This is a genomic window from Exiguobacterium sp. s160 (genome assembly GCF_018617575.1).
Lineage (GTDB): Bacteria > Bacillota > Bacilli > Exiguobacteriales > Exiguobacteriaceae > Exiguobacterium > Exiguobacterium aestuarii_A.
In genome coordinates this window covers 172,733-229,674 of the sequence record NZ_JACSKK010000002.1, presented here as the reverse complement: position 1 = coordinate 229,674, position 56,942 = coordinate 172,733, and the positions used below count along the sequence as shown (strand labels likewise).

General features: G+C 48.2%; 60 protein-coding genes (2 of these 60 running past the window's edge). 41 read left to right on the top strand and 19 right to left on the bottom strand.

All coding sequences use genetic code 11. The annotated features are described in order from the left end of the window. From KNO86_RS07010 to KNO86_RS06985, 6 genes are all read left to right on the top strand, one after another. Window positions 1–192: the final stretch of a F0F1 ATP synthase subunit epsilon gene (locus KNO86_RS07010; protein ID WP_012727354.1), read on the top strand. The gene continues 219 nt to the left of window position 1, outside the view; only the last 192 of its 411 coding nucleotides appear in the window; its start codon lies beyond the left edge, outside the window; its stop codon occupies window positions 190–192. Between the two features lie 151 nt (window positions 193–343). Then, entirely contained in the window at window positions 344–1,534 is a 1,191-nt protein-coding gene (locus KNO86_RS07005) for an EAL and HDOD domain-containing protein (protein WP_214694516.1), read from the top strand. 201 nt (window positions 1,535–1,735) lie between these two features. Next, window positions 1,736–1,954, top strand: coding sequence for a DUF1146 family protein (locus KNO86_RS07000; RefSeq protein WP_074035896.1), 219 nt, complete (start codon window positions 1,736–1,738; stop codon window positions 1,952–1,954). 242 nt (window positions 1,955–2,196) lie between these two features. Continuing rightward, window positions 2,197–3,498, top strand: a complete 1,302-nt coding sequence (murA, locus tag KNO86_RS06995; protein ID WP_214694514.1) for a UDP-N-acetylglucosamine 1-carboxyvinyltransferase — start codon at window positions 2,197–2,199, stop codon at window positions 3,496–3,498. A gap of 81 nt (window positions 3,499–3,579) precedes the next feature. Then, entirely contained in the window at window positions 3,580–4,566 is a 987-nt protein-coding gene (gene mreB, locus KNO86_RS06990) for a rod shape-determining protein (RefSeq protein ID WP_074035900.1), read from the top strand. A 45-nt stretch (window positions 4,567–4,611) separates the two neighbouring features. Next, window positions 4,612–4,872, top strand: coding sequence for an SDR family oxidoreductase (locus tag KNO86_RS06985; protein ID WP_214695120.1), 261 nt, complete (start codon window positions 4,612–4,614; stop codon window positions 4,870–4,872). Here the strand turns inward: KNO86_RS06985 and KNO86_RS06980 are convergent. Continuing rightward, a complete protein-coding gene (locus tag KNO86_RS06980; protein ID WP_214694506.1) occupies window positions 4,817–5,596 on the bottom strand; it encodes a response regulator in 780 nt (259 codons plus the stop codon). The genes KNO86_RS06985 and KNO86_RS06980 overlap by 56 nt on opposite strands. Then, complete coding sequence (locus KNO86_RS06975) at window positions 5,577–7,358, bottom strand: sensor histidine kinase (RefSeq protein WP_214694499.1); 1,782 nt, start codon at window positions 7,356–7,358, stop codon at window positions 5,577–5,579. Before KNO86_RS06975 ends, KNO86_RS06980 begins: the two co-directional genes overlap by 20 nt. A gap of 187 nt (window positions 7,359–7,545) precedes the next feature. Between KNO86_RS06975 and KNO86_RS06970 the strand changes: the two genes are divergently transcribed. The 4 genes from KNO86_RS06970 (at window position 7,546) to KNO86_RS06955 (ending at window position 12,329) form a co-directional block, all read left to right on the top strand. Further along, a complete protein-coding gene (locus tag KNO86_RS06970; protein ID WP_214694497.1) occupies window positions 7,546–9,501 on the top strand; it encodes a HAMP domain-containing sensor histidine kinase in 1,956 nt (651 codons plus the stop codon). Window positions 9,502–9,598: 97 nt separating this feature from the next. Further along, window positions 9,599–10,372, top strand: a complete 774-nt coding sequence (locus KNO86_RS06965; RefSeq protein WP_214694496.1) for a flagellar hook-basal body protein — start codon at window positions 9,599–9,601, stop codon at window positions 10,370–10,372. A gap of 11 nt (window positions 10,373–10,383) precedes the next feature. Continuing rightward, entirely contained in the window at window positions 10,384–11,166 is a 783-nt protein-coding gene (locus KNO86_RS06960) for a flagellar hook-basal body protein (protein ID WP_214694494.1), read from the top strand. A 65-nt stretch (window positions 11,167–11,231) separates the two neighbouring features. Further along, window positions 11,232–12,329: a glycerate kinase family protein gene (locus KNO86_RS06955; RefSeq protein ID WP_214694492.1), complete on the top strand. Its 1,098-nt coding sequence runs from the start codon at window positions 11,232–11,234 to the stop codon at window positions 12,327–12,329. Window positions 12,330–12,355: 26 nt separating this feature from the next. Here KNO86_RS06955 and mscL read toward each other — a convergent pair whose 3' ends face one another. Continuing rightward, on the bottom strand, window positions 12,356–12,733 hold the full coding sequence (mscL, locus tag KNO86_RS06950) for a large conductance mechanosensitive channel protein MscL (protein WP_214694490.1): 378 nt from the start codon (window positions 12,731–12,733) through the stop codon (window positions 12,356–12,358). Between the two features lie 194 nt (window positions 12,734–12,927). Here mscL and KNO86_RS14780 point away from each other — a divergent pair, with 194 nt between their 5' ends. The 7 genes from KNO86_RS14780 (at window position 12,928) to KNO86_RS06915 (ending at window position 18,448) form a co-directional block, all read left to right on the top strand. Continuing rightward, window positions 12,928–13,188: a DNA-directed RNA polymerase subunit beta gene (locus KNO86_RS14780; protein WP_214694488.1), complete on the top strand. Its 261-nt coding sequence runs from the start codon at window positions 12,928–12,930 to the stop codon at window positions 13,186–13,188. A 13-nt stretch (window positions 13,189–13,201) separates the two neighbouring features. Beyond that, on the top strand, window positions 13,202–13,624 hold the full coding sequence (gene fabZ, locus KNO86_RS06940) for a 3-hydroxyacyl-ACP dehydratase FabZ (RefSeq protein WP_214694486.1): 423 nt from the start codon (window positions 13,202–13,204) through the stop codon (window positions 13,622–13,624). Between the two features lie 11 nt (window positions 13,625–13,635). Next, entirely contained in the window at window positions 13,636–14,091 is a 456-nt protein-coding gene (locus KNO86_RS06935) for a hypothetical protein (RefSeq protein ID WP_214694484.1), read from the top strand. A gap of 95 nt (window positions 14,092–14,186) precedes the next feature. After that, window positions 14,187–15,923 (top strand): methyl-accepting chemotaxis protein, encoded by a 1,737-nt coding sequence (locus KNO86_RS06930; RefSeq protein ID WP_214694479.1) that lies wholly within the window; start codon window positions 14,187–14,189, stop codon window positions 15,921–15,923. 63 nt (window positions 15,924–15,986) lie between these two features. Then, the gene (locus KNO86_RS06925; protein WP_214694477.1) at window positions 15,987–17,036 is read left to right on the top strand and encodes a C45 family autoproteolytic acyltransferase/hydrolase; all 1,050 of its coding nucleotides are present in this window, start codon (window positions 15,987–15,989) and stop codon (window positions 17,034–17,036) included. 58 nt (window positions 17,037–17,094) lie between these two features. Beyond that, the gene (locus tag KNO86_RS06920; RefSeq protein WP_012727334.1) at window positions 17,095–17,373 is read left to right on the top strand and encodes a hypothetical protein; all 279 of its coding nucleotides are present in this window, start codon (window positions 17,095–17,097) and stop codon (window positions 17,371–17,373) included. 136 nt (window positions 17,374–17,509) lie between these two features. Beyond that, complete coding sequence (locus KNO86_RS06915; RefSeq protein ID WP_214694474.1) at window positions 17,510–18,448, top strand: sensor domain-containing diguanylate cyclase; 939 nt, start codon at window positions 17,510–17,512, stop codon at window positions 18,446–18,448. A gap of 108 nt (window positions 18,449–18,556) precedes the next feature. Here KNO86_RS06915 and KNO86_RS06910 read toward each other — a convergent pair whose 3' ends face one another. After that, complete coding sequence (locus KNO86_RS06910; RefSeq protein WP_214694472.1) at window positions 18,557–19,186, bottom strand: class I SAM-dependent methyltransferase; 630 nt, start codon at window positions 19,184–19,186, stop codon at window positions 18,557–18,559. A gap of 64 nt (window positions 19,187–19,250) precedes the next feature. On the opposite strand from KNO86_RS06910, the gene KNO86_RS06905 reads away from it, so the two are divergent. The 7 genes from KNO86_RS06905 (at window position 19,251) to KNO86_RS06875 (ending at window position 26,322) form a co-directional block, all read left to right on the top strand. Continuing rightward, window positions 19,251–20,735, top strand: coding sequence for a cryptochrome/photolyase family protein (locus KNO86_RS06905; RefSeq protein ID WP_214694470.1), 1,485 nt, complete (start codon window positions 19,251–19,253; stop codon window positions 20,733–20,735). A 202-nt stretch (window positions 20,736–20,937) separates the two neighbouring features. Further along, window positions 20,938–21,525, top strand: coding sequence for a glycerol-3-phosphate responsive antiterminator (locus KNO86_RS06900; RefSeq protein ID WP_214694469.1), 588 nt, complete (start codon window positions 20,938–20,940; stop codon window positions 21,523–21,525). Further along, a complete protein-coding gene (locus KNO86_RS06895) occupies window positions 21,522–22,613 on the top strand; it encodes an ABC transporter ATP-binding protein (RefSeq protein WP_214694467.1) in 1,092 nt (363 codons plus the stop codon). Before KNO86_RS06900 ends, KNO86_RS06895 begins: the two co-directional genes overlap by 4 nt. Beyond that, a complete protein-coding gene (locus KNO86_RS06890; RefSeq protein ID WP_214694465.1) occupies window positions 22,610–23,515 on the top strand; it encodes a carbohydrate ABC transporter permease in 906 nt (301 codons plus the stop codon). Before KNO86_RS06895 ends, KNO86_RS06890 begins: the two co-directional genes overlap by 4 nt. Next, window positions 23,512–24,321, top strand: coding sequence for a carbohydrate ABC transporter permease (locus KNO86_RS06885; protein WP_214694460.1), 810 nt, complete (start codon window positions 23,512–23,514; stop codon window positions 24,319–24,321). The genes KNO86_RS06890 and KNO86_RS06885 overlap by 4 nt, the downstream gene beginning before the upstream one ends. A gap of 17 nt (window positions 24,322–24,338) precedes the next feature. After that, window positions 24,339–25,646: an ABC transporter substrate-binding protein gene (locus tag KNO86_RS06880; RefSeq protein ID WP_214694458.1), complete on the top strand. Its 1,308-nt coding sequence runs from the start codon at window positions 24,339–24,341 to the stop codon at window positions 25,644–25,646. Between the two features lies 1 nt (window position 25,647). Next, window positions 25,648–26,322: a glycerophosphodiester phosphodiesterase gene (locus tag KNO86_RS06875; RefSeq protein WP_214694451.1), complete on the top strand. Its 675-nt coding sequence runs from the start codon at window positions 25,648–25,650 to the stop codon at window positions 26,320–26,322. Window positions 26,323–26,362: 40 nt separating this feature from the next. Here the strand turns inward: KNO86_RS06875 and KNO86_RS06870 are convergent, their stop codons facing one another. The 3 genes from KNO86_RS06870 to KNO86_RS06860 form a co-directional block, all read right to left on the bottom strand. After that, window positions 26,363–27,448, bottom strand: a complete 1,086-nt coding sequence (locus KNO86_RS06870) for a GGDEF domain-containing protein (RefSeq protein WP_214694449.1) — start codon at window positions 27,446–27,448, stop codon at window positions 26,363–26,365. 120 nt (window positions 27,449–27,568) lie between these two features. Then, window positions 27,569–28,864 carry a glycoside hydrolase family 32 protein gene (locus KNO86_RS06865; protein ID WP_214694447.1) on the bottom strand — a complete coding sequence of 432 codons (1,296 nt, stop codon included), beginning with the start codon at window positions 28,862–28,864 and terminating at the stop codon, window positions 27,569–27,571. After that, entirely contained in the window at window positions 28,861–31,218 is a 2,358-nt protein-coding gene (locus KNO86_RS06860; RefSeq protein WP_214694445.1) for a glycoside hydrolase family 65 protein, read from the bottom strand. Before KNO86_RS06860 ends, KNO86_RS06865 begins: the two co-directional genes overlap by 4 nt. 153 nt (window positions 31,219–31,371) lie before the next feature. Here KNO86_RS06860 and KNO86_RS06855 point away from each other — a divergent pair, with 153 nt between their 5' ends. Further along, window positions 31,372–32,085: a DUF1189 domain-containing protein gene (locus tag KNO86_RS06855; protein WP_214694443.1), complete on the top strand. Its 714-nt coding sequence runs from the start codon at window positions 31,372–31,374 to the stop codon at window positions 32,083–32,085. Here the strand turns inward: KNO86_RS06855 and KNO86_RS06850 are convergent, their stop codons facing one another. Then, a complete protein-coding gene (locus KNO86_RS06850; RefSeq protein ID WP_214694436.1) occupies window positions 32,086–33,102 on the bottom strand; it encodes a LacI family DNA-binding transcriptional regulator in 1,017 nt (338 codons plus the stop codon). A gap of 228 nt (window positions 33,103–33,330) precedes the next feature. On the opposite strand from KNO86_RS06850, the gene KNO86_RS06845 reads away from it, so the two are divergent. The 5 genes from KNO86_RS06845 to KNO86_RS06825 all read left to right on the top strand — a co-directional run bounded on the left by KNO86_RS06845 (window position 33,331) and on the right by KNO86_RS06825 (window position 38,802). Then, on the top strand, window positions 33,331–34,608 hold the full coding sequence (locus tag KNO86_RS06845; RefSeq protein WP_214694434.1) for an ABC transporter substrate-binding protein: 1,278 nt from the start codon (window positions 33,331–33,333) through the stop codon (window positions 34,606–34,608). Between the two features lie 64 nt (window positions 34,609–34,672). Then, a complete protein-coding gene (locus KNO86_RS06840) occupies window positions 34,673–35,638 on the top strand; it encodes a carbohydrate ABC transporter permease (protein WP_214694432.1) in 966 nt (321 codons plus the stop codon). 12 nt (window positions 35,639–35,650) lie between these two features. Further along, window positions 35,651–36,475, top strand: a complete 825-nt coding sequence (locus tag KNO86_RS06835) for a carbohydrate ABC transporter permease (protein ID WP_214694430.1) — start codon at window positions 35,651–35,653, stop codon at window positions 36,473–36,475. Window positions 36,476–36,486: 11 nt separating this feature from the next. Further along, complete coding sequence (gene pgmB, locus KNO86_RS06830; protein ID WP_214694428.1) at window positions 36,487–37,137, top strand: beta-phosphoglucomutase; 651 nt, start codon at window positions 36,487–36,489, stop codon at window positions 37,135–37,137. Between the two features lie 54 nt (window positions 37,138–37,191). Further along, the gene (locus KNO86_RS06825) at window positions 37,192–38,802 is read left to right on the top strand and encodes an alpha-glucosidase (protein ID WP_214694426.1); all 1,611 of its coding nucleotides are present in this window, start codon (window positions 37,192–37,194) and stop codon (window positions 38,800–38,802) included. Between the two features lie 7 nt (window positions 38,803–38,809). Here the strand turns inward: KNO86_RS06825 and KNO86_RS06820 are convergent, their stop codons facing one another. Both KNO86_RS06820 and KNO86_RS06815 read right to left on the bottom strand, forming a co-directional pair. Beyond that, window positions 38,810–38,953, bottom strand: a complete 144-nt coding sequence (locus KNO86_RS06820) for a hypothetical protein (protein WP_026825140.1) — start codon at window positions 38,951–38,953, stop codon at window positions 38,810–38,812. Between the two features lie 88 nt (window positions 38,954–39,041). Then, the gene (locus tag KNO86_RS06815) at window positions 39,042–40,184 is read right to left on the bottom strand and encodes a sensor histidine kinase (protein WP_214694424.1); all 1,143 of its coding nucleotides are present in this window, start codon (window positions 40,182–40,184) and stop codon (window positions 39,042–39,044) included. 199 nt (window positions 40,185–40,383) lie between these two features. Here KNO86_RS06815 and KNO86_RS06810 point away from each other — a divergent pair, with 199 nt between their 5' ends. Both KNO86_RS06810 and KNO86_RS06805 read left to right on the top strand, forming a co-directional pair. Next, window positions 40,384–40,860 carry a DUF305 domain-containing protein gene (locus tag KNO86_RS06810; protein WP_214694422.1) on the top strand — a complete coding sequence of 159 codons (477 nt, stop codon included), beginning with the start codon at window positions 40,384–40,386 and terminating at the stop codon, window positions 40,858–40,860. A gap of 194 nt (window positions 40,861–41,054) precedes the next feature. Further along, window positions 41,055–41,771, top strand: coding sequence for a peptidoglycan DD-metalloendopeptidase family protein (locus tag KNO86_RS06805; protein WP_214694420.1), 717 nt, complete (start codon window positions 41,055–41,057; stop codon window positions 41,769–41,771). Window positions 41,772–41,817: 46 nt separating this feature from the next. On the opposite strand, the gene KNO86_RS06800 is transcribed toward KNO86_RS06805, so the two are convergent. Next, window positions 41,818–41,979, bottom strand: a complete 162-nt coding sequence (locus KNO86_RS06800; protein ID WP_214694419.1) for a hypothetical protein — start codon at window positions 41,977–41,979, stop codon at window positions 41,818–41,820. A gap of 87 nt (window positions 41,980–42,066) precedes the next feature. Then, on the bottom strand, window positions 42,067–42,984 hold the full coding sequence (locus tag KNO86_RS06795; protein ID WP_214694417.1) for a TerC family protein: 918 nt from the start codon (window positions 42,982–42,984) through the stop codon (window positions 42,067–42,069). Window positions 42,985–43,144: 160 nt separating this feature from the next. Between KNO86_RS06795 and KNO86_RS06790 the strand changes: the two genes are divergently transcribed. Then, entirely contained in the window at window positions 43,145–44,002 is an 858-nt protein-coding gene (locus KNO86_RS06790; RefSeq protein WP_214694415.1) for an SDR family oxidoreductase, read from the top strand. A gap of 38 nt (window positions 44,003–44,040) precedes the next feature. Here KNO86_RS06790 and KNO86_RS06785 read toward each other — a convergent pair whose 3' ends face one another. The 5 genes from KNO86_RS06785 to KNO86_RS06765 form a co-directional block, all read right to left on the bottom strand. Next, the gene (locus KNO86_RS06785) at window positions 44,041–45,573 is read right to left on the bottom strand and encodes a methyl-accepting chemotaxis protein (protein WP_214694413.1); all 1,533 of its coding nucleotides are present in this window, start codon (window positions 45,571–45,573) and stop codon (window positions 44,041–44,043) included. 129 nt (window positions 45,574–45,702) lie between these two features. Then, window positions 45,703–46,344: a TVP38/TMEM64 family protein gene (locus tag KNO86_RS06780; protein WP_214694411.1), complete on the bottom strand. Its 642-nt coding sequence runs from the start codon at window positions 46,342–46,344 to the stop codon at window positions 45,703–45,705. A gap of 78 nt (window positions 46,345–46,422) precedes the next feature. Further along, window positions 46,423–46,854: a DUF1801 domain-containing protein gene (locus KNO86_RS06775; protein WP_214694409.1), complete on the bottom strand. Its 432-nt coding sequence runs from the start codon at window positions 46,852–46,854 to the stop codon at window positions 46,423–46,425. Beyond that, window positions 46,851–47,207 (bottom strand): DUF2200 domain-containing protein, encoded by a 357-nt coding sequence (locus tag KNO86_RS06770; RefSeq protein WP_214694407.1) that lies wholly within the window; start codon window positions 47,205–47,207, stop codon window positions 46,851–46,853. The genes KNO86_RS06775 and KNO86_RS06770 overlap by 4 nt, the downstream gene beginning before the upstream one ends. A 58-nt stretch (window positions 47,208–47,265) precedes the next feature. Continuing rightward, entirely contained in the window at window positions 47,266–47,931 is a 666-nt protein-coding gene (locus tag KNO86_RS06765; protein WP_214694405.1) for a haloacid dehalogenase type II, read from the bottom strand. Window positions 47,932–48,001: 70 nt separating this feature from the next. Here KNO86_RS06765 and KNO86_RS06760 point away from each other — a divergent pair, with 70 nt between their 5' ends. From KNO86_RS06760 to KNO86_RS06735, 6 genes are all read left to right on the top strand, one after another. Further along, window positions 48,002–48,595: an FMN-binding negative transcriptional regulator gene (locus KNO86_RS06760; RefSeq protein ID WP_214694403.1), complete on the top strand. Its 594-nt coding sequence runs from the start codon at window positions 48,002–48,004 to the stop codon at window positions 48,593–48,595. Between the two features lie 175 nt (window positions 48,596–48,770). Continuing rightward, window positions 48,771–49,784: an iron-siderophore ABC transporter substrate-binding protein gene (locus tag KNO86_RS06755; RefSeq protein ID WP_214695118.1), complete on the top strand. Its 1,014-nt coding sequence runs from the start codon at window positions 48,771–48,773 to the stop codon at window positions 49,782–49,784. Window positions 49,785–49,804: 20 nt separating this feature from the next. After that, window positions 49,805–50,806: a FecCD family ABC transporter permease gene (locus KNO86_RS06750; protein WP_483297442.1), complete on the top strand. Its 1,002-nt coding sequence runs from the start codon at window positions 49,805–49,807 to the stop codon at window positions 50,804–50,806. Beyond that, entirely contained in the window at window positions 50,803–51,834 is a 1,032-nt protein-coding gene (locus KNO86_RS06745) for a FecCD family ABC transporter permease (RefSeq protein WP_214694400.1), read from the top strand. Before KNO86_RS06750 ends, KNO86_RS06745 begins: the two co-directional genes overlap by 4 nt. Beyond that, window positions 51,835–52,671, top strand: a complete 837-nt coding sequence (locus KNO86_RS06740) for an ABC transporter ATP-binding protein (protein WP_214694398.1) — start codon at window positions 51,835–51,837, stop codon at window positions 52,669–52,671. 177 nt (window positions 52,672–52,848) lie between these two features. Beyond that, window positions 52,849–53,247 (top strand): cytidine deaminase, encoded by a 399-nt coding sequence (locus KNO86_RS06735; protein WP_074035820.1) that lies wholly within the window; start codon window positions 52,849–52,851, stop codon window positions 53,245–53,247. A gap of 32 nt (window positions 53,248–53,279) precedes the next feature. On the opposite strand, the gene KNO86_RS06730 is transcribed toward KNO86_RS06735, so the two are convergent. Together KNO86_RS06730 and KNO86_RS06725 are read right to left on the bottom strand one after the other, a co-directional pair. Beyond that, window positions 53,280–54,224 carry a peptidoglycan DD-metalloendopeptidase family protein gene (locus KNO86_RS06730; protein ID WP_214694396.1) on the bottom strand — a complete coding sequence of 315 codons (945 nt, stop codon included), beginning with the start codon at window positions 54,222–54,224 and terminating at the stop codon, window positions 53,280–53,282. A gap of 79 nt (window positions 54,225–54,303) precedes the next feature. Beyond that, complete coding sequence (locus KNO86_RS06725; RefSeq protein ID WP_214694394.1) at window positions 54,304–55,194, bottom strand: helix-turn-helix transcriptional regulator; 891 nt, start codon at window positions 55,192–55,194, stop codon at window positions 54,304–54,306. Window positions 55,195–55,269: 75 nt separating this feature from the next. Here KNO86_RS06725 and KNO86_RS06720 point away from each other — a divergent pair, with 75 nt between their 5' ends. Together KNO86_RS06720 and KNO86_RS06715 are read left to right on the top strand one after the other, a co-directional pair. Beyond that, window positions 55,270–55,785 (top strand): dihydrofolate reductase family protein, encoded by a 516-nt coding sequence (locus KNO86_RS06720; protein ID WP_214694392.1) that lies wholly within the window; start codon window positions 55,270–55,272, stop codon window positions 55,783–55,785. 155 nt (window positions 55,786–55,940) lie between these two features. Then, window positions 55,941–56,942, top strand: the 5' portion of a protein-coding gene (locus tag KNO86_RS06715) for a GGDEF domain-containing protein (RefSeq protein ID WP_214694390.1). It continues 69 nt past the right edge of the window; the window shows 1,002 of its 1,071 coding nt (coding positions 1–1,002); it begins with the start codon at window positions 55,941–55,943; its stop codon lies beyond the right edge, outside the window.

Here is a 56,942-nt window from a genome sequence, read left to right as displayed (position 1 = left end):
GATACGGTGACGATCTTAGCTGAAACAGCCGAAATGGCGGATAAGATCGACTATGACCGCGCTTCTGCGGCGAAGGTTCGGGCCGAGCGTCGTCTTCAAGACACGAAGCTCTCAGAACTCGAATTCCGTCGTGCGGAACTTGCGCTCAAAAAAGCGATCAACCGCTTGAGCATTCGCGATATGAAAGAATAACAATGACTCTCACACGAAAGTGTGGGAGTTTTTTTTGTGTTTATATGAAAAGATAGGACTTTTGTCGTGCTCCTAAATCATGGGACTAGTAAAAAATAGATGGGGGATGACCGATAATATAAGTGGGAATGAACGTAAAGGGGAGTTGGGAATGAAAGTTTACGTTGCGCGACAACCGATTTTTGACCAAAAATTACGCGTTTGCGGCTACGAACTGTTGTATCGTCGCAGCGAAAACAATATGTTTGAGAACGTCGATGATTCGTTAGCAACGGCTGACGTGATTCATAACGCCTATCTCGTCTTTAATTTTCGGGAATTGACAGAAGGGACGAGAGCGTTTATCAATTTTCCACAGACGTTGATTGAAGGGGAGGTGCCATCATTGTTGCCTCGTCAATCTCTCGTCGTGGAAGTACTCGAGCACGTCGAGCCGACCGAGAAAGTGTTGCAGTCTCTACGTTCGCTCAGACGCCAAGGGTATACGATTGCGCTTGATGATTTCGTGTTTGAGGAGAAGTATCGGGCATTGATCGGCTTGGCCGACATCATTAAAATCGACTATCAAGCCACACCGGTGGAACAGCAACAAAAGTTAATCGATGCCCTCGGACATCGGGTCGAATTTTTAGCGGAAAAAATCGAGACATCGGCAGAGTACGAGATTGCGAAGCGATTAGGGTATAAGATGTTCCAAGGCTATTTCTTTAGCCGTCCGATCGTTATACACGGGGCAGAGGTCCATCCGCTGCGCCACACGCTCATTGAGGTGTTAAAGGAATTGGATCGTCCAGAGCCGAGTTTTCGTCGCATTTCGGCGCAAATTGAACGAAGTGTCGATTTATCGTATAAAATGCTTCGTTCCGTCAATACAGTGTATCAAAAAGGACGTCACACGATTCAGTCCATCGAACAAGCCGTTGCGCGAATCGGGCTCGATGAATTGAAGCGATGGTCCTATTTGATGTTGCTGCGCGAGATGCAGACGTCTGAATCGAAAGAACTGATCAAACAAAGTGTCATTCGTGGGAAGATGATGGAATTGATTGCGGAGGATACAAACAGCGGTGCCTCTCCGTTCGATGCGTTTATCACGGGTATCTTCTCATCGCTCGACGTCATTCTTGACGAGGCGATGCAGACGTTGATTGCAGAGCTGCCTGTAGTGCCTCCTGTGAAAGCGGCGCTTCTCGGAGAACCGAACGAATTACGGATGTTACTCGAGGATGTCATCGCTTATGAACGATTGACAATCCCTATTCATAACACAGATTCAGATTGGGCTCAATATTACATAGAAGCCATCCGCTGGTCACGTAGCCTTGACGAATCGAGTGAATAATGTTTGAAATATGTGAGGGGCGTCAATTACTGTAGTAAGGCCTTACTGCGGATGACGTCCCTTTTGGTGTGCTTGTGGAGAAAGTGAGTTGATCGAATGGTCTAAAACCGCTCGAAGCTTGAGACACTGTGTCTTTTTTTCTCTAACATGACATGATATGATTGAAAATGGTACGAATTTTAGAAAAGAGGGGAATCGTCGATGATCAATACCGTATTTTCGCTAGCGATTTATGTCATAGCGATTTACGTCGCTTGGTGGGCACTCTTACCCGTCAAATGGGACAAGTTGCTTAATCAAGTGAGGAGCCCGCAAGCAGCTGTGTTGCGTGTTCTCGTAGCCGTCGTCTTCGGTTCGTTGATTGCTCAGTTCTTTTTGGAGTATATCCGATTGGCACAAGAGCTCGCACCTATACAGTAGCCACAGAATGTTTAACAAACTGTAATCCTGCTGTAACGACTCCTATATGTTTATCATGTAGGATAAATTCGTCTGACATGATGTTTTTTCATTCCGTTCGCATTTATTTATTACGATTTTATTTATGAATGAAGAACCCATCACGTTTTGAAAACCATTCTAATAATCGACATCATCACATCCGAAATCGGATATCGACGCACTATATAAAAAAACAATGAAGTTGGAGGACAAAGAGAGATATGAAGGATTTGATTGTAGTCCGTGGAGGACGTAAACTGTCAGGTACTGTGCGCGTTGAGGGAGCAAAGAACGCTGTACTCAAAACATTGGTTGCCACTCTGTTAGCTAGCGAAGGAAAGTCAATTTTACAAAACGTACCACGTCTTGCGGACGTGTACACGATTAATAAAGTACTTCGTCACCTCGGTGCAGAGGTGTCGTTCAATGAAGAGAAGAATGAAGTAACTGTCGATGCGTCGGGCAACATCAAAGATGAAGCACCGCTTGAGTACGTTCGGAAGATGCGTGCTTCTATCCTCGTCATGGGACCTCTTTTAGCTCGTCTCGGTCACGCGCGTGTCGCAATGCCGGGCGGTTGCTCAATTGGCTCACGTCCAATTGACCTCCACTTAAAAGGATTCGAAGCGATGGGTGCGAAGACGGTCATCGGCAACGGATTCGTGGAAGCTTCTGTAGAAGGTCGTCTCCAAGGCGCGAAAATCTACTTGGACTTCCCATCTGTTGGTGCGACGGAGAACATCATGATGGCAGCTGTGCTTGCAGAAGGCACAACGATCATCGAGAACGTCGCAAAAGAGCCTGAAATCGTAGACCTTGCGAACTTCTTGAACGGAATGGGCGCACACGTACGTGGCGCAGGTACAGAAACGATTCGCATCGAAGGTGTGGAAACACTCCGCGGTGCAGAACACTCGATCATTCCTGACCGTATCGAAGCAGGGACATTCCTCGTCGCAGGTGCGATCACAGGAAGTGACATCGAAGTCATCGGTGCAGAGCGTGAACACCTTCGTCCACTCATTTCAAAAATGGAAGAGATGGGTGTACACTTCGAAGATACAGCGGAAGGCATGCGCGTCTCAGCGCCGGATCAGTTGAAGCCGGTCGATGTGAAGACGATGCCACACCCAGGATTCCCGACAGACATGCAATCACAAATGATGGCCCTCGTCTTGAAAGCAGGCGGCACATCAGTGATTACAGAAACAGTATTTGAGAATCGCTTCATGCACGTGGAAGAATTCCGTCGCATGAATGCGGACATCAAGATTGAAGGACGTTCAGCAATCGTCAAAGGTGGCGTTCATCTTCAAGGAGCGGAGGTCGTCGCAACTGACCTTCGTGCCGGAGCAGCACTTATTCTAGCGGGTCTCATCGCAGAAGAAGAGACACGCGTTGGTGATTTATATCATATCGACCGTGGATACGTAGACTTCCACAAAAAACTTCAAGCACTCGGTGCCGACATCGAGCGCATTCAAGGTACTGTCGAAGTTACGAGTGAAATGGTTCAGAACTAAGAAACGAGCACGAATTCGAGAGCGAGGAGAGACTCTTCTCGCTCTTTTCAATGAAGAAATGAACGGAGGAACCTATACATCATGTTTTCAAAAGATATCGGGATTGATTTAGGGACAGCAAACGTTGTCATTCACGTAAAAGGGAAAGGAATCGTCTTAGACGAGCCTTCAGTCGTTGCGATGAAACGCTCTACAGGGAAAGTGCTAGCAGTCGGTTCAGAAGCGTATGAGATGGTTGGTCGTACACCTGGTGATATCGTGGCGATCCGTCCTCTTCGTGATGGAGTCATCGCCGATTTCGCCACCACAGAAGAAATGCTCCGTCACTTCATCGAGAAAATTCAAGTCCGTGGCTTCTTCGGAGGTATTCGCATGTTGATTTGTACACCTGCGAACGTGACGCCAGTCGAAGCGAAAGCAATTCGTGAGGCCGCTGAAAAAGCAGGGGCGAAAGAAGTCTTCCTCGCCGTAGAACCTAAGGCGGCAGCTGTTGGTTCGGGCATGGACATCTGGAAGCCGGTCGGTCACATGATTATCGACATCGGTGGAGGTACGACAGATGTCGCTATCCTCTCGATGGGTGATATCGTCTGCGGTGAAACGATCAAGATTGCAGGGGACCGTTTCGACACGGACATTCTCCGTGCGATCAAAGAGAAGCATAAACTCATCATCGGGGAACGGACAGCCGAGCAAATCAAGAAAGAAATTGCGACGGTGTTCCCAGGTGGACGTAACGAGTCGATGGACATTCGCGGACGTGACATGGTACGTGGATTGCCACGTACAGTGACGATCACGTCGGAAGAACTCCGTGAAGCGATGGCGGAGTCAGCGAACGAGATTGTCGAAGCGACGAAACGTGTCCTTGAACAGACACCACCCGAGCTTGCCGCTGACATCATCGACCGTGGTATCATCATGACAGGTGGGGGATCACTCCTTCACGGTCTCGACCAACTCGTCGCCGAGCGTGTCATGCTCCCAGTCATGATGGCTGAAGAGCCGACGCTCAGTGTCGCGCACGGTACAGGAATCATGCTCGAAAACTTAGATCGATTGAAATAAACAAACAGGGGACCGCACGAGGTCGCCTGTTTTTGTGTAGGTTAGATTGAGACTCATGAGATTCGTCAGCATCTGCTCCCATTGTTCCCATACAATAGGGTAGGTACACCAGATGATACGGCCCGTTTCGTCGCTTTCTTGACGGGGAAAGACGGGGCATGGGTGAATGGCCAACATCTTCATGTGGATGGTGGATTCACGGGGCGTTACTATACAAAAGCATCTCGCTTTTTGCGCGAGATGCTTTTTCTTAGTGCCATTTATAGTCTTTATCGACAAACAATCGATTTTTCAGTTCCGTCTTAGTAATCGAAGAATTTGTTGCATCCAACCATTCATAATAATCGCAGACACAAGATTCACCGAGTTCAATCGAGTAGCCGTTGTTGATTGTCTTCACCTTAATATCTAGTTCGTGCTCTGCTAGCGTCTTTTTCAAGCGATAGATGGCATTGTATACGTTGTGTAGAGCGCGCTGTGGTTCATCGATGTCCGGATAGAGTGTTTCCGCGAGCACCCATTTGTTGATGACCTGTTTGCGATGATAGACCAGGTAGGCGAATAACTCCTCGGTTTTTTGAGTGGGCCATTTCACAAGATTTCCGTCCTGCGTTCGAACCGAAAAACGATCAAGGAATTGAATACGACAAGATTGATGCGGATTTTTTTGTTGGATTGCCTCATAGCGCTGAACGATACGTGGGATGACGCTATGGATCATCTGTTCTGTAATCGGCTTCAACAAGTAATGCGTCGCATGCAGATTAAACGCTTCGACGGCATACTGTTGATGTGCGGTGGTGAAGACGACTTGCGTCCGTTCTGGCAAATAGGTCGCAAGCTCGAGACCGGTCATCTCAGGCATCTCAATATCTAAAAAGACGAGGTCGACCGGATGTTCTTGAATAAACGTGAGAGCTTGAGTCGGACTTTGGAACGAACCGACCCATTCAAGAGAAGGCTCTTCTTTCACAATTCGTTCCATCATCCCTAAAATATGATGTTCATCTTCAATTAAAATCGTACGCATTGATGTGATTCGTCCTTTCTTGTTTGGGTAATCGCAAGTGAACGGCAGTACCTTTATTTATAGTAGAGGTTAAATCAAATGTTGCACCAGAAAGATGTTCAATTCGGCGTTTTATATTACAGATACCGATACCTGATGATTCGTTCGACTGACCAGTGTCAAATCCGCTCCCTGTATCACGAACTCGGATATCAATCATCTCACCTTGTTCTTGGATGAAAAGCGTGATCCGCTTTTGCCCTGGATGCCGGTAAAGACCATGACGAACTGCATTTTCGACGAGTGGCTGAATCAGTAGCGACGGGATCGTATAGTCTAACAGCGTGTCGTCAATCTCTTTCACGACTTCGAACGAGTCGCGAAACCGAGTCTGTTCGATGGCGAGATAAGAGTCAATCATATCTACTTCTTGTCGAATGGAAATATCGTGATCCGTCCGACCATTTTCGAAAATAAAACGGACGTACGTGCTCAAATGACTAAGGAGACGAGCGGCATCAGGTGGTGATGTATAGCAAAGCGCAATCACGTTCCCGAACGTATTGTAGAGGAAGTGTGGTTTGATTTGAGCGTTAAAGAATGACATCTCATGTTGTGAGGCCAGCGCTTCGACTTGTTGCTTTTTCTTTTTGTCTGTAGACAAGTGAATCGGCAATAATAAAAACATTAATAAGAAGTAAACGATGGTAAACGTATTCGCATACAATTGTTGATTAGAAGACACGATAAACGTCGACAGCGTAATCCCGATATATCCGACAAGCTGGGCGAGTGTGAATGTCAACAGTTCGAGTGTATTCGTGGTCTTGTACTTCTCAAGAAGCCAACCGATGTTCAAGCCGACCCAAAAGAACGTAATGAACAAGACGATCATCCATACAAAGTATTCGAACACACTGTAAATGGAGTGTGGCAGGATGATGGCTAGAGTGGTCAATATATAAAGCGGATATCTCGCAAGCGTTAAAAACCGATCGAACGAGACACGCTCCAAACATCTCGCGAATTCGATCAACATGATAATGCTTAACAGTGCCAAACTTAACGTCAACTTGTCACTTCCCGTGATCCACATGCCGTCCCGAGACATGAGAGAAAGGCTCGTCAACAAGAAGAACGCTGTCCCATAGCCATACAGTCGTTCATTTCGATGGAACAAGTAGACGATGGCATAGAACATGGCAATCAGCAGAGAAATGAGCAACATGAAAAATTCGTAGCCCGAGTAAGCATTTTGAGCCGTCATAATCTGGTGTAACGGGCCGACCAATATACTTTCTTCGATAGGCACTGAATTCCCTGCTTGTTGTGTCTGTTGAACCGTCAATCGAAATTCTTTCATTTCATCGTCAAGTAATAGAAGTGATGGTTGTTCACCTGAACGATTATTTCCGATGCGTGTTGTGTCAACAGATGCTCCATCAATCAAAATCGTAGAGGAGGATAGTGATGAAGGAATGAGTAACGCATACGTTCCTTCTGGAAGCGAGAGGTCGATTTCATATGTGGATTCTTTGTATGGTGTCGTAAATGGGATGGTTCGATAGGAGCGTCGATCGACTTCCGAGACGATTCCGGATTCGTAACGCCACGATCCATCGAGGCGCAGAATCTCTTCGTCAACCGAAGAAGAAAGAAGCGAGGCTTCGCCTTGTTTTACGGTGACGGTTGGATTGATTGACTGATGTCGAATCAATAAAGTGAGGCTGACGCCAATCAACATCACAAGGATGAAGATAAACGTCATTCGATTACGAGTCATGCGCACATTCCCTTCATTTTTTGTGAGTTTCTTGTGAGGACACTACGTTATTCTTCCTAATAGGTGAATGGATTTTTTGCAGTGACTCTCCGTCTCATCATCGTACCCGAACTTTTTTTGTTTGAACAGAAAAAGTCATTCACCGTGCGAAATGAGACATTCCAGGAGTAAAGGAAGAAGGCATTCCATGAAACGTTGGATTGAACAACGCATTAGTCGACAAGTGATGACAATTTTTTATATATTGATTGCCTTAGTCACGCTCACATCGGTTGGGACCTATTTTTATACGCAACAATCGATTCAACAAACGACCGTTCAATTGGAACGGATCAGTGAGCAACGTGCAAGGGCGACAGATTTATTTGAAACGTGGCAATCGATGCAGTATGAGTTACGCGGTCACGTCCTACTTGGGGAAAACGCCTTGTTAGAGGAAGTGCGTAAGGCTCAAGCGAATATCGATGAGCAAACGACCTGGTTCGAAACACAGGCCAGTAATGAGGAAGAAACGCAGTTCGCAGAAGATGCGCGACTCCTTTTCTCCATTTATACGACACGCGTCATGCCCGCGCTTGAACAATATGTGATTGCGAAGCAGGCAGGGGAAGTAGATGAAGAGTTCCTGCAGATGCGTACGGTCGGGCAATTCATGCCGAAAAATGAGACGTCTACTCAGACACGATTTAAGCTCAACTCAAGCAACGCTGCGGATATGAGTGCAAGCATCGTCGATATGGAGTCGGTCTTTACCGACTATCGGGCAAATCTCGACTTTCAAGAAAGTGAATTACGCGATGCGCTCTCGAAACAGTTAGTGCAAGCCCAATGGATGTGGCTCTTGATTTTGCTCGGTGCACTTTTCTTGTTATTCGTTGGCTTACAACCGTATATTTTACGACTGACGAATCAGTTGCAGACGCTCATGACGAACAGTGAGCGACTCGCGACGAATCCGAGCGCGACCCTCATCCCCATCAAGCCGCTACAAAATGAGGTCGGTCAATTGTCTAAGGCATTTAATGAGATGGCGACATCGCTTCGGACTCAACAGGATCAAGTCGACCTAGAGCGTGAAAAGACCGCCCGAATCTTACACACGATGCGCGACTCAATCGTCTACACGGAACTCAAGACGAATGAACGATTCGGAAACAGCGCGCTCTTTGATTTATATGAACATCCGATTCCAACAACTGAACGAGGGAGTTTATATCCGATTGCGATGTATTACCCGATGTTCATGAATCAGATTGATGACAAAGAAGGACTGAACCGTTTCACGAAGCGTGCGAAAGAAGAAGGTATGTTCGATGAGACGTTCACGTACACGATGCAAGACGGTCAGAAGACGATTCGGATGTATGCTGAACCCATCGACTTGCAGAACGAGCGTGTCGGTGTCATCTTCGTATCCCGTGATATTACCCGGGAAACAGAGATTAATCGAGTGAAGACGGAACTCGTCGCAACCGTATCGCATGAGTTGCGGACACCGCTCACATCGATTCTCGGCTTTTCCGAGCTCTTGAAGAGTCGTCAATTAGATGAGACGAAACGAGAGCGCTACTTGGAGATGATTGCGAGTGAGACGAAACGTCTTGAGCGTCTCGTAAGCGATTTGTTAGACGTTCAAAAAATGGAGGCGGGTATGGGAACGCCTGAGTTTAAAGTCGAGAGTCTAAATGACTTACTATCCGACTTACTCGAGATTCACGCAGGATCGACGGAGAACCATCTCTTCCACTTCGACTGTGATGAAACGCTCTTTGTGGCAGGAGACCCGGCTCAGCTACGACAGGTGTTCTCGAACATCCTGAACAATGCCATCAAGTATTCCCCGGACGGTGGAAATGTGAGTGTCGATGTGACGTGTGAGGCAGACACGATTCAAATCGCCATCACAGATGAAGGTTTGGGACTCTCCGAGGAAGATGCAAGTCGGATCTTCGATAAATTTTATCGGTCACAATCCGAAGCAAGTCGTCGCATTGGCGGTACCGGATTAGGATTATCGATCTGTAAAGAAATCGTCCAATTGCACGGTGGCACGATTGACGTCCGTTCTCAACTCGGAGAAGGGACGACGATGATTGTCGAGTTACCGATGGTCGATCATGTAAGCGAAGAACGTTCATCCTAAATCATAGGATGAACTTTTTTGAAAAAACGGTGAATGCATCGCTCGTTTGGTACGATATAAAGAGTGAATCATGTTACAGGACGAAAGGAAGACGACTATGCTACGCGGATTATATACAGCGGCAGGCGCGATGAATGCTCTTCAGCGCCAACAAGAAATTTTAAGCAATAACCTTGGCAATGTGAGAACACCGGGCTTCAAGGCGTCTGACGGCGTGGTCCGATCGTTTCCGGAGATGTTGCTCGCGCAGGTCAGCAATCCCGATAATGGGAAGTCGCGTGTAAACGGGGAAGTCGGCACTCTTTCAATGGGCGTCTATCTTCAAGAGACGATGCCACGTTTCTCAGCAGGGAGTATCACAGAATCAGGTAGTCCAACCGATATCTATTTGAAAGCAGGTGCTGACTTCACAGGTGCACCGATGTTTGCGGTCGAACAGGCAGGCGAGACATTGTATTCAACGAATGGCCGCTTCTCGATTGATGAGGCGTTATTCCTTCGCTCAGCAGACGGCGGATACGTCCTTTCCGATGAAGGGGAGCGCATCCAGCTCCCATCGAGCGAGTTTCAAGTAGGAAAAGATGGGACCATCACGTCGCTCGGTCAAAATGTGGCGACACTCGGTGCCTATCAAATCGATGACTTGACGACACTCGAACAAGTCGGGAACGATTGGCGCGTGACGGGCGATGCGCCTGCACCAGCACAAGTAGAGGTGTTACAGGGCTTCATCGAGGAAGCGAACGTTAACCTTGACCAGACGATGGCCGATCTCATGATGACGTATCGCCAATTTGAAGCAAACCAAAAAGTCGTCCAAGCGTATGATAAAAGTGCCGAGCGAGCCATCGAAATCGCTCGCGTTCGTTAAGGAGGAACACCATGCAGTCCATTTATAATTCGGTCAACTCCCTGTCTCAGCTTCAGCGTCAACTGGATGTGACAGGTCATAACATCGCGAACGTCGATACGGTCGGCTTTAAACGGCAGCAAGGACACTTCGCGTCACTCTTATCGCAAGCGTACGATAACCAACCACGTCCAGAATTCGAAGTCGGTCGGGATACGCCGAATGGCATTCGCATCGGAGTCGGCGGCCAAGTCGCTGATATCACCCAACAATTCAATATTGGGCAGGTACGCATGACAGACCGAGGTCTTGATGTCTTTTTAAAGGCGAGCCGTCAATTTTTCGTCGTGGACACGCCGAACGGTGTCGGTGTGACACGTAGCGGAAACATGCAGCTGTCTGTCGGCGATGAGACGACACTCGTCGATGTGAACGGAAACCCGCTTCTCGGAGATGACGGCAATGCGATCACGATGCCAAACGAGGCGACGAATCATCGTATTCGTCAAGACGGTGTAGTATTGGCGAGCGTGAACGGTGTCGAGCAGGAATTTGGACGCCTTGATATCGTGGAAGTCCGAAATACGTCTGAACTGCGTCCGCTCGGTGATAACGTATTCGCAGCCGACCTCGAGACCGAAGTCGATCGTCCGTTAGGGAATTTGTTGATGGAAGGGACACTCGAGTCGTCAAACGTGGATTTGACGAAAGAGATGACCGACATGACCATCACACAACGTGCCTACCAAATGAACTCGCGCGCCCTTTCGATGAGTGATCAAATGATGGGACTTGTCACGGCATTACGTCCGTAAAGTATGACCGCTTCTCCGTGAGAGAGGCGGTTTTTATATAAGTTATGGAGAGGGAGGTCAACGAGATGCGAATCGTGGTCGCCATGGATTCATTCAAAGGTTCATTGTCGAGTATGGAGGCGAATCAAGCTGTCCGTCGTGCTTTGCCGGGACATGACGTCATCACCATCCCGATTTCAGATGGAGGAGAAGGGTTTCTTGATGCGTGGCTTGCAACGCACGAGGATGCGGTCATCGTGGAAGAGGTCGTTACGTGCTTAGATGGGACGAAGCGTCCCACTCGTTTTGGTTTTGAACCATTAACAAAACATGCGGTGATAGAAGTGGCGGAAACGACAGGGTTAACGCTTCTCGCTCACGTCGATCCATGGCGCTATAGTTCAGTTGGTGTCGGGCAGCAAATTGTTCATGCGCTAGACTGGGGAGCGACGGTCATCACGATCGGACTGGGAGGAAGCGGGACGATTGATGGTGGGAAAGGGATGCTTGGGGCGTTAGGTGTTCGTTTTCTAGATTCGAGCGGTGCAAGTGTATCCTCGATGCCGCATCAACTTGCAGACGTCGCTTCTATCGATTGGTCAGGACTCGACCCGAGAGTAAGGGACGTTGAGTGGCGAATGGCTTCTGATGTACGGAATCCGTTGACGGGAAAACGAGGTGCTGCGCACGTGTTCGGTCCCCAAAAAGGTTTGGCAGCGGACGATGTGGTTCGCTACAATCAGTTACTCGACGACTATGCGAGTCACTTCGATCAGGATATGAAGTCACTCGACGGAGCCGGTGCGGCAGGCGGTATTGGATTCGCGCTCCTGCAGCTTGGGGCGACCTATATGAGTGGCATCGAAGAAGTCGTCCGTTGGTCAAGGTTCGAAGACCATGTGAAAGGGGCAGATTGGCTCATCACGGGAGAAGGAAAGTTTGATGCACAAAGCTTAGAGGGGAAAGCGCCTTACGGGTTGGCGCGTCTCGCCCACACATACGGGGTCCCGACACTCGTATTCGCTGGGCAATCTGACTTGACCGCTCATGTGGAATCGGGGATTGTCGCCATCTTTCCAATCGTGTCACGCATCATGACGCTAGAAGAAGCGATATGGGAAGCCGCCCCGTTACTGACGAATGCGGTTCAACGGGTTCGCCATGTCCTCGAAAAAACGCTTTGACGATTCGTCAAAGCGTTTTTGGCTTGTCATGGACGTTCTTTTAATAAGTCACGAATCTCAGTCAACAACTGCTCTTCTTTCGTAGGAGTCGGGGCAGCCGCCTCTTCGACTTCTTTCTCACGTTGTAGACGATTGATGACCTTGACGATTAGGAAGAGGGCAAAAGCAATCAAGATAAATGATACAATCTGTTGGATGAAGTTCCCGTATAAGACGTCCACTCCGAGCACGCTCGCTTTTAAGTTAGAAAAATCAATTCCTCCGATAATGATTCCGAGAATCGGCATAAAGATATCATTGACGAGCGAGTTGACGATGGCCGTGAACGCCGCACCGAGTACGACAGCGATAGCGAGATCGATGACATTCCCGCGCATCGCGAATTTTTTAAACTCTTTTAACATAAACAAACCTCCTGACATGGAATAGCATAAGCGTAGCATATTTATGATGAAAGGAAAAAATCGTTCAGCTTCTGTCAGGGAAGGATGCTTGTTCGACATTTGTGCATAGGGTACACTAAAAAGGTAGCAATTTACGCATTTTAATACCAGGTACTAATATGATATAATCATTTTAGCTGAAAGGATGGTTGGACGTGGCGAACGATGAACAAACGAGTTCGGAAGAACAAAAAGGTTCACCAGAACAAGAGACGAAGCAGAAGCAGCGATCACGATTGTCGAATCATCGTCGATTCCCGATCTTACTGCGTGTACTCGTCGTTTTAGTGTTGGCAATCGCGATGCTCGCCCTTGGAGCGATCATTGGATATAGCGTCATTGGCGGAGGCGACTGGAGAGATGTGTTTGACATCGAGACGTGGCGCCATATCACCGATTTTTGGCTAACCTCTTAAAGGCGGTGGATGGATGTATACAATTGAGCAAATTAAAGAAGTAATCCCACACAGATACCCGTTTCTGTTAGTTGATCGAATTATCGAAGTCGAAGAAAAGAAGCGTGCTGTCGGATTAAAAAATGTCACGGCGAACGAAGAGTTCTTTAACGGGCATTTCCCAGACTATAACGTCATGCCAGGCGTCTTGATTGTCGAGGCACTCGCACAAGTCGGTGCTTTCGCAATGTTGAAAGACGAATCGAATCGAGGCAAGCTTGCCTTTTTCGCAGGGATTGATAACTGTCGTTTCAAACGTCAAGTCGTCCCAGGTGATCAGCTTCGCCTTGAAGTAGAAATCATGAAAATTCGTGGTCCAATCGGTAAAGGACGTGCCGTGGCCACAGTCGATGGAGAAGTTGCTTGTGAAGCAGAACTCACTTTCGCCTTGAAGTAAGGAGAAATGGGATGCGTGCTTTAGTAATTGTGTTACTAGTTGGCTTAATGACGATTGTGGGCTGTCAGCAACTACAGACGGAAGAGTCGAACGAAGAGAACATTGTCTATGAACAGAACGTGGATGAGGCGATGATTGAGAAGCGGGCGGGACAATCCGATGCGATTGCCGTTTCGCTCGAACGGACGAACAATACAACGATGCTCTTCACGATTCGCATGCTAGAAAATCGCCGCCTAGACCCGACGACGGTCATGAGTTATGAGGTCGATGGAGAACGGATTGCCATCCCGTTCGGCGAACTGATTGCAGAGCGGGAAGAAGACATTCGAACGTATGAATATCAGACAGACGTCGACCCCGATCTTTTCGTATCGGATACACTTCCGCTCTTCCATCTCGTAGAGGACGGCGAGACGGAAGTCACGATTCCACTCGAAGTCATCGATTCGACAAACCTTGAATAAAAACAGACGATTTTGTCGAAAATCGTCTGTTTTTTTATGGAGATTGATGCATTCTGTCCGATACAAAGAGTAAGGACAGAATGGAGGAAATCGAGATGAAACAGAAAACACAGTCGTTACAAACACGCATCTTAGCAGCGATGTTAGTCTTCGTCACCTTGCTCATCGTCTTGTTCGGGGTCGTGCAATATTTTAGTACGAAGCATTCCGTACTCAGCACGTTGCATGCGACGATGATTGAAGATGGAGAACGGATTAGCGAGACATTAGATGCGGATGCATATGCGTCTTTTTTGGCAAATCCGAAAAAAAATGAGCAATATGAACAGTTACGAGAATATCTCGATACATATCGCCAACAAATCGGGGCCATGTATGTGTATACGATTGCCACCGAGGGAGAAGAAGTTCAAATCATCGTTGATGGTTTGAGTCAAGCGGATGCAGCAGACATCGGGACACCTACTACCGCGATGACATACGAAGGAGCGATGGATGCGTTCAATGGCGATACGGTCACAACGAACGTCATTGACGATCCGGAGTACGGGAAGTATGTGACAGTGCTCGTTCCGATCAAACGTGGTAGCGAGGTCATCGGGGTCCTCGGAATCGATAAGGCAGCCACAGAAGTCGCAGCGATCACAGGAGATGTGTTAACCGAGAGTTTGCCACCAATCCTCATTGGTCTTCTCGTCTTACTTGTCGTCGCAGCCATGATCATCTGGCGGTACCTCGGCTGGAAGCTACGCCCTCTCCAAGCGCTAGAACGCGTCGCGACATCGATTGCCGAAGGTGACTTGGCGACGGCAACGAAAGAAGTCGAAACCATTCAGTTGAAATCGAATGATGAGATCAAGCGTCTGACAGTCTCGATGGACAAGATGACCCATATGTTGAAAGACTTAATCTCTGGGATCCAATCGTCGGCACAGACGGTCCGAGACGAGAGTGGGAACGTCTCGAGCATCTCGGAAGAAGTGAATGATGCGTCTCGTCAAATCGCTTATACGATGGAAGAGATTGCGAGCGGTGTCGAAAATCAAAGTGTGTTGACGATGCGCTTGTATGGACATATGAACGAATTCTCGACGCTCGTCGAACAGACGACGTCAGACGGAGACCAAGTGAGCGAGCAGGCAGAAGTCGTCAGTCGGGTGACGATGGATGGGCTTCGCTACATGGAGAGTGCCGTCAGTCAGATGACGCATATTCATGAACAGGTGAAGTCGTCACAAGGACAAGTCCGTGATTTCGAGCAACAGGCGGACGAGGTGACAGAGCTCGTCACGATGATTCGCCAAATCTCGCAACAGACGAACCTGCTCGCATTGAATGCGGCAATCGAGGCGGCACGTGCGGGTGAACACGGGAAAGGGTTTGCGGTCGTCGCTTCGGAGATTCGGAAGCTATCTGACAGTGTAGCCGAGTCTGTCAGTGAAATCTCGGAAATTGTCGGAAGCGTCAAACAAAATTCGATTGCCCTCGGCCAGACGTTCACAGAAAGTATGACGGCGGCAGAGGAAGGGAAGGAAACGCTCGAGTCGACGAAGCGCGCCTTCACGGAAATCGAACGAAGTGTCCGCCATATGCAACAACTGACCGGCTCGATGCGTAGCCAGCTCGATCGGGTGAAGACGAACCAGGACCACATCCAGCGCGGCTTGTCAGAGATTGCCTCCATCTCAGAAGAGAGCACGGCCGGGAACGAGGAAGTGGCCGCTTCGACGCAGCAGATGTCAGCGACGAGTGAGACGATGAACCGTCTCGTCAAAGATTTGTCGACGACGGCGGAATCGATGCAACAGATGAGCCGCCAGTTCAAGTTGTAAGCAGTCTCACTTCAGACAGACCTCTCCTGTGTCCGCTATAATGGGCGCAAGGGAGGTTTTTTCATGCAACAATTCTCTAGTGAACTGACACAATTTCGCGGAAGTCATTACGACTTTGGGCGATTTCAAGGACAATATATAAAACGCAGTCAACTGCTCGAGAATCGGACGGACCAATGGAAGCTACGTGTGCCCCGATTCGAGATTGACGCTACGGAGGCGAAGGCTGCTTTTGATGCCGTTGCTCCGAAGATTTGGGAAGAGTTGATCGGGCTTCAAGACGAGCTCAAACTGTCTCTCAATGATACGTTGCTTCACTTCGGACATTTCCGAGTCAATAATCCGATCAGCGGGTGTTCGATTCTGACAGGAGACAACTTCCTCGTGCGAAACTATGACTATCATCCGATGACGTACGATGGGCGTTATAACGTTTTTCAACCGGACGACGGATATGCCGTCATCGGACCAGTCTCTCGTGTCACGGGACGCATGGACGGGATGAATGAGAAAGGTCTCGCGATGGGGTACAACTTTATTAACCGACGTCGACCGGGTGACGGATTTGTCTGCCAGATGATTGGGCGGATCATTCTTGAGACGTGCGCGACCGTGGAAGAAGCAGTCGACTTATTACAAGAGATTCCGCATCGCGGTTCCTTCACGTACGTCGTCCATGACAAGTCGTCGAAGACACGCGTGATTGAGGCGACACCGCGGGATATCCAAGTGCGGGAATCCAATATATGTACGAACCATTTCGAGTTACTGCAACACGAGAATCGCTACCATCTGGACGATTCCACGCGTCGCATGATGGAAATCAAAGTGGTACAACATTTGATTCAAGACGCAGAGAGTGCGTTCCGCCTCATGAACGACACCGATAAGGGCGTCTTCTCAGAACTGTATAAGAGCTGGGCAGGGACGATTCATACAGCGGCCTATTTCCCGGAAACGCTCGAGACGTGGTTCGCGCTCGGCGGAGACCGCGACCCGGTCATCTTCGACTTCCAAAAATGGCTCGACGGGGAAGACTTCGACCTTCATGCGCTTGACGGGGAACTCGCGACCGATATCGAGTTTGCGAATACGGTCCAACTTTGGCGCTGACGTTTGTCAGTGCTTTTTTTTGTAGAAACGGGAATACACATAACAGGAGGGATGAAAGATGAAACGATTTGGCATCATACTCATTATGCTCACGCTTGTGACACTACTCGGTGGATGTGTGCCCGGCGACGGAACGTACACGACGGACCCGGCAGGTTTTTTCTGGGGAATCTGGCACGGGTGGATTGCACCGATTTCACTCATTTTAGGGTTATTCAATGACACGTATCGGGTGTACGAAGTGAACAATACCGGCTGGTTCTACGATTTAGGATTTTACATTGCCGTCATCAGTGGATTTGGTGGATTGACGTTAACGCGGAAGAGTCGGGGATAAGTGAGAGTAAATGTAAAACGTATCGGTTCGGAAGGAGTCGCTCTAGAAAAATAGAGGACTCTTTTTATGTAATTTTTTTACATAAACATCATCAGAATTCGTTATAATGAGATATGAATGAGGTTGGGGGGATAATATGCACTCATATGAGTTCCAAATGTATCGAAATTTTGATGAGCTTGCGATTGACATGATTGAGTTAGCGAAAGAGATTATGCCAGATAAATTGGTCTATCTTACATCAATTGAAGATGACACCCAGCATATCCTCAAACTGTCGTCACAAGATTCTCCCATCATGCTTGAAGAAGGAATGTCTTTTGATTTGAAGGATACGGTGTGCAATCGAATTGATTTCAATCAGCGAGAAGTCTTGATGTATGAAGACATCGAAGAACAAATCGAGTCGACACGCCTTCAATCATTACTGAGGGAAGTGAACATCAAGTCGTATTTAGGCATCCCGATTTTGACGAAGAGCGGGGATATCTTCGGGACGCTTTGTGTCGCGAATCATAAAAGTGCCCAGTATGATTCGAAGAGTGTCCAATTGCTGAAACGCGTAGTGCGTATGTTCAGTTATTACTTAGAGCTCGAACGTCGGGCTTCACGGGATGAACTGACGGATCTGTATAACCGACACTACTTATACAACTATTTCGAGACAAATCCGAATCAAGGAGGCGCACTTTTTCTCATCGATTTAGATGGCTTCAAATTTGTGAATGACACGTTTGGTCATGACGAAGGGGACCTCGTTCTAAAAGAAGTCGCACGTCGTCTGAAACGCTTGATGGAGCCGATCCATGATTCGAAGGTGTATCGCTTAGGTGGTGATGAATTTCTGGTGAAAGTCGCACATGCGTTACCCGAAGAAGTAGTCATCGAGTATGCCGAACGGATGTTAACTGTCTTGAAAGAGTGGGACGCCCATCTTCCATTGTCAGCAAGTATCGGTATCGTTCCGTATGGTCCTGACGAGGATACGGACCTTAGTCGATTGTTGAAAGAAGCGGATGTCGCACTGTATCAATCAAAGGCGAGCGGGAAGAACACGTATCAAATTTGTAGATGAACGCTAATAGGCTAAGCCAGTGGATGACCATCGGCTTAGCCTATTATTTTATGTTCAGTCATGCCGAACAGATTGTCGTGAAAGAATCGAATGAAAAACGGGTACTGATTAAGAATGCGGTTTGCGTCCCATCACTGCGACCGTACGATAGTCGCGCGAGTCGGGACCTCGTCGTACCAACATGTCCTGAAATCCGAATTTCGTCGCCTCGGGGATGAACTCTTTCTGAATCCTGTCAGCAATCCCGTTCCACTGCACATCGCCTTTCCCATCGCAATAGGTGATGACGAATGTGCCGTTCGGTTTCAAGACGCGTTCGATTTCAGACAGGACGGTCGTGACATCTTCCCAAAAATATAGCGTGTGAATGGTGAACACGTGATCGATAGATGCGTCGGTCATCGCCAACTGATGAAAATCGCCTTCTATCAAGCGAGCTCGTCCCGTTTGAATGGACGCGGCGTTCCGTTTCTTGGCCGAAGCGATGAGCGTCTTCGAGCGATCGAGACCAATCACGTTCACATCCTTTCGCTCTTGAAGAATTGTCGCCATCGCATCTCCGGCCCCACACCCGAGTTCGAGTACAGTGGCGTTTGAGTGCATCTGTAACTGTGCAATCGTCCACTCGACTTCGATACGGTGTTGGCGTACCATCTTTTCCCCGATATATTTTCCGACGGGACCGCGTGGATTTTCGTACTGACTGTCTACCCAGTTTTTGAACACTTGCGGGAGCATACTGTCACCTCATTTCGAAAGTAGCTCGATTGTAGCATATTGATGAGACAAAGGAGTCAACAACATGCGTTCATTTTGGATACTCGGCAACCAACTCTCACATGAACTCGAGATGTTGAAGCAAATACAGGAAGATGACGTCATCGTCATGATCGAGGCGACGTCTCGCGCGAAGTGGCGTCCGTACCATAAGCAAAAACTCGTCCTCATCTTCTCGGCGATGCGCCACTTTGCGGAAGAACTGCGCGACAAAGGGTACACCGTCGATTACCATGAAGCGGATTCGTTTCAGGAGGCATGGGACAATCATCTAAAACAGTACGAGCCGGACGAGATTCATGTCACCGCCGTCACGGACGAACCGATGGCTAAAAAGCTCAAGCAATTCGGCAAGAAACATACATTGGTCGAACATACGGATGTCCCGCTCTTCTACTTATCGAAAGAAGAAGCGACCGATACGCTCGGGGACGAACCGTGGCGGATGGATCGGTTTTATCGTCACATGCGGAAACGGTTCGATATCTTGCTCGAAGACGGGAAGCCGCGTAGCGGGAAGTGGTCATTTGACGCGGAAAATCGAAAGCCGCCGAAAGAAGGACTGTCCTTTCCGTCCGCCATCCATTTTCGACCGGACGCCATCACGAAAGACGTCATCGAAAAGGTCGAGTCGACATTTTCTGATCACCCGGGAAAGGTGACCCCGTTTCACTGGCCGGTCACACACACCGAGGCGAGACGGGCGTTGAATCGATTCGTGAACGAGCGGCTCGAGACGTTCGGTCCGTATCAAGATGCGATGATGACGGATGAACCAGAGATGTCACACAGCCTGTTGTCGGCTGCCATCAACATCGGTCTGTTGACGCCACATGAAGTCGTCGAGGCGGCTTGTCAGGCAGACGCCCCTTTGTCATCGGTCGAAGGATTCGTTCGCCAAATCCTCGGGTGGCGGGAATATATGCGCGCCGTCTACCTCGCCGTCATGCCGGGCTATGAAGAGGTGAACACGTTTAAGCATGAACGCGACTTACCGTCCTTCTTTTGGGACGCGAAGACGGACTTGAACTGTCTGCATCAAAGTCTGAAGCCGGTCGTGGCCCATGCCCATAATCATCACATCCAGCGGCTGATGGTGCTTGGAAACTACGCGACGTTATTTGAAATCTCACCGAAGCAAACGAGCGACTGGTTCAATGAGATGTATATCGATGCCTATGATTGGGTCGTCTTACCGAACGTGCTCGGGATGGCACTCCATGCGGACGGCGGGAAGCTCGCCACGAAGCCATATGTCGCATCCGGAAAATATATTGACCGGATGAGTGACTACTGTGGAGACTGTCCGTATAACCCGAAACATACGACCGAGGAGGATGCTTGTCCGTTCAACGCCCTTTACTGGCGTTTCATCGATCGGCACGAGGAAAGATTCTCGAAAAATCAGCGGATGAAGATGATGGTCCGCAATTGGCAAGGGCGAGATGATGATGATGTAAAAGCAGATATTTTAGCGAAAGCTGAACAGACATTGGCCGATTCCCCGTGAATCGGTTTTTTTACGTTTCCTTCATGAAACTTAGCGATTCCTTTATGGTAGCTTTACAATCGTCCGCTACGATAAGAGCTGTGAGACCCCCTCACTTCCAAGTGAATACTTACCGGTAGAACCTTTGAGAGACCAACAGAAGCCCGTACGTCCATGACGTGTCGTTTCTGTTGGTCCTTTTTTTCATGAAAGGATGATTTAAGTGAATGAAGCGATTGCACGAATTGGGCAAGAACGGATGATAGCCTCGATCAAGAGTCCGAAACAAATCGAAGCGTTTTTACAGACGGATGTGACGACGACGTTCCTCATGATGGGGACGCTCAGCACGCTCGACCGCTATGTGGCGCATTTGAAACGAGAGAACCGAACGGTCTTCCTCCACGCCGAGCGGATCAATGGGATCAGCCTCGACCGGGATGGCATCGACTATCTCGCCAAACGTGTCGGCGCCGACGGGATTGTCACGACGAAAGCATCGGTGCTTCAGCACGCGAAACGGGCAGGGCTGTTGACGGTCCAGCGACTGTTTCTTGTCGATTCGGACGCGGTCACGAGCGGACTCAAACTCGCCGAAGCGCAGCAACCGGACGCGATCGAACTCATGCCTGGTCTGATTCCGAGTGTCGTCGAGAAGATTTCCCAGGAAGTCTCTTTCCCGATTGTGACGGGTGGGATGATTCGTCAACCGATCGATGTGCATCGCGCCCTCGACCATGGGGCATTCGCGGTTTCGACCGGGGACGAACGACTTTGGCAGGTTCAAAGTCAGAAGGAGGAATTAGTATGAAATCAATTCAACTACAACAACTGACCAAATCATTCGGGGAGACTGAAGTCATTCGGGGTATCGACGTGACGATCGAAGCAGGAGAATTCTTCGCACTCGTCGGACCGTCCGGATGTGGCAAGAGCACGATGCTTCGCATGATCGCTGGACTCGAATCCATCACGAGCGGGACGCTCCGCATCGACGGAGTGGCAGCAAACGGGATGAAGCCGAGCGAGCGTCACTTGTCGATGGTCTTCCAAAACTATGCCCTTTATCCACATATGACGGTCGAGAAAAATATCACGTTCGGTCTACATACGAAAGGACTGACGAAACTAGAACAGCGTGAGCGTTGCCTACAGGCGGCCGAGACGCTCGGGCTCACCGATTATTTGAAACGGAAGCCGCGCGAACTCTCTGGTGGTCAGAGACAACGGGTCGCGTTGGCGCGAGCCATCGTGACGGAGGCACCGATTTGCCTGATGGATGAGCCGCTCTCGAACTTGGACGCAAAACTGCGGGCAAAAATGCGTTCGGAGATTCGCCAGTTGCAGCGAAAGCTCGGACTGACGGTGATCTATGTCACCCACGACCAAGTCGAGGCGATGACGATGGCGGACCGGATCATGCTTCTTAATGAAGGAGAAGTGCAACAAGTCGGGAAGCCGCTCGACCTATACAACAAACCGGCGAACACGTTCGTCGCCTCGTTTATCGGATCACCCCCGATGAACCTGGTCGAGGTCACCCGACAAGAAAAAGGGTGGATGGCAGCAGACGGACGCCTGTTCCATCCGAACGCATTGACAGAAGCGTCAGAGGCGACGCTAGGTGTACGTCCGGAACAGATCAAACCTGCCGACGAAGACGTGACGTTTTATGCGGAGCTGAAAAACATCGAAGTACTCGGGACCGAGACGATTCTCGCATTCGATGTCGGTGGTAATGAATGGCTGGCGAAATGGCCAGGACAATGGCCGCTCACTGTCGGAGAAAAAGTGGCGTGTTACGTGGACCCGAAACAGATGTCGCTCTTTGACGCGAACGGGCATCGCATCGAGCCACGACAGCCGAAGCTGTTTGAGGCGTTGGAGGTGTTCCAATGACGGTCGCCTTACCGAGGGAGAAGGTCCGCGTGAGACTGTCGGACGCGGCGAGCGGGTTGTTGTATTTGTCACCGTCCATCGTCTTGTTTGGTGTCTTTCTCGTCTATCCGCTCCTTCGGACGATGTACTTGAGCTTCTTTCAGACGGACACGCAAGGGACGCCACTCGAATTTGTCGGCGTCGGTCAATACAGCAACCTATTCACGAGTGCAGCGTTTTGGCAAAGCATTCAGGCGACGGTCGGATTCGTCCTCTTGACGGTCCCGCTGACGATTCTGATTGCACTCGGTCTCGCACTCCTCGCCAATGAGAAGTTGAAAGGCATTGGCATCTTCCGAACAGCCTTCTCGGCGACGATGGGGATGAGTGTCGCCGCCTCATCGGTCATTTGGATGTTCATGTACAACCCGTCAATCGGGATCTTCAACCGGTTCCTCGAAGCAATCGGTGCCAGCGGCGTACAGTGGCTTCTAGACCCGCAATATGCGCTCCTATCCGTTTCAATCGCGACCGTTTGGATGAACATCGGCTTCACGTTTTTGATTCTTCTCGGCGGTCTGCAAAACATCGACCGAACGCTATACGAGAGTGCGGATATTGCCGGGACGAACTACTGGACGCAACTTCGTTCAATCACAATCCCGATGTTGTCCCCGACGCTCTTTTTCGTCGGCATCATCTCGCTCATCAACGCCTTTCAGACGTTCGGACAGATTGATTTGTTGACGAAAGGCGGTCCGACGAATGCGACGAATGTCATCGTCTATGCCATTTATAAAGACGCGTTCATCAACTACAACGTCGGGAGTGCCAGTGCACAAGCCGTGCTCTTATTTATCGCCGTCCTTCTGTTGACATGGCTCCAATTTAAACTTGTCGAAAGGAAGGTGCATTACCAATGAGACTACGGAATGTAGGGGTGTATATCCTTCTCGTCTTGAGCGCCGTCGTCATGCTGTTCCCAATCGCCTATGCGTTCTCGATTAGTCTAATGGACGGCAAGGAAGTGCTCCAGGGACATCTGCTCCCACGCGACCCGTCATTTGAGAACTACGTGGCCGCGTTCGAACGAATCCCGATGCTGACTTACTTAGTGAACAGTCTGATTGTCGCGCTTCTCGTGATGATCGGGCAGGTCGTCTTGTCGAGTCTCGCGGCATTCGCATTCGTCTTCATCGACTTTAAAGGAAAAGGGCTCATTTTCATGCTCTTCCTCGCGACGATGATGGTCCCATGGGAAGCGACAATGGTGCCGAACTTTTTGACAATCCAGTCACTTGGCTGGCTCAACACCGTCTGGGGGCTATCGGTGCCGTTCTTCGCACTCGCATTCGGGACATTTCTACTCCGGCAACAGTTCAAGACGATTCCATATGAGATGTATGAAGCGTCTCAAATTGCTGGGATCAGCCGGTTCCGCTTCTTCTGGAACGTTGTATTGCCCGTATCGAAGACACCGCTCGTCACATTGTCGGTCTATAGCTTTTTGACGACTTGGAACATGTACTTATGGCCGCTTCTCGTTACGAACACGGAGCAGGCGCGGACGGTCCAAATCGGAATCAAACAGATGCAGTCAAACGAGGTCGCCTCGGATTGGGGCGTTGTCATGGCAGCGGTCGTCTTAATCATCATTCCGACACTTTTATTGTTATTCGCAGGACAAAAACATCTACAAGAAGGATTGACGCAAGGCGCGATCAAATAATAGGGGGACATGACAAAATGAAAAAATTTGGAGTATTCGCAGGGTTGGCAAGTTCAGTGTTATTACTCGGGGCATGTGGCAGTGAAGAAGCGGCTCCGATCGCGGCGACAACCGAAGACGGGAAGACAGAAGTCGTCTTTTGGCACGCCATGAGCGGGGATTTGGAGACAGCGCTCAATACGCAGGTCGACGCATTCAACGCGTCGCAAGATGACTATGAAGTGAAACCGATTTTCCAAGGAACATACGAAGAGGCGCTGACGAAATTCAACGCCGTCGCCGGTTCGGAAGACGCGCCAGCCATCATGCAGACGTTCGAGGTCGGAACGAAGTACATGATCGACTCAAACAAAATCACACCGGTCCAAGAGTTCATCGACAAAGAGAACTTTGACACGAGCGTGTGGGAAGAGAACATCTTGAGCTATTACCAAGTGGACGGCAAGCAATACTCAATGCCGTTCAACTCGTCGACACCTGTCCTCATCTATAATAAGGATGCATTTAAAGAGGCGGGACTTGACCCGGAGAAGGCACCGCGCACGTATGACGAATTGAAAGCAGCAGCGAAGAAGTTGACGACGGACGACCAGACCGGATTCACGATGCTCAACTATGGCTGGTTCTTTGAACAGCTTGTGGCCGCACAAGGTGGACTTTACGTCGATAACGAAAACGGGCGCAGTGGAGATCCGACGAAGGCCGTGTTCGATGGGGAAGAAGGACAGAATGCGTTCAACTTGATCAAAGAGATGTACGACGAGAAGACGTTCCTAAACGTCGGTCAAAACTGGGACGATATGCGTGCAGCGTTCCAATCGGGTAAAGTCGCCATGTATCTCGACTCATCAGCCGGTATCCGTACTGTCGCGGACAGCGCAGACTTTGAAATCGGTGCTTCTTACTTGCCAGTACCGAACGAAGCAGACCGTCAAGGCGTCGTCATCGGTGGCGCATCACTCTGGATGGGTGACGGTATCGCCGAAGAAACGAAAGAAGGCGCATGGGAATTCATGAAGTACGTGTCTTCAACGGAAGCACAGGCGCAGTGGCATGTCGACACAGGTTACTTCGCCATCAATCCTGATGCGTACAATGAACCGATTGTCGAAGAAATGTGGGCGAAATATCCACAGCTCAAAGTGACGGTGGACCAGCTCAGCGAGACAAAGCCATCACCAGCGACACAAGGTGCACTCATCTCGACGTTCCCGCAATCGCGTCAGAGCGTCGTCAATGCGATGGAGAGTTTGTATCAAGGCGTATCGGTCGAAGACGCATTGAAGCGTGCGGCCCAAGAGACGACTTCCACCTTGGGGCAATGAGATGTTGATTTACGCACATCGTGGGTATAGCGCCAATTACCCGGAAAATACGTTGTCGGCGTTCGAGGCGGCCCTCCCGTATGTGGACGGAATCGAGCTCGACGTGCAACTGTCAAAAGACGGTCGACTTGTCGTCATCCATGACGAGACAGTCGATCGAACGACAGATGGGACCGGGTGGGTAAAAGACATGACACTTCAGGAGCTACGTCAATTGAAGATTGACGGGTATGAACGCATCCCGACATTAGAAGAAGTGCTCGGCTTGATTGAACGGAGTGACGTCACGTTGAACGTTGAATTGAAAACGGACCAATACGCGTATCCGGGCATCGAACGACTCGCCTGGCTCGCCGTCGATGAGTTTCACATGACGGAGCGCGTCGTCTTCTCCTCGTTCAATCGGGAGACGCTCGTCCGAATGCGGGATGTGGCACCGCACGCACGCCTTGCCGTCTTGACGCTCACGGGAGAATCGGACACCGTCTCGTTCGCTGAAACGATTCGAGCCGAGGCGATTCATGCACAGGCCGAGTTTATCGGCTCAAAAGCGTGGGAAGAGATGAAACGGACGCCGCTCGAGACACGTGTCTACACGATCAACGACGTGAAAGATTTGCCTTCGATGCCGGTGGCAGCCATCATGACGGATGAAGTTGAACGGTTCGCAAAATAAGCAGACAAAACCCCGCTTCCTATGAAGGAGCGGGGTTCGTTCATGTCATGATCGGTTCTGGTGACGCATATGTTGAGACGACGACTTGGTTGCGTCCTTCACTTTTCGCTTGATAGAGTGCCGAATCTGCGAGGTCGACCATCCGTTTGATAGGAAGGGCGGTACCGTGTGCGACCCCGACAGACGTCGTGATTTGAATCGGTGGGAAGTCGTTCAAGTAGAACGTTTCAGTAGCAACGCGTTCCCGAATCCGGTTGGCCACTTTATCCACTTTCTCTGGCGTCAAATCGTACATCAAGATGACAAACTCTTCGCCGCCGATCCGAGCGACGGTGTCGTGTGCGCGCGTCTCTACTTTTAGAATGTCAGCGAACTGTTGTAAGACGAGATCGCCATTCCCGTGACCGTATGTATCGTTCACGTGTTTGAAGTGATCGATATCGAGCGCGAGGATGTTGTACGTCCGGTCGTCCTCACCGAGCGAGGCGGTGTAGCGGTCCCAGACGCGACGGTTGAACAGTCCCGTCAAGTGGTCCCGTTCGGAAGATTGTTTATATTCGAGTGCGCGTCGAGTCGTCTTCTCTAAGTCGATGGTAAGTGTACTCGAGAGGAGACCGACGAGCATGCCGACCATCCAAATGGTCAAGACGAGGGATACGTATGCCGCGTTCCAACCCATATTGATATAAACGGCGAGCGAAATAATGAATAGCGCCCACACGTTTAGAAAGATGCTTTGTAAAAAGAGTCGCTCACGAAGCAAACGATGAATCCAGAGCATCCCGATACTGACGATGAACGTCGCGATAAAGGCGATGAAAGCTTGTTCTGTCATCCCGAACAAGAAACGCGTGCTCGCAATGACGAGTGTCGCAATAAACAAGGGTGCCCGAGCACCGTAAAACGCGAGTAGGACGAGCGGTAAGTGACGTAAATCCACACGTACCGTATCGTTGGCCTCGACGGCGTTGTACATCAAAAAAAGACCGAGCGCACCGGCCAATAGACCGATGATAAAGCTACGGAAAAATTGTGAATGGAAGAGCGTAGAATGATAAATCTTCGAGATGATATAAAACCCGGTAAACGCAACACAGGCGTTCAATAACAAGACGGTGAGCGTCATTCCTTCACGACCTTTTCGATAGACTATACGTTAACCGTAGCAGTCTCCAAAATAATGTCAATTATAAAATGCTTCGTAATATGCAAAAAAAAGCAAATCCGAATTGATTTCGGACCTGCTTCATTCTCCTGACTCAAAGGAATGGTACATGATATTTGAAATGTTGCCAGTAAGGTGATGTTGTAATGTGTGATTGACTGGATAGATACGACTAGAAAAGACATACTCACCATCATTTACAAAAATTTCGATAGAAGAAGAATCGATGAATAGACGAACTCGTTCACAGTTAGCCTGAATTCTTCGTTCTGTTTTGTTTCGAACGAGTTGGATGTAGCCTTTAGCGACGGAAAGTGTAGCGGTACCTTGGAAGCAACTGAATTGAAATGCGCCTTGCACGTCAAACTCAAGCTCAAACGCTTTTCCTGAGAAAAAAGATGATTCGAGAGGGAAGGAACATTGACGTAACCATTTCATTTCTTCAATCGGAGTCATCCAGAGTCGATTATTCCTTATGCTTAATTCACGTGGTATGGTCATCTGGTTCGTCCAGCCTTCTCGTTGCTCCGGCCAATCTTGTTCCCACATCGCGTTCCAAGCAATCAAAATTCGTCTACCTTGATCATCGAGAAAGGTTTGGGCAGCGTAAAAGTCATGACCATAATCTAACTCGGAGAACGAACCATGTGTGAACTGTGTCGTAGTTACATCGAACTTACCTATGAAATAACCGCATTGATGTAGGTTGTGATAACGATCTCCTGTTGGTTCCATTCCTTGTGGAGAGAGTAACAATACATCATGACCATTCAGAGTAAAAAGATCGGGACATTCCCACATCCATCCATGCTCCCCAGTTCCCTCTGCCATGATGCCTTGTTCTCTCCAGTGAAGGGCATCATCTGATTCGTAGAGCACAACTTTTCCATTCAGTTCATCACGTGTACCAAGAATCATATAGAATTTATCGTTGTCAGCCCACACTTTGGGATCCCGAACATGGGCATTTCCATGTTCGGGAATTTCCGATATGAGTGGATTGTGTACACTTTTTTGAAACGATAATCCATCTATTGATGTGGCAAGACATTGAACTTGACGCAACGTTTCACGCTTTTCATCTAACCACGTGTTGCCTGTGTAATACAAATGAAGCATATTGCCTTTGATTAACGCACTACCTGAAAAAATACCGTCTCGATCGTAATCATCTCCTGGACGTAGAGCAATCGGCTTATGTTCCCAACGGATTAAATCTGTTGAGGTGGCATGCCCCCAATGCATATCATCCCAATTTACGCCAAACGGATGATACTGATAAAACAGATGGTAGACACCGTTGAACTGGCAAAGACCATTAGGATCGTTCATCCAACCAAAAGGTGGCGCGAAATGGTAGATAGGACGATACGTCATACGGATAACACTTCACTTGTAAATGTGTCCGTAATAGTCTGTTTTTCGCCATAAATTTCGACAGTGAGTGGCTCAGTTGAAGGTGCACGACGTGTAAGCACAACTTTGTCATGTGATGCATAAATGTCGAGTGTTTCACCTTTCCAATTGATTGAGAAAGTGAGTTCATCCCAAGCTTCCGGCAACATTGGAGAAATTCGTAAGTTTCCACTGGTCATACGTACACCGCCAAAACCGTTTACGACAGCTTGCCAAATTCCACCAAGTGAAGCCGCATGAATACCTGCATCAGACGTTTTCATGTTTGGTCCCAGATCGATTTCAGAGGCCCGACGGAATAAACTGTAGGCAAGTTCGCGGTTACCGAGATCAGATGCAAGGACACTATGAGTTGAGAGAGAGAGCGATGAGTCGTGTAATGTCTTCGGTTCATAGTATTCCCAGTTTGCTCGTTTGACATCTGCTGAGAATAAATCTTCAAGCAAATACATCAAAATCATCACGTCTGCTTGTTTTGATACTTGAATCTCGTTGACTTGTTCTAGATTATAGTCATAGAACATGGAGCCAACGTTTTCTTGATTTTTGTATTTGCTCAAATCGATGATTTGTTTTTGCAAATACGTATCATCTTGTGGCAAGACTCCGTCTTCGCGCACTCGAGGCAAGTAAATCAAGTCAAGAACATGGCGGAATCGTGTTTCGGCCGTTTCCAAATCAAGCTTTTCGTTCAATTGTTGGAACAGGTTCGGTTTTTCAATACGTAACAATTCTACATACTCAATCGCTTTTTGAATGTTCCAGTGAGCTGTATAATTCGTGAATGCGTTATTGTTGACGTGTTCTTTATATTCATCTGGTCCGACGACTTGATTGATTTCATAACGGTCGTATGTTTCATTCCACTCAAGGCGACTCGCCCAGAATTTTGCGGTGTCAATTAAAAGCTCATATCCGTAATTGTCCATAAATTCTTGGTCACCCGTGACATGGTAATATTGCCAAGCTGCAAAAGCGACATCCGAGGTAATGTGTTGCTCGATAAAACCAGACCAAATTTTTGTTGCCTCACCTGTGACAATGTCTGCAGCACCCCAGATTGGTGTAACTTCACCGTCATCAAGCCATGCTGATTCCCACGGGAACATTGCGCCATCGTATCCATTCTCTTTCGCTTTCCGATGTGCCCCGGGTAGCGAGAGATAACGATACTCGAGCAAGCTGCGAGCGATTGTTGGATTCGTATACGTGTAGTAGGGCAGGATAAAGATTTCCGTATCCCAGAATGTATGTCCTTTATACCCTTCGCCGGACAAACCTTTTGCTCCAATGTTCATCCGATTATCATGCTTCGGTGTCATGACTGCAAGATGGTATTGAGCAAATCGGATTGCTAGCTGGTCGAACATATCTTTTGATTTTATAGTGATTGGCGTTCGTGACCAAACAAGCTCATCCCATGCTTGAACATGTCTGTCGAGCAAGTAATCATACCCTTCCGATTCGATTTTACGTGTGATATCCAACGCAAGATCTGCGAGTTCTTCTGTCGAATCGACTGTCACTTCGTGATCACGAGAAGTGAAGACGGTCGAGTATTTTTCAATCGTAAATACTTCATTCGCTGGAATCTCAATATCCGAATAGTCAAAGAAAATTTGACGGCGATCCATTTTGATAATGGATGTCGGATTCATTGATTCACGTCGGTAAAAACGATGGACGCTATGGAAGACAAAATCGATGCCAGATTCAGTCGTCGTTTGGATCTGTTGCATAAAACGTCCGTCATAAAGTCGTTTGTTCCCTTCTAAGAAGTGCTGGACACCACTGTTTGTCGTTTGTCCATTAATACCTGAAGTAAGTGAGAGAACACTGTTTTGTTTCGGCGTTATGGTCACTCGTTGAGCAATTACGTGCAGGTTATCCATTGAGACGAAGCGTCGGAAAGTAAGGTCGTAAACATTTCCATTCGGACTTTGCCATGTGATGTTACGTACGAGTTCAGCTTCTTTCAAATTAAGCGTACGGCGATAAGAAAGGATATTTCCCTGTGTCAAATCAAAACGTACACCGTCTAATTTGAACTCCATCCATAAAAGGTCTGCTGCATTCGGAAGTTCGGTCACTTCATTCTCAGCGAACTTATTGAATGTCCCGGCCACGAACAAGTTGCGTGTTTCATTCGCATAATGTTCTTCTGTGACAGAACGTAACCCCATGTATCCATTTCCGAGAGAAAATACCGATTCACCTTTCCCGAGCCATTCCGGGCGAAACCCGTCTTCAGATACGAGCCAATGCTGTAAATCTTCTCTGCCAGTCGTATAGTTCATCAATGTATTCGTCACCATATAACCTCCTGTATGATAAAGCGCTTTCTTGATTCGTCACCATTCTATCCGAAACGTTTCGGATATTCAATAGCGATTTTGCTATATTTTCTTTCAATTGTTTTAAGAACGTGATTAAATGGTGGCAGAAACGTTTTAGAAAAGAGGACTAACATGGAACAAATGATTGCTAGTTTAGGCTTTCAATTCGAGAAAGTGAAAACGTGGAGATCACAATCGATTTGGAAATCAATTTTTTATGTAGCGATTGCTGTCCTATTCGCCAATGCACTCGTATATGGAGTGAAATGGATGGGACAACCTGAGGTGGTTGAGGAAAACTTGCCTTCATTTCAGATAACGGAGGATGGTCTTCGGTATGAGCAGTCTTTTACGTTTGATGTTCCTGTTCTCGATTTGTCTGTAATGGTGGGAGAGGAACAGAAAACGGATGCACGCCAAACGCTAGTCCTTATGGAATCTGGTTGGGCATTCAAGCGAAGCGGAGTCGAGACAGATTTGGAAAGTTATCAGACGTTGCTTGATTTTGTGGGACGGTCAGACGTGGCAGAACGTGATTTAGACGTTTTATTAAAAGAATTGAACTGGTTCTATCCCATTTACGTGTACGGGGCTACTATGTTTGATTTGGTTTTGCATTTTCTGTTAATTTCCCTTCTGGCTCTAGCAGGTCTCGGGTTTCGACGCTTTGTACCGATTCGTTATAAAGAGGCATGGACCATTACAGCTTATGGCATCACAGCACCTTTGATTGTGCGTTCAGTTATTGAATTATTGCCAATCAATGTGTCTATGCTCTCTGTTTTATATTGGGCGACTGTCGGTATCTTTGCATTTATGACGATACGAAAAATCGGCGATGACTAATCATCGCCGATTTTTTGTGACCGATTCTCGCAGGATTAACTGATTATTGACGAAAGCTTCATGGGGCACATCCTGACCTTCTACAATATTGACAATCATCGATGCGGCTTTTCGCCCCATTTCATAAGGTTGTTGTCCAACAGTGGTTAACGGTGGGGATACGTACTGAGACAATAAGATATTGTCAAATCCGATGATTGATAGATCTTCTGGAACGTTTAAGCCGAGTTCTCTCGTTGCCTGGAGAACGCCAAGTGCCATGACATCGGATGCACAGAAAAACGCTGTCACTTCAGGGTGATTCAACAAAAAAGGAAGTGCTGCATCTTTTGAGGCGAGTTCTTCAAAATCTCCGTTTAACACATATTCTTCTTGGAAGTCGATTTCGTGATCGTGTAGCACTTGTCGATAGGCATCATATCGTACAGTCGAAACATAGGCGTGTGGTGCACCGTTCATAAATGCAATATGTCGGTGTCCGAGTCGGATGAGATAACGAACGGCTTGTTTAGCGCTCTCGAGCTGATTTGAGGTCACATAACCTGTATTGATCCCTTCGACAGGAATGTCGACCAGTACGCAAGGTACTGTGCTTTCGATTGCCTCGAGTAAGTAGGGGTCGTCTCGTTTTAATCCTTGAATAACAACCCCGTCTAGTTGACGTTCTGCGCACATTTGACTGTACGTTTTATTTTTTTGCTTTGAGGTCGTAGTCGATAAAAGAACGAACTCGTAATCAAGGTCAGACAATTCATCTGATACACCGCATAAAGTCTCGAACATAAAGTTATCTTTAATACTCTCGCGTTTTAAATCAGTGACGAGAAAGCCGATTGTCTTGGATTGCTTTTTGACCAAACTGCGTGCCAAAATGTTCGGGCTATAACCAAGTTCTTTAGCGACATTTAAAATCTTGTCCCGTGTCTCTTTGTTTACATCATCGTAGCCGTTTAAGGCTCGAGATACAGTAGTGATGGAAAAACCGGATGCTTTAGAAACGTCTTTTAATGTGGCCATCATACAATACTCCTTTTATGAAAACGTTGTGAGTAAATTAAGTAAAATTTATAGGTACATCTAGTTTAGTCTGTATATGAATATCTTGTAAACCTTGAATTGAAAGCATTTTTTAAGGGTTCTAAAAAAGTTCTTGATTTCCGAAACGTTTCGGGTATAAAATCTAGTTGTGAGTTGAAAGCGGTTACTTTAATTTGGTCGACATTACACTTAAGGAGGAAATGATTGATGAATAAAAAAGTATCTAAGCCATTATCGATTGTTATGCTATCAGGACTTGTCTTTACTGCAGCTTGTGGTGGTGAAGAGGAGGCGCAAGTCGCTTCAGATCCATCTGAACTTGAAGGTAAAGAAATCACGGTAGGGACATGGAAAGGAACAGATGCTGAAGTAAAAGCATTCGATGAATTGTTAGCAGCTTTCACTGAAGAGACTGGAATCAAAGTTAAAAAGAAAGTCTACAATGATTATCAAACACAGCTCCAAACTGACCTCGTCGGCGGAACGGCACCAGATGTGTTTTATGTAGATGCTTTTTTAGCACCTGAACTTTCTAAACAAGGTGTACTCGAACCACTTGATCAATATATCGAACAAGCAGAAAAAGATTTAGGCGACTTTTATGAACCAGCCATTAATGCTTTTAAATCTGACGATCAATTATTCGGTCTTCCAAAAGATTATTCCACTCTCGGACTTTACTACAACAAAAAGTTGATTGAAGATGCTGGTTTCACAGCAGATGATATCCCGACAGAGATGGGGCAGCTTCCTGAATTTTTAGGAGAGTTACAAGAAAAGCTCCCATCTGGTGTGACACCAGCAATTACCACATCTGAACTCGCGCGTCATATGTTCGTCCTACAATCAGGTGGAACGGATATCGTTGATGAAAATGGAATGGCGGTATTGTCACAACAGGATCAAATTGAAGCATTGCAACCACTTGTGGATGCCTATCAAGATAAACTTGTTCAACGACCTGCTGATTTAGGGCAAGGATGGGCAGGCGATTCATTTGGAGCTGAAAAAGCGGCAATCATGATTGAAGGTAACTGGGCAATCTCGCATATCGAACAAAACTTCCCGAACGTTGAAATGGGGACGAAAGAAGTTCCTACAATTGACGGCAACAGTGGTTCGATGATGTTCACAGTCTCTTATTCGCTCAATAGCGATTCGGAAGAAAAAGCGGCAGGTTGGGAATTTATCAATTACGCGACTTCGAAAGACGGGATGAAGATTTGGTCTGAAGGAGCTGGTGTTCTCCCGTCGCTCAAATCAATCGCCGAAGAACTTAATCTTCAAGATGATGAATTGAAAGCACCGTTCGTTGCGGCTGGAGCTTATGCGACACCTTGGCAAAAAGGCGATTCTCTTTCAATTATTGCTCGTGAATACAACAACTTGTTACCTGCTGCTTTGAAAGGTGATATGACACTCGAAGAAGCGATGAAAAAAGCAGAAGAAACTGCGAATAAAGATATCGAGACGCAATTGAAATAAAGAAACAATTGGGCTCGCGTAATCGCGCGGGCCTCGTTTTGTTCGGGAAGGAAGGATCGATTATATGGGCACACAGCTCGAAATCAACCGGCGTACGGATGCAGCGTCACAGGCACCACCACCTAAAAAAAAGAAAGGTAGTGAACGTGATCGCCGTGAAGCTGTACAAGGCATGACATTTATGCTGCCGACAATCATCATTTTAGTGACGTTCACGTTGCTTCCGATTGCGTATTCACTTTTCTTATCATTTACACGCGTGAATTTGTTCGGCGGCATCGATTTCCAATGGGTTGGCTTTGAAAATTACATCAACGCATGGAACGATGATCGGGTCTGGACGGCTTTAAAAAATACGTTCCGTTATGCTCTTTTTGTTGTACCGATTCAAACGGCAATTGCACTTCTCATGGCGGCTGTCTTAAATTCCGGGATTCGTTTTCAAAATACATTCCGGACTATTTATTTCTTGCCGACGCTTACTTCAAGTTCAGCACTCACCATGATTTTCATGTTTTTGTTCAGTTTAAATGGACCAATCAACAATGTTCTCGTCAGTTTGGGATTGTTAGATGCACCAATCAACTTCATCAACGAGACCGATTTTGCCCTCACGACCATAATGGTCATGAATATTTGGTCTACTGTCCCATTCTTCATGACAATCTATTTAGCAGGGCTACAAGATATCCCGTCTTCGCTTTACGAGGCGGCTTCACTTGATGGGGCAAATGCGTGGCAAAAACTGATGAAAATTACAGTTCCCAACCTTACTCCTGTAACGAACTATGTCCTGTTGATGGGCATCATCGGTTGTTTCCAATTATTTGACCAAGCATATATCATCTCAGGTGGAACCGGTGGGCCGAACAACGCCACACTTACATTCTCGCTCATCATTTATCAGTATGCGTTTAAGACCATTGGAACGATGGGATATGCGTCAGCACTGGCAATTATTTTGACAATCATCATCTTCACGGTTTCGATGATTGCTCGTAAGTTGAATAAAGAAGAATCGAACTATTAAGGAGGAATGGATATGAAAAAGAAAAAATGGCCGCGTATTGTCATGTATGTCATCCTCGTCTCTTACGCGCTCGTCACACTGTATCCATTCCTATGGGCAGTGCTCGCATCGTTCAAACCGTATAGCGAGATTGTAGCTGGGGGGCTTACACTTTGGCCAGAGAATCCAACGCTCGCAAACTTTGAACATATCTTTACGGAAGATCCGCTTTTTCCACGTTGGATTATGAACTCCTTTTTAATTGCAACACTAGGAACCATTGTGAACGTCATTTTTAACACAATGGCTGGTTATTCGCTTGCACGTCTTCGGTTTCCGGGACGTAACTATTTATTCCTGTTGATCTTGGCTGTCATGATGGTACCGGGACAAATCTTGCTCATTCCGAACTACTTGATCATGCGTTCGCTTGGAATTCTCGACACATACTCTGCGTTGATCATTCCCGGAGCCATCAACTTCTCCTACATCTTCTTGATGAGACAGTTCTTTATCAACTTCCCACGCGAAGTAGAAGAAGCTGCACAAGTAGACGGACTAAATCGATTCCAAACGTTTTGGCGTATTGTCTTCCCAATGGCGCGTGCATCGGTTGCAACGCAGGCCGTCTTCGTGTTCCTCGGGTTCTGGAACGAGTTCTTAAAACCGCTCCTTTACATCACATCACCCGAAAAGTATACGCTTACGCTCGGGCTTCAGTCATTTCAAAGTCAGAATGCCACGCAGTGGAACTACATCATGGCGGCTTCTGTCGTCAGTATCATTCCAATCATCATTTTGTACATCATGCTGAATAAGTACTTCATGCAAGGTTTACGAATTGGTGGAGATAAATAAGGAGAATGAAAATGAAAGCTTTTATTTTTGATCTAGACGGTGTCATCACCGACAGTGCCGAATATCATTACTTAGCATGGAAAGAGCTCGGAGAAGATTTGGGGATTCCGTTTGATCGAGCATTCAATGAGACACTCAAAGGTGTGAGTCGAACTGAATCATTGGAACGAATCTTACGACTTGGCGGCCGTGAGAATGACTTTTCTGCTGAAGAGAAGGAGCTGCTTGCGACAAAGAAGAATGAACACTATGTATCACTTATTTCAAAAATTACGGCTGCAGATATCTTGCCAGGCATTGAAATGTTCTTGAAAGAGCTAAAAGAAGCAGGTTACAAAATCGGAATGGCGTCAGCATCGAAGAATGCTCAGATGGTGACGAGCCAACTTGGATTGCTTGAAGCGTTCGACCATATTGTTGATGCGGCAACTGTGATACATTCAAAACCACATCCTGAAGTATTTCTTAAAGCTGCTGAAGCGCTACGAGTCGATCCGAAAGAATGTGTCGGTATTGAGGATGCAGTTGCAGGAATCACGGCCATCCATGAGGCAGGTATGTTTGCCGTCGGAATTGGCGACCCACATGTCTTGACTGAGGCAGATGTTGTCTTCGAAGACACAACGCAACTCACACTAGAGAAGCTATTAGTTCGAATTTAAAAATGAAGCCTCGAGTGTTTGCACTCGAGGCATTTTTAACGAGGGGGAGTTTGAATGAAACAGACTTGGTGGAAAGAGGCCGTCGTATATCAAGTGTATTGGCGAAGCTTTTTCGATACAGACGGAGATGGATATGGTGATTTAGAAGGTGTGCGTCAAAAGTTACCGTACATTAAAGAACTTGGGGCGGATGTTGTCTGGCTCAATCCGTTCTATGTGTCACCGGATAAGGACAATGGATATGACATTGCCGACTATTATGGTGTCATGGATCGAGCAGGAACGATGGCGGATTTTGAACGTTTGTTGACAGAGGCACACGCACTCGGTCTGAAAATCATTCTGGATCTTGTCGTTAACCATACTTCGAATCAACATCAGTGGTTCTTGGAATCAAAGAAGGGCAAAGACTCACCAAAGCGAGATTACTATATTTGGCATGATCCAGTGCAAGGAAAAGCGCCAAACAATTGGCGATCATATTTTGAGCCGTCTTGTTGGGAATGGGATAAGCACAGCGGTCAGTATTATTACCATTCATTCGCCGTCGAACAACCCGACCTCAATTGGGAGAATGAAGAATTGCGTCATGAAATCTATAAGATGATGCGGTTTTGGCTCGATAAAGGTATTGACGGATTTCGAATGGATGTCATCAATCTTCTCGCAAAGAGAAAAGACTTATCTGATGTCGAAGATCCATATAATTTGAGTTACTTAGCTAATAATCCCGGGATTCATGAGTACCTTCAAGAAATGCATGAGGAGGTACTGCGGCACTACGATTGCATGACGGTCGGTGAGATACCGTTCGTAACACCGAAAGAAGGCGCACTCTATGTAGACGAGGAACGTCATGAGCTAAATACGTTGTTTCATTTCCAAATCGCCGATGAGATGCCGACTTGGGATATGCTTCGCTTCAAAGAAATTCAGCGCGATTGGTATGAAGGGTTGAAAGGGAAAGGCTGGAACTCACAATTTTTAAACAATCACGACCACACGCGTCAGGTTACTCGATATGGGAATGATGGGGAACATCGTGTTGCATCGGCAAAGCTATTGGCAACCTTGACGCATACATTGCCCGGAATACCTTATATTTATCAAGGTGAAGAAATAGGAATGACTGGTGTCACGTTTGATTCGATTGAAGATTATCAAGATATAGCGATGAAAAACCGGTATGCAGAAGAAGTGAATAAAGGACGGAATGAAAATGACGTATTGACCAGCTTGCAACTATTAAGTCGAGATAACTCGCGGACGCCAATGCAGTGGAATAACAAAAAAGAAGCTGGATTTACACAAGGGGTACCTTGGATGAGTGTAAATAAAAATTACGTTGAGTTGAATGTAGAAATGGACTTGCAACGGGAAGATTCAGTGTTTCGTTACTATCAACGTTTGATTCAATTAAGGAAATCAAATGAAGCACTTGTGTATGGTGAGTTTAAAGACTTGCTTCCAAATGATGAAACGTTGCATGTATATGAGCGTTCTCTGAGAGAAGAACAATTTTTGATCATTCTCAATCATTCGGATGATTCTCACCCTATACCCGTATCGACAGCATGTTATAATCTCGTCTTACAAAATCTAGACAATGAGACCAATCAGTTGCGACCGTATGAAGCAAGAATCTATAAGAAGACCATCAAATAGGTGGTCTTCACGCTTTTTTCTTCGTGCCTCGAAACGCAAAAAACATGGCGATGCCGATACCAATCCCGAGCCACCAGTTATCGAGCGTGAGACCAAAAACGACGGCGAACACGACAGCGACCGGGATGGATAAGTATCCTCGTTGTTTCATCTTCATTTCCTCCTCTCTTCGTCACTTCTCTATTCCCAAAATTGAATCGTGTTACATCACGAAATGAAAAAACGTCCGATTGAACGAATCAGTCGGACGTGATTGTAAAGAATGTTCGTGGCAAGGGGCATGTGTGCCGGGTATGAAGCTCAATCGTGAACGTCGTACCCTCTCCGTATGTGGAGTCTGCATGGATACCCCAACCGTGGGCTTCAGCGATTCGTTTGCAAATCCGTAGACCAAGCCCCGTACCTTTGATGGATTGATGAGCGAGGGAGTCGACACGATAGTATTCATCAAATACATACGGAAGTGCATCTTCTGGAATGCCGATGCCAGTATCAGATACAGACAACACCACCGTACCGTCACATTCCTCGACTTGTGTATGGACGGTCCCACCATCGGGAGAATATTTGATGGCATTGCCGATCAAGTTATGGAGCAATTGCCGTAACTTTTCTTCGTCTGCTTGAATCCAGACGTCATTTGTCTCAAACGTCACTGTATGAAGTGGCGAAGTCGTTTGATAACTCGCCATGACGTCCGCTAATAGGGGGCGAAGCGCGAATGTCGTCACGGTCAATTGTTCGGCCGTATAGCTTTCTTTTTGGTAGTCCAAAAAATTATCGACGAGGCGCTCGAGCCGTTCCGATTCTTGTTTCACTTGTTCCAACATGTGATAAGACTTCTCCGAACCTTCATGTCGCGCCATCAACAATTCGGTATAGCCATGGATTGCGGTCAAAGGGGTACGGAAGTCATGAGACAACTCAGCAAGAAATGTATCTTTTCGTTCTTCGAAGCGAACGGCTTCCGTTTGGTCACGCCACATGATGAAGACGCCCCGGGGTGTCCGGGTGAAATTGAAGATCAGGTGCAGCGTCCGGTCATCGAATTGAATACGTCGTGACGTCATGCTTGGCCATTTCTCTGTCTCGCACTCAAGCAGTTCTTGAATCAAATGGGTGACTTGCGCCATGTCGGCACCATGTTCTTCGAACGTCGTATAGAGAAAGCGAGTCAATGCTTCCATCGAGGCGAACGATTGAGTCGTCATCGAAGGGCACCAGTGATGAAGGAGATGATTCGTATAGAGACGGTGTTTCGAGAAATCGATATAACACATCGCATCCTGCACTTCTTCCACGACGGAAGCGATGGAGAACGTATGGCGTTCCTGTTTTTGACGAGCGGAGCGTTTCTGCCTAACCCTATGGAATCGGCGCATTGACATACCTCCTCGCAAACATTTGTACATTCATTCACAACAAGTATACGACATTCGAGAAGGAATCCATATACGGGCAATAGTCCTATCAGAAACGGACTGAAATTGGGACGGAAATTAGTCGGGGATTTGGAGAATGTTTTATCGGATAGAAAGTAGGATAGTATTTCTACATGCATAACAAGAAAGGGTGAACGAGATGAAATCGTACGGTAAATTTGGAATCATGATCGCAGTCTCTACATTCATTATGTATTGGCTCATGTATTTGAACGTCTTTCAAATCAATCATATTTTCTTTAGTCAAACCAGGTTGTATATGGCACTCATCATGGGATCGGTCATGGCATTCGTCATGCTTCTCTTCATGTGGGGAATGTATAAGAATAAAACTCTTAACTTTATCATCCTAGGGGTCAGTGCCCTCGTCTTCAGTGCCTCGCTCTGGCTCGTGCGTAGTCAGACGACGGTCGATGACGTTAGTTGGATGAAGGCGATGATCCCGCACCACTCGATCGCGATCTTGACGAGTGAGCGCGCCGAAATTGAAGACCCGCGCGTCAAAGAGCTGTCGGAAGAGATCATCAAAGCGCAACGCCGTGAAATCGAAGAGATGAAGCAATTGATTAAAGATTTAGAGGATGAAGAAGAGAACGCAGAAGAGAATCAAGAGTAACAGACATACACAGCCGAGTGGCTGTGTATGTTTTTTGCATTTAGGAAAAATGAGGGAAGTAAGTTAGAATTTGTTTTCCTTTATTTGAAATATAAATGACATATTTGTCGGTTCGTTTTGGTGGTAAAATTTTTTCATCAAGATAATATAAAAATTAAAAATTTAAATACATAATTGAAAGGATTTACCATAACATGAAACGAAAGATGCTCTCCCTCCTCTGTGCCGTCTTGCTCACCATCGGAATCTTCACCCCAGCCGGTACGCCTGCTGAAGCGGCGACCACGTATTATGTCAAAGTCACGACCAACAGTTTAAACGTCCGTTCGGGCCCGAGTACGACGTATGCGATCGTCGGCAGCGCCAAGTTGGGTCAATCGTTTAAATATCTCGGCGTGAGTGGGGGATGGACGAAAATCAACTTCAACGGCACAGCTCGTTACGTATCGAGTACATATGTGAAAAAGTATAGTGTGACGACACTCTCGACGACGTCGACAGCGAAGATGGTCATCCCGACAAAGGGGACATTGACGCAAAAATATGGTCCGGCGAGCGGGCAATACGGTTACACGTTCCATAACGGCATCGACTTGGCGGCACCGAGAGGGACACCGGTCATTGCTGCCGCGTCTGGACAAGTCATCGTCGCCCGGAATTACGGGGCGTACGGGAATCACATCATGATGACCCATCAGTTGAACGGGCAAACATACATCACGGTGTACGCACACCTCGACCGCCTCAATGTCGTCAAAGGACAGACGGTCACAAAAGGAGCTACGATCGGAGCTGTCGGAAATACTGGCAACTCGTTCGGAAACCATCTCCATTTCGAAGTACATCGGAACAGCTATGTGTATAGCAGTTCATCGCCAGCAAATAGTATCAATCCGTATACGATGTTTTAACGCAAAAGCACGCGCTCCCCAATCAATGGGAGCGCGTGCTTTTTGGTTAGTGGATCGTTGTTCGTTTGTTTCGTCCGAGTTGGTTTGCAGCGATGAGGCTGACACCAAGGACGACACCGAACACCAATCCGAATAAGGTATTGAAGAGTAACATGAGGATGATCCCGAAGACGAGACCGATACTCATGAGGCCAATCCGATCAAACATAATGAATCCCCTTTTCTGTAGTTGTGCACCTCAATGATTACCCGATTTTCAAAGAAAGAACACCGACGAAATGGACCGATTGATTCATTATACGTGTTTGGACGAACTAGGTTTCGTTTTGTAGAAACTATAGAGGACGCTAATCAAGATGACGAGAACAATCGTCCCGAGCGACATCCAAATCGGCATCTTGTATACATCGCCAAAGATCATTTTCGCCCCGATAAAGACGAGCATGAAACTGAGACCGTGTTTCAAATAGTAGAAACGATCGATCAAGTTGGCAAGGACGAAGTAGAGACTACGGAGTCCGAGAATCGCCATGATGTTGGCATAGAAGATAATATACGGGTCACGCGAATACGCAAAGCTCGCGGCGACCGAGTCGACGGCGAAGACAATATCCGACAATTCGATAAAGATGAGCGCGATGAAGAGCGGTGTGAAGAACAACTTCCCGTTGATCCGTTTCGTGAACTTCCCAGATGAAATGTCTTGCGTGATCGGAAGGCGTCGCTCAAGCCAACGAATCGTCTTATTCTCTTCAAGCGACTCGTCTTTCCCGATGTTCTTGTACATCATCCAACCTGTATAGACGAGGAACGCTCCGAACACGTAATACACCCAACCGAAGTTTTCTAACAGTGATACACCAGCGACGATGAAGACAGCGCGGAAGAAAATGGCTCCGAGAATCCCCCAGAACAACACTTTGTGCTGATACTTGAGCGGGATGGCGAAGTAGGCAAAGACAAGTGAGAAGACGAAGACGTTATCGATGGCGAGTGCCTTCTCGATGAAGTACACGCTCGCATATTCCGTTGCCGCCGTACTACCTTGCGTGTAGAACAACCAGCCCCCGAACACGAGGGCAATCCCGATCCAGACAAACGTCCATGTCCACGCCTCGCGGAGCGAGACTTCGTGTGCCTTGCGGTGGAACACCCCGAGGTCAAGTGCGAGCATGAAGATGATGATGAGTAAAAACCCGATGAGTAGGGTCAACAACAATTCCTCCTTTTTGAGTTCGAGTGAACTTCTATATTGTTAATATAGGTTCATATGAACTTAAAGTCAAATGTTATTTTTGTTGGCATGTGCCGTTACGTTAATTGCGTGAACAGAACGGGAATATGGTCTGAAGCATGAGAAAGGGGATGACCGTATGAAGTATTTAGTCACCGGGGCAACCGGTAAATTAGGGTCGAAAATTGTAGAGGAGTTACTCAAATCCATCGATGCGAGTGAGCTCGCGGTTAGCGTGCGCAATCCAGAGAAAGCAGCATCGCTGAAAGAACGTGGGGTTGATGTACGTCATGGAGATTTCGATCAGCCGGACACACTCGATGAAGCGTTTAAAGGTGTCGAGCGTCTGTTGATCATCTCGGCAGATGGCGATAACGACACGCGGATTCGTCAACATACGAACGCGGTCGAGGCGGCAAAACGGGCTGGGGTCTCCTTCATCGCCTACACGAGTCTCGCCGATGCGACAGACAGTGAGAACTTGATGGCACCTCCACACGTCGTCACAGAAGAAGCGATTGTGGAATCGGGAATTCCATATGCGTTTTTGCGGAACAACTGGTACTTAGAGAACGAATTACCGAGCATGCAGGCAGTCGTTGACGGGGCACCGTGGATCACGGCGGCTCGGGACGGAAAAGTCGGCTGGGCGCTTCAACAAGACTATGCGGAAGCAGCGGCGAACGTCCTGTTGAAAGAACAGCAAGAGAGTGCGGTATATGAATTGTCAGGACCGCTCCATACGCAAAAAGATCTAGTCGATGCACTCAGTGAGGTATTAGGACGTGACGTCATGATGCAAGAGCTGAATCTCGAGGCATATGAAGAGACGATGCGCGGGGCAGGGATGCCTGATGACGTGGTCGCACTTCTCGCTGGCATTCAGCGTAGCATCCGTCAAGGAACGCTCGAGATTCATGAGAGCGACTTTGAACCGGTTCTCGGACGTCCGGTCACACCGCTCGTTGAAGGAATTCGTCAATTGCTTGATCGATAAAAAGCATGCCCCCGACCAACCGGTCGGGGGCATTTGTGTTAGGCGCGTGATGCGTGATCTTCGAGTTGAGTCGTCACATCTTCGAGTGCGTTCGCCGTGACGGCGAGACGGTCCGACATGGAACTGAGTTCTTTTTGGACGGCGACCTGTTCTTCTGTTGCGGCGGCCACGTGGTGAATCTGTTGTTGCAGTTCACTTGAAGCATGTTTCGTCGATTCGAGGCGTGTCTCGAGCGTCTCCATCTGCGTCGTCACGAGTTGTCGCGTCTCTTGGATCGAGGCGATTTGTGCATCGATTTCCGATACGTCTTCCGTGAGACGACCGAAGACAGCCGTCACGTCGTTTGTGACCGTTTGGCAGTTTTCAGTCGCTTGTTTGAAGAGGTGAGCCGACTTCGAGACGACCGTCGTATCTTCCATCAATCCACCGAGGACGCGTGTCATTTCCGATGCGTATTCTCGGGACTGAACGGCAAGCTTCCCGACTTCAGAGGCGACGACGGCGAATCCGCGACCGGCCTCTCCGGCACGGGCCGCTTCAATCGATGCGTTCAAGGCGAGCATATTCGTCTGTTCACTGATCGAGCCGACTTGCTGCAAGATGCCCTGGATTTCAGACGAACGATTCGTCATCGTTGCGACAATTTGCTCAAGTTGCTCGGATTCCGTGATGATTTCATGCACTTTTTCTTCCATGAGACGCATATCCGTATTCCCGGAGAGAGCGTCTTTGGCGATACGGGACGAAGCCGCTGCCGTCTGCGCCATTCGTTCTTGGATGAGTGCGGTCAGCGAACGGATCGATTGAATCTCATCCGCACCTTGTACCATCGAAGCTTGTTGAGACGAAGCGTGCGCGACAATCGGGTCGACTGTGATGGCGATTTGTTCCCCAGATTCGAGCGACAGATTCGCAGCCGATTCGAGTTCCTCCGCATGACTATTCAAGGACTGAACGAGGGAACTGACGTCTTGAATCGCTTGTCGCAATAACTGTCGTGTCTCCTGTTCGTGCGCCTCGACACGTTCCGTCTCCTTGTTGCGGAAATGGATCTGGGCGACGAGTACGGCACTGAGCAAAATCAAGTACACGGCGTGGACGAGCAATAAGCTGAACGGATAATCGCTCGTTCCACAAATGAGCGCAGGGAATAAAAAATACCCTGCTAAATGCTGTACCGCAAAGATGCCGGTACTGTACAAAATCAAGTCGATGCGACGCATGAACGACAGGATGGCCAAAACGACAAAGATGGAGAAGTGATACTCAACGAGTCCTTGTCCACCTGCGACCGTCGAGATACTCGCGAAGGTGAGTGTCAGCATCATCCAATACGGGAACATCTTGCTTTCTCGCTTCAGGCTGACGAGCATCATCCCGAGGAAGACGAGTGGGAGTGCGAAGAGCACCCATGTCACACTCGAGTACACATAGCCATCCGCGCCGTTTCGTAAAATCGTATACGTGTAGGCAAATTCCGTAAAACGGTGAAGCAAATGGACGACAACCGACGTCAATACAATCAATAACGTCGTCAACAACATCAACTGATTTCTTTTCATCAAACTCATGTTTCTTTCCTCACATTCTCGTATTCATTTGTTGTGGCTCTATACATATCGGACGAAGTTCATTGATGTTTATACGAATTACACATTGAGCGCACAAAAAAAGAGCATGAAGCTCTCTTTCATGATTTTTCAATTTAAGCCAAGCCATTTCTTGACGGGCTCACGGAAGATATATGTGATGACAATCAATCCGACGAAGACGAGTGCGGCGATGAAGATCGTCGTGACGCTACCTGACGCGAGGCTCGCCCCGAGGAAACTGTAGGCGAACGTCCCTGGAATCATACCGAGCACGGTCGCCGGGACGAACGCACGGAAACGGACGCGAGAAATCCCTCCGGCGTAACTGAGCAAGTCGAAACTGACGAGCGGGATGAGCCGAAGGACAAAGACGTATAAAAACCCGCGACGCTCCATTTGGGTGAACAGTTTCTCTGACCACGGATAGCGGTCGACGTTGATGACCGAGCGGCCGAAAAAGCGTCCCATGACGTAACCGGTCGTCGCAGCAGCGGTCGCACCGATGATGATATAGAGCACCCCTGGCCATACGCCGAACGCGAGACCGGCTCCAAGTGACAGCACGGAAGTCGGTAAAAATGCGACCGGACCGATGGCATAAAGGAATATAAAGAATAACGGTCCCCAAAATCCAAACGACAAGACGATGTCCCTGATGTCGGACGGACGCAACTCATAGTGGAAATGAGTGATATAGAACAACGTGCCAAACACGAGTAAGAACAAAGTGATTTTCAGCCAGCGTGGCATGAGGCGTCCCTCCTTTTTTCTAAGCATACCGTATACTCGGTTCACAAAAGAAAACGAATGTGCGAAAAAACCGAAGCGTTAGCCTCGGTTTCCTTCATAGCGCTGAATCCATTCATCGACAGTCATCTTCTCGACGAGTTCCCCGACCAAATCAAACGGGATCCGTTTCACGTTATTGAAGCGAATACAGCTTTTCCCCATATCGAGTTTCGTCGGGACGCGTTTCGCATACTCTTGTTCAAACCAAGCGAGCAACTCAGGGTCGGCGTAAATGCCCATATGATAGAGTCCGACATGGCGCTTTTGCGCGATCACGCTGACAAAGGGAAGAGGTGTACCCGGTGTGACGTGATAACCGGACGGATATCGCTCGAGCGGGACGACGTAATGGACGCCATGTCCGTCCGTCGTCTTTTCAAAGCCTTCTGGTAGATGCTCATCGATGACCTCAATTAGATGAATGAAGGAATCGAGCCGTGCTTCGTCCACGAGTGTCGTCACGTCCATCATGATTCGCCTCCCCGTAGAATCTTCTCCATTTTCTTACCCTTCGCCAACTCATCGATGAGTTTATCCAAGTAGCGAATCTCGCGCATGAGCGGCTCCTCGACGTTCTCGACACGGACCCCACAGACGACGCCTTTGATAAGGGCGCGATTTTCATTCAGGCGAGGTGCTGAAGCGAAGAATGTGTCAAAATCAACCTGATCCTCAATTTGACGTTCGAGTTCGGTCTCGTCATAACCCGTCAACCATTCGATGATCATGTCGACTTCTTCTTTCGTCCGTCCTTTCCGTTCAGCTTTCGCAACGTAATGTGGATAGACGCTTGCAAAGCTTGTCGTGTAAATACGATGTGCCATCTGTCTCCCTCGTTTCGGTTATGTTTTTTCTATTTTCTCATATTTCGACCGAAGCAGGTTAGACCCATTCCATAATTCCGTTCAACTCTTTATAAATCGCATCCGGTTCCACATCGAACGCTTCAAACGGCAAGTCGTTCCGATTGATCCAGGCCGCATGGAAGCCGAAGTTTTTCGCCCCGGCGATGTCCCATCCGTTCGACGATAAGAAGAGTACCTCGTCACGACGAAGGCCGGACGTCTTGAACCAATGCATATAGGCGGCTGGTGTTGGTTTCGGTTGTTTGATCCCGTCGACGCTGACGATTTCATCGAAATAATCGGCAAGACCGGCGTTACGGAGCAGTGCCTCGAGCATCTCGTCCGTCCCGTTCGAGAGGATGACGGTCTTCACGTCATGCAGCTCTTTCAGGACCGATTCGACCTCCTCATATGGGGTCAGGTGCGCATACGATTCAATGAGACGTTGTTCGATGTCGTCTGTGGATGTTGCGTCATGGACGGCTAACGCATAACGGAGAGCGTCACGGGTCACCGACTCGAAATCTTCGTAGCGTCCCATCATGTGGCGCCAAAAGAAATACTCGAGTTGTTTCGTCCGCCATACTTGGCTGATGGCTGCTCCTTTTTCAGGGAACTCTTGTTCACAGGCGTCCTTCACCGAATGGACGTCGAATAAGGTGCCATATACGTCAAAGACGATCGCTTTGATTGTTGGTTTCATAAAAACATTCCTCCTTCTGTGTCGTTATACCCGTCTTGTTCAGAATATAATAGGGGAAAGGGGGTTCGACATGTATATCCAAAACCGTTATTCCGTGAAAGACGAAGCTGACATCTTTGCTTTTTTGCATGCCCATCCGTTCGGCACCATCGTGACGCATGACGGGGACAAACCAATTGCGACGCACATCCCGTTACGATTCGATGAGGCGAATGGACAACTGACGACACATATTGCGAAAGCGAATCCACAGTGGCGAACGATTGAAGATCAAACCGTTCTCGTCATCTTCCAAGGACCAGACGCCTACGTATCGGCGTCATGGTACGGTCATGAAGACGTCTCGACATGGAACTATCAAGCCGTACACGTGTATGGACGTGCGACGATTCTCAACGAGGACGAATTAGTGGAGGAACTTGCAGGCATGCTTCATGAGCACGAAGGGGAGCGTGAGCATGCGGTACGTTGGGAAACGTTATCGGAACCGGTGAAGCGACAGATGCATGGCGTCGTCGGGTTTCGGATTGACATCACCGACATCCAGGCGACGTTCAAGTTAAGTCAAAACCGAAGCGACACGGATCATGAACGAATCGTATCCGAGCTTGAAAAACAAGATAAACCGATCGCAGACGTCATGCGACGGCATCGAAAGTCCTAAGCAACCTGTCCTAAAACGGCAGGTTTTTTTATATTTCTTTGCCGAATAGCGGTTGACATGACTTAGGAGCAGGTCTATACTCATAACTGATAATGATTATCAGTATCGACAAAATACAGAGAAGTTCGAAAAGGAGAAAAATCACGTGAACAACACATTCAAGAAATGGTTACATATGTTCATCTTTGTATCGGCATTTGCACTCATCTTAGCCGGTTGTGGTTCGGAAGAAGCTGAGAACGCTTCCACGAATGAAGGGATGGAAGAATCGGCAGAAGGTTACCCGATCACAATCGAGCACGCATTCGGTGAAACGGTCATCGAAGAGAAACCAGAACGTATCGCAACGATTTCATGGGGAAACCATGACGTCGCACTTGCCCTCGATGTCGTACCGGTCGGATTCTCGGCTGCGAACTACGGTGTCCAAGACGACAGCGGTATGCTTCCATGGACAGCAGAGAAGTTGAAAGCACTCGGAGAAGAAAATCCGAACATCTATCAAGACACGGATGGATTAGACTTTGAAGCAATCGCGGATTCAAACCCGGACGTCATCTTGGCGGCCTACTCAGGCATTACGCAAGAAGATTACGACACACTCAGCCAAATCGCGCCGGTCGTGGCGTACCAAGAAACACCTTGGGTCACGTCATGGCAAGACATGGTTCGCTATGACTCACTCGCAATGGGACTCGGTGAAGAAGGCGAACAGCTAATCAAAGACACGGAGCAGTTGATCACCGACAAAGCGACAGCCGTTCCTGAGATTGCTGGAAAGAAAGCCGCATTCGTCTCGATGAGCGCGGAAGACCTTTCAAAATTCTATATCTATACGACGGGTGACCCACGTGGTGCCTTCATCGAAGAACTCGGGATGGAGTATCCACAAAACATTGTCGACGAAGCAGAGAAGACAGATAGCTTCTATCTTGAACTCAGTAAAGAGAACGCTGATATCTTGAACGACGTTGACATCTTCGTCACTTACGGAAATGAAGACACGTTAAAGGCGCTCCAAGCAGACCCACTCTACAGTAAAGTACCAGCCATCGAACGCGGATCGGTCGTCTTGATCGAAGATAACACGCCACTCGCAGCGGCAGGTACACCGACACCGCTCTCGATTGAATATACGATCGATGAGTACGTCTCACGCGTATCGGACGCGCTCGCGAAAGTAAAATGATGCAACATCAGGTGAAGCAGATGCATACCCCGAAGTACTTCCCGCTCCTGTTAATCGGGACGCTCGTACTGGCGGTGGTATGTATTCTGGCATCCCTTGCCTTCGGCTCACGGACAGTCGGGTGGAATGAACTGCTGGACGGTTTATTCCGTCCGGCTGTTCAGTCGTATGAAGCGGACATCGTCCGGGAGCGGGTCATCCGGACAATCTTCAGTTTCATGTGCGGGGCAGCGCTCGGTGTGGCGGGGGCACTCATGCAGTCGGTGACGCGTAACCCAATCGCCGACCCGAGTATTCTCGGAGTCAACACGGGAGCAGCGCTTGCTGTCGTCATCGGAATCGCGTTTTTCAACATCTCGACAGCGAGTGCGTTCATCTGGTTCGCGCTCGTCGGAGCGTTGTTGACAGCCATCTTTGTCTTTGGCATCGGTTCGCTCGGTCGAGGTGGGGCGACCCCGCTCAAACTCGTCTTGGCGGGAGCAGCGACGAGTGCGGCGTTGTCATCCCTCGTCATGGCCCTCATGATCCCGCGGTCAAACGTCATGGATCAGTTCCGCTTCTGGCAAGTCGGGAGCGTTGGGGCAGGAAACATCGATTCCATCTATACGTTTTTACCGTTCTTATTGATTGGTCTCGTGATTGCAGTCGTGACCGCACCTTCTTTGAACGCACTCGCACTCGGAGAAGAGATGGCGAAGAGTCTTGGGGTTCGAACGGGTACGTTGAAGCTGACTGCCTCGTTTGCTGGCGTGATCCTGTGTGGGGCGGCGACGGCGCTTGCCGGCCCGATTGGCTTCATCGGTTTACTCGCCCCGCACTTGATTCGGCTCGTGCTCGGTCCAGACCAGCGTTATCTCATGCCGATGTCTGCCCTTGCCGGTGCCATCATCCTGACCTTCTCAGACGTCATCGGACGTTTGCTCGGAAGTCCGGGGGAGCTTGAGGTCGGGATTGTGACGGCGTTTATCGGGGCGCCGATCTTGATTCTATTGACGATGAAAGTGAAAGTACGAGGATTATGATGCAACCAGCGATTGAACAAATCAGACAAGGACGCATGAAGCGCCGCCGTCGCTACGTCGGGATGACGCTTCTCTTGACCGTCATCGCGCTCACGCTGAGCGGCTTGATGCTTATGCTAGGTAATACGATTTATCCCGTTCAGGACGTGATTCGCGTCTTGCTCGGAGAAGATGTGAAAGGGGCAACGTTTGCTGTTGAGGTCCTTCGTTTACCACGCATGCTCGCCGGTGTCTTCGCCGGGGCGGCGTTTGGTGCCGCGGGAACAATCTTCCAGACGATGCTTCGTAACCCGCTCGCCAACCCGAACGTCATCGGCATCACGACCGGTTCGAGTGCGGCGGCCGTCTTCTGTATCGTCGTCCTCCAGTCGAGCGAGGCCATTATCTCGATTGCCTCGATTATCGGGGGACTCGTGACCGTGCTCGTCATCTATTTCTTATCCAAAGGGGCCGCCTTTTCCATCGGACGCCTCGTCTTGGTCGGGATTGGCATCCAGGCGATGCTCACGGCGGTCATCAATTACTTACTGCTCATCAGCCGACAAAATGATGTCGCGATGGCTATGAGGTGGTTGACAGGAAGCCTAAATGGGGCGAAGCTAGAAGAGTTGCCGCCTTTAATCATCACGGTACTCATCTGTTTACCGATCGTACTGTTACTCACCCGTCAGCTCGAGATGCTCGAGCTCGGTGAAATGGCGGCGACAGGGCTAGGAATCAATACGAACCAAACCCGATTACTTCTCATCGTTGCCGCGGTGTTCATGCTCGCTCTCGCGACAGCGACGACGGGACCAATTGCCTTCATCGCCTTTTTGGCGGGACCGATTGCCAAACGCCTCGTCGGGACGAGTCACGCCGGGATTTTGCCGGCAGCGCTTGTCGGGATCATCTTAGTACTCGCGGCCGACCTCGTCGGACAATTCGCCTTCACGGCACGCTATCCGGTCGGTGTCATCACCGGCATCATCGGCGCGCCTTATCTATTATACTTGTTGATTCGGATGAACCAGAAAGGGGACTTCTAAATGGCATCCATTATGAAAGTGGAACATCTCACCTCAGGATACGAGGACAAGATGATTTTGAACGATATCAGTCTTGAAATTCCGAGCAATCAAATTAGCATCATCATCGGTGCGAACGGTTGCGGGAAGTCGACGCTACTGAAGACGATGGCACGCCTCATCAAGCCGAGTGCCGGTCAAGTGACGCTTTATGATAAGCCGATCTCGAAGATGGCACCGAAAAAGCTAGCGCGTGTCCTCGGGATGTTGCCACAGTCCCCAGTCGTACCGGAAGGAATCACGGTCGCCGATCTCGTCGGTCGCGGTCGTTATCCGCATCAATCGTTCTTGAAGGGATGGACGAAAGCCGACTATGAGGCTGTCGCCGAGGCGATGGAGATGATGAACATCACGGAGTTTGCGGACCGTCCCATCGATGAGTTGTCAGGTGGACAGCGCCAACGCGTCTGGATCGCGATGGCACTTGCCCAACAGACAGACGTCCTCTTTTTAGATGAACCGACGACGTATCTGGATATCACATATCAGGTCGAGATTCTCGACTTGTTGACGGACTTGAACCGGAAGTACGGGACGACGATTGTCATGGTGCTGCACGATATCAACTTGTCAGCACGTTATGCGGACTATATCTTCGCACTCGATAAAGGGAAGTTGATTGCGGAAGGGAAGCCGTCGGACGTCATCACGTGTGATTTGATTCATCGGGTCTTTAATCTTCGCTGTTCGGTCATGTGTGACCCGGTATCCGGTTCCCCGTCTGTCATTCCGATTGGTCGCCATCATGTGCAGACAGAAACGGAAGAATCGCCTGTCGCACAGTTAGAGTTAGTATAAAAGTGAATCGGAAGGGAGAAGGAGCGGGAGTTCCTTCTTTTTTGTTTCCTTATGAAAGCGTTCTAAAAAAGTCGTTGACTTCTCCAAAGGGCGGGTGTATGCTATAAATCCTGCCCAAAAATGAGAGGCATGGGGACTGGCATCAGTTCATTCGATATTCGAGAGGAATGACTTAAGATGAACCAACAACAATTAGTCGAGCGCGCACGCCAATTGAAGGACAATGCGTATTCACCATATTCGAAGTTCCGCGTAGGTGCGGCACTTCTCATGAAGGACGGCACGGTCATCGACGGCGTCAACGTCGAGAACGTCTCGTTCGGAGCAACGAACTGTGCAGAGCGCACAGCGATCTTCACAGCGGTAGCACAAGGATACAAAAAAGGTGACTTCGAAGCGGTTGCCGTGTCTGGGGACACGGAAGACTTCTTGCCACCTTGCAGCATCTGTCGCCAGGTCATGGTCGAGTTCGGCGATCCTGACTTCAAAGTACTCCTGACAAACGGCAACGCCGATGTGAAAGAAGTGACGCTTGGGGAACTCGTTCCGCTCGCGTTCACAGATTTGGATATGTGATCACGGACCCCTCAGATTTCTGAGGGGTTTTCTTATCTGAAAAAGTGAAAGAATAATCTCGGAATGGCCTGAATAATATAAAAGAGCAGTTCTGAGAAATCGAGGCCTGCGAGCCCATTTGACCAACTGTCCTCTTCGCGGGAAGTGACCACTTTTCCACGCACCGGTCGCTGTCGACCTTTCCATCGAATCGGGAGGGCGGTCGCGGTGTCCACAGTCGGGTGATTCATGACACGCGTATGCAAGCGTGGCTCTACTGTGTTGCCGGAGCGTCCGCAGCGGGCAATCACCTTTTTGGTCTTCACTTGGTCTCCAACTTTGACAATAATCGAACCGCTCTCTAAGTGGGCGAGAAGCGTGTATTCATCATGTTTATGTTGAATGATGACGTGATTTCCGAGTGGATGATCAGGATTTGGTTCATCTGGTAGCCCATCGACGACCTGATAAACTGTACCATCGAGTGGTGACAGAACTTGTTCTCCGAACGCATACGATCCATTCATCCCAACTTTTCTGCGATTGTAAGATTGCTGATCTTTTGTTTTCAAAAAGTCATAGCCTTCACGTTTCTTTCGAATCGGTTCATGAAGATACATCCCGATGTTCGTCCCTTCTGAGACGACGAACCACTGCTCTTTGAATGGAAGGTGGTATTTGTTTTTTGTGAAAGGATTGGTCTCTTTTGAAGAGGATGTGACCGTCATCTGAATGGATTCAATCTGATTCACGCGATTGAATTGAACGGACAATAACTTTTCTTTTCGGAAATCCGACCATAATACATACCGACTCCCGTTCAACACCATTTCATTGAGCAGACGATAGCGCCGAATTCCATGATGAAACGAAGACGCTTCGTGATGAAACATGTCCATGGAATAATGAGATTTGCACGAATCGGACATTTGATGATAAATGTCATCGAACTGTCCGTCTTTGAATAAGTGGATGAACTTTTTGTTCTCGTGATGCATGTGCATACCGCCTTTGTCGATTGTTGGTCTTGTATACGCATAAAAATTCATAAATGTTTCGTGGCACTTACTCAGAAACTTACATATATCTTTGTATCAATTGTTCCGCATGCTCTCTCATCATCTCCCGCAACGCACTCGGCGCCTTCACCTCCACTTCGGCTCCAGCCTTCAACAATTGCCTCGACAAAAATGGAAGATCTTCTTCGGGTACGCGCCATTCATTCTTTTCTTCGATATCGGGTAATACATCTTCAAGTAAACGACGACCGAGTGACGTCAGCTCGAGTTGAACGGTCACACCGATTCGTTCATCACTTTCCTGAAGCGAGGTCACCAAATCCTCGGATTCAAACGGTTCCTCGAGCAACTTGACCGCTTCCACTCGATCAATCCGATATTGCCGGAATCCGAGATCGGAGAGCCCGAAGACGTACCACTTCAAGTCAAGAAGTGCCATGCCGACCGGGGCGACGATGAACGTACGTGGTCCTTTCGTCGTTCGATACGTCATCTCGATCTTGTTCTTGCGCTCGATCGCCTGATAGATGTCTTTTGTGAACGGGGCTTTTGGAATCTGTTTATTCCCAAGCCACAAAATGTTTCGTTCCAATCGACGAATCTTCGTATCCAAGTCTTGCGGCAACTCGTTCACATACCAGTCGGACAGCGTATGTCGTATATCACCAAATGGGACGTCCGGGATGTGTTCCATCCATTTGAGCGTAAGGTAAAGCGCGACAGCCTCTTCTTCACGGAGGTGAAGGGGTGGTAACAAGCGGTTCGGTAGCATCTCATAGCCGCCACCGATCCCAGGCACACTCCAAATCGGATAACCCAGTTCTTCGAGCGACAGCATATCTCGTTGAATCGTCCGGATGGAAGCGCCTGTCTCTTGAGCCAGTTCTTCAGCGGTGACACGTCGCCCTCGATTGAGCAGCCGAATCAGTTGCAAGTGCCGTTTTTTCATAGCTATCATTCCCGTCATCTTTTGTCGTATTTATTGAGTAAGCTTAATATATCACGAATCAAGGAGGAAGATACGATGCCGAAAGTAGTGTTGTATATTGCGATGAGCTTAGATGGGAAGATTGCCCGGTCGAACGACCAACTCGATTGGTTGTTCGCCGTGGAAGGGGACGGGGACAACGGATACGCTGAATTTTTCAAGACCGTTGGTGCCGTCATCATGGGAAGAAAGACGTATGAGGAAGTATTGCAACTATCGGAAGAGTATCCATATCCAAACATACCGAACTATATTTTGACGCGTCAGCCCGACCGTGAAGCCGAGCACGTTACGTTTACGGATGAACCAATCGAAGAACTGATTCACCGATTGAAAGAGGAAGTTGATCAAGATGTCTGGCTCATCGGTGGCGGGGAAGTCATCAAATCAGCGATGGAACATGACTTGATTGACCGGTATGAGATTGCGATTGCCCCGGTTGTGTTAGGTGAAGGGATCCCTCTCTTCCCAGAAGGAACAAAAGAGACGAAACTTCGACTGACAAGTCAACGCGCATCCGGTCAATTTGTGATGGTGACATATGAACGATAAGTGAGGATCGAGTCCATAAAGGGCTCGATTTTTGTGAAAAAAGGAAAAATATTCATTTTGTAGAAAGTTTTACACTTTGATACGTTAGCTGATGATGGAAATTGGATATATGTAGAGAGTAGAAGTAACATGACAAATGTGAAGGGGTCCAACTAATGTTCATGAGTCTAATCGCCAATTCGTGTATTTCTTTTACTGGCATCTATTTCATCTCAAAGATCATGAACTATCATACGAGACATGTACACATTCAGAAACTCCTCATCGGTGTGTTATCAGGCTGTTTCGGGATTTTTCTAATCACGCAAAGCGTTCAATTTGAGAATACCGTAAAAATTGATTTTCGGTTTCTCGTTCTCCTTTTACTCGGATTTTACCGTCTGGTCTCACCGTTATTCATCGCAGCCACCATCATGTCGATTCACCGATTCAGCTATGGCATCGACTTTTACTCGATTCTGGCGTGCGTTGCCCTCTTTACGATGGTCATTGGTATGATTCTGACATACCGGATTGTTTGGCTACAGAAATGGCTGTTCCAATTTGGTCTTACGTTGAACGTATGGATATGTTTGGTCGCAGCCATGGGGATTCTTGTCGGGGGAGGCTTTACAGAAAATGCTGTAGATGTCGCGTTGTTGGTTACGATGATCAGCTTCCCGATTGGATTGTTGATCACCATGTTGAATATTGATCTGTACCTCATCCATCACCGTGTGAGAGAGTATAAAATCTCGGCGGAGACTGACCATTTGACGGGTCTCGCCAATCGTCGGGCATGGGAGATGCAGATGAAAAAGTTCAAAGTGCAATATGCGTCATGTAATGTCTTGCTTTTGGACATCGATCACTTCAAACAGATCAACAATCAATATGGCCACGCGAACGGGGATGAGGTGTTGAAGCAGTTTGCGGAACTGTTGCACCGAGAGACGCGAAATCAGGACATTAAAGCGCGGATCGGGGGAGAAGAGTTCGGCATCTTGATTCCGATGCTCTCCCAAACCGAGGTGGTCAACGTGGCGGAACGGATTCGAAATAGTATCTCCAAACATGAGTTCAAGCTACTCGATGACGAGCGGATTCATCTATCCGTTTCGATTGGGATTGCGAACGGCAAGAGCGAGCACCTTCGTGAGATGATTCGCCTGGCAGAT

Excerpts from the sequence above, each read along its gene's own strand:
- KNO86_RS06720 (WP_214694392.1), top strand. The coding sequence starts at position 55,270 with ATGCCGAAAGTAGTGTTGTATATTGCGATGAGCTTAGATGGGAAGATT.
- KNO86_RS06865 (WP_214694447.1), bottom strand. The coding sequence starts at position 28,864 with ATGACGTATCGTCCTATCTACCATTTCGCGCCACCTTTTGGTTGGATG.
- KNO86_RS06725 (WP_214694394.1), bottom strand. The coding sequence starts at position 55,194 with ATGAAAAAACGGCACTTGCAACTGATTCGGCTGCTCAATCGAGGGCGA.
- KNO86_RS06750 (WP_483297442.1), top strand. The coding sequence starts at position 49,805 with ATGCATACCCCGAAGTACTTCCCGCTCCTGTTAATCGGGACGCTCGTA.
- KNO86_RS06780 (WP_214694411.1), bottom strand. The coding sequence starts at position 46,344 with ATGCCACGCTGGCTGAAAATCACTTTGTTCTTACTCGTGTTTGGCACG.
- KNO86_RS06895 (WP_214694467.1), top strand. The coding sequence starts at position 21,522 with ATGAAATCAATTCAACTACAACAACTGACCAAATCATTCGGGGAGACT.
- KNO86_RS06740 (WP_214694398.1), top strand. The coding sequence starts at position 51,835 with ATGGCATCCATTATGAAAGTGGAACATCTCACCTCAGGATACGAGGAC.
- KNO86_RS06860 (WP_214694445.1), bottom strand. The coding sequence starts at position 31,218 with ATGGTGACGAATACATTGATGAACTATACGACTGGCAGAGAAGATTTA.
- KNO86_RS06920 (WP_012727334.1), top strand. The coding sequence starts at position 17,095 with ATGAAACGATTTGGCATCATACTCATTATGCTCACGCTTGTGACACTA.
- KNO86_RS06870 (WP_214694449.1), bottom strand. The coding sequence starts at position 27,448 with ATGACGCTCACCGTCTTGTTATTGAACGCCTGTGTTGCGTTTACCGGG.
- KNO86_RS06935 (WP_214694484.1), top strand. The coding sequence starts at position 13,636 with ATGCGTGCTTTAGTAATTGTGTTACTAGTTGGCTTAATGACGATTGTG.
- KNO86_RS06810 (WP_214694422.1), top strand. The coding sequence starts at position 40,384 with ATGAAATCGTACGGTAAATTTGGAATCATGATCGCAGTCTCTACATTC.
- KNO86_RS06790 (WP_214694415.1), top strand. The coding sequence starts at position 43,145 with ATGAAGTATTTAGTCACCGGGGCAACCGGTAAATTAGGGTCGAAAATT.
- KNO86_RS06915 (WP_214694474.1), top strand. The coding sequence starts at position 17,510 with ATGCACTCATATGAGTTCCAAATGTATCGAAATTTTGATGAGCTTGCG.
- KNO86_RS06735 (WP_074035820.1), top strand. The coding sequence starts at position 52,849 with ATGAACCAACAACAATTAGTCGAGCGCGCACGCCAATTGAAGGACAAT.
- KNO86_RS06980 (WP_214694506.1), bottom strand. The coding sequence starts at position 5,596 with ATGCGTACGATTTTAATTGAAGATGAACATCATATTTTAGGGATGATG.
- KNO86_RS06770 (WP_214694407.1), bottom strand. The coding sequence starts at position 47,207 with ATGGCACATCGTATTTACACGACAAGCTTTGCAAGCGTCTATCCACAT.
- KNO86_RS06960 (WP_214694494.1), top strand. The coding sequence starts at position 10,384 with ATGCAGTCCATTTATAATTCGGTCAACTCCCTGTCTCAGCTTCAGCGT.
- KNO86_RS06855 (WP_214694443.1), top strand. The coding sequence starts at position 31,372 with ATGGAACAAATGATTGCTAGTTTAGGCTTTCAATTCGAGAAAGTGAAA.
- pgmB (WP_214694428.1), top strand. The coding sequence starts at position 36,487 with ATGAAAGCTTTTATTTTTGATCTAGACGGTGTCATCACCGACAGTGCC.
- KNO86_RS07000 (WP_074035896.1), top strand. The coding sequence starts at position 1,736 with ATGATCAATACCGTATTTTCGCTAGCGATTTATGTCATAGCGATTTAC.
- KNO86_RS07005 (WP_214694516.1), top strand. The coding sequence starts at position 344 with ATGAAAGTTTACGTTGCGCGACAACCGATTTTTGACCAAAAATTACGC.
- KNO86_RS06880 (WP_214694458.1), top strand. The coding sequence starts at position 24,339 with ATGAAAAAATTTGGAGTATTCGCAGGGTTGGCAAGTTCAGTGTTATTA.
- KNO86_RS06970 (WP_214694497.1), top strand. The coding sequence starts at position 7,546 with ATGAAACGTTGGATTGAACAACGCATTAGTCGACAAGTGATGACAATT.
- KNO86_RS06775 (WP_214694409.1), bottom strand. The coding sequence starts at position 46,854 with ATGATGGACGTGACGACACTCGTGGACGAAGCACGGCTCGATTCCTTC.
- KNO86_RS06730 (WP_214694396.1), bottom strand. The coding sequence starts at position 54,224 with ATGCATCACGAGAACAAAAAGTTCATCCACTTATTCAAAGACGGACAG.
- KNO86_RS06890 (WP_214694465.1), top strand. The coding sequence starts at position 22,610 with ATGACGGTCGCCTTACCGAGGGAGAAGGTCCGCGTGAGACTGTCGGAC.
- KNO86_RS06760 (WP_214694403.1), top strand. The coding sequence starts at position 48,002 with ATGTATATCCAAAACCGTTATTCCGTGAAAGACGAAGCTGACATCTTT.
- KNO86_RS06885 (WP_214694460.1), top strand. The coding sequence starts at position 23,512 with ATGAGACTACGGAATGTAGGGGTGTATATCCTTCTCGTCTTGAGCGCC.
- KNO86_RS06845 (WP_214694434.1), top strand. The coding sequence starts at position 33,331 with ATGAATAAAAAAGTATCTAAGCCATTATCGATTGTTATGCTATCAGGA.
- KNO86_RS06930 (WP_214694479.1), top strand. The coding sequence starts at position 14,187 with ATGAAACAGAAAACACAGTCGTTACAAACACGCATCTTAGCAGCGATG.
- KNO86_RS06875 (WP_214694451.1), top strand. The coding sequence starts at position 25,648 with ATGTTGATTTACGCACATCGTGGGTATAGCGCCAATTACCCGGAAAAT.
- mreB (WP_074035900.1), top strand. The coding sequence starts at position 3,580 with ATGTTTTCAAAAGATATCGGGATTGATTTAGGGACAGCAAACGTTGTC.
- KNO86_RS06765 (WP_214694405.1), bottom strand. The coding sequence starts at position 47,931 with ATGAAACCAACAATCAAAGCGATCGTCTTTGACGTATATGGCACCTTA.
- KNO86_RS06785 (WP_214694413.1), bottom strand. The coding sequence starts at position 45,573 with ATGAGTTTGATGAAAAGAAATCAGTTGATGTTGTTGACGACGTTATTG.
- KNO86_RS06955 (WP_214694492.1), top strand. The coding sequence starts at position 11,232 with ATGCGAATCGTGGTCGCCATGGATTCATTCAAAGGTTCATTGTCGAGT.
- KNO86_RS06965 (WP_214694496.1), top strand. The coding sequence starts at position 9,599 with ATGCTACGCGGATTATATACAGCGGCAGGCGCGATGAATGCTCTTCAG.
- KNO86_RS06975 (WP_214694499.1), bottom strand. The coding sequence starts at position 7,358 with ATGACTCGTAATCGAATGACGTTTATCTTCATCCTTGTGATGTTGATT.
- KNO86_RS06925 (WP_214694477.1), top strand. The coding sequence starts at position 15,987 with ATGCAACAATTCTCTAGTGAACTGACACAATTTCGCGGAAGTCATTAC.
- KNO86_RS06905 (WP_214694470.1), top strand. The coding sequence starts at position 19,251 with ATGCGTTCATTTTGGATACTCGGCAACCAACTCTCACATGAACTCGAG.
- KNO86_RS06800 (WP_214694419.1), bottom strand. The coding sequence starts at position 41,979 with ATGTTTGATCGGATTGGCCTCATGAGTATCGGTCTCGTCTTCGGGATC.
- KNO86_RS06910 (WP_214694472.1), bottom strand. The coding sequence starts at position 19,186 with ATGCTCCCGCAAGTGTTCAAAAACTGGGTAGACAGTCAGTACGAAAAT.
- KNO86_RS06825 (WP_214694426.1), top strand. The coding sequence starts at position 37,192 with ATGAAACAGACTTGGTGGAAAGAGGCCGTCGTATATCAAGTGTATTGG.
- fabZ (WP_214694486.1), top strand. The coding sequence starts at position 13,202 with ATGTATACAATTGAGCAAATTAAAGAAGTAATCCCACACAGATACCCG.
- KNO86_RS06805 (WP_214694420.1), top strand. The coding sequence starts at position 41,055 with ATGAAACGAAAGATGCTCTCCCTCCTCTGTGCCGTCTTGCTCACCATC.
- KNO86_RS06840 (WP_214694432.1), top strand. The coding sequence starts at position 34,673 with ATGGGCACACAGCTCGAAATCAACCGGCGTACGGATGCAGCGTCACAG.
- KNO86_RS06850 (WP_214694436.1), bottom strand. The coding sequence starts at position 33,102 with ATGGCCACATTAAAAGACGTTTCTAAAGCATCCGGTTTTTCCATCACT.
- murA (WP_214694514.1), top strand. The coding sequence starts at position 2,197 with ATGAAGGATTTGATTGTAGTCCGTGGAGGACGTAAACTGTCAGGTACT.
- KNO86_RS06755 (WP_214695118.1), top strand. The coding sequence starts at position 48,771 with ATGTTCATCTTTGTATCGGCATTTGCACTCATCTTAGCCGGTTGTGGT.
- KNO86_RS06820 (WP_026825140.1), bottom strand. The coding sequence starts at position 38,953 with ATGAAACAACGAGGATACTTATCCATCCCGGTCGCTGTCGTGTTCGCC.
- KNO86_RS06745 (WP_214694400.1), top strand. The coding sequence starts at position 50,803 with ATGATGCAACCAGCGATTGAACAAATCAGACAAGGACGCATGAAGCGC.
- KNO86_RS06815 (WP_214694424.1), bottom strand. The coding sequence starts at position 40,184 with ATGCGCCGATTCCATAGGGTTAGGCAGAAACGCTCCGCTCGTCAAAAA.
- KNO86_RS06835 (WP_214694430.1), top strand. The coding sequence starts at position 35,651 with ATGAAAAAGAAAAAATGGCCGCGTATTGTCATGTATGTCATCCTCGTC.
- mscL (WP_214694490.1), bottom strand. The coding sequence starts at position 12,733 with ATGTTAAAAGAGTTTAAAAAATTCGCGATGCGCGGGAATGTCATCGAT.